We start from the raw sequence: 57,671 nt of genomic DNA on the forward strand, positions 1-57,671 counted from the left end.
AGCTGCGGACGAAGCAGTAGAAGCGGAAGCAGAAGCTGTCGAAGCCGAAGCTGAAGCGGAAGCCGTCGAAGCCGAAGCGGAGCAAGCCGAAGTAACAGCAGAAGCAGAAGCCGACGAGCCTGCTCTGGCGGAAGTTGCTGCGGACGAAGCAGAAGCTGCCAGCGAAGAATCGGTTATTGACTAATGATTTATTATTAAGACCGTTCATTAAAAAGGGGCTTTCTCTTAAGGTCGAAATCGACCGCGGAGATAGCCCCTTGCTCTATGAATTCAGCGGTTGCGAAGCAGGCTCCGGATGGCCCATTTGCGCTCGTGCCTTTTCATATAGCGCGGAAGAGAGCGATACAGTTGAACGCACTCGCGATAGGCGATCGCCGCATCTTCCGAGCGTCCAAGGCTGCTATAAATGATACCTAACCGATAATAAGCTTCGCACGAAGATGAATTCACTTCTTTGAACTGCTGCAAAAACCCGATCGCCTTCTCGGGGTTTAATTTAGCGAACGATTCCGCCAACCGTAGGTACGGTTGACCGTACTTGACTCTCGGACTAATGGCCAGCGCCCGCGTCATCGCGCGCTCCCCCTCGTCTTGTCTGCCGAGTGCCAATTCGCATATGCCTAGATCGCTCCAATACTCCGCCGAATGTTCCATTTGGCTCTCTATGCCGACCAGAATGTCGCGCGCAACCGCATAGCTCTTGCGCTCGATCAATAAGCGGGCGAGTTCGGATTTCGAAGATACGTCGTGAGGACTCATCTGAATTTGCCGTTTCCATTTTGAGATGGCGCTTCTGCGCCGCAACGGGCGTACAATGCTCGGAGTTAATCCGATATAGCGCCGCTCCAGGAAATAAATAATAACAAGCAATACCACTACCGCGATGTACGGATTGCCGAACAACCACCATAACGCCCCGAACGCCAACAGCTTGCTCATGATTGAATAGCTCCCCTCCCTCTCTCGTTCCCGCGCCGTACTCCGAGATAATCTACTTCGATTATTCGCCATCCTATCCTAGAATGCAAGAGTCATGCTTCGTTCGAACCCAACTTTTTTCCCAAATTTATCCGAACCCTTCCAACAAAAATCGCGTAATACCGTTATACACTAGGAGAGGTGGAAATAGACCGAGATGAGAGGGAAATGGTCGATCGTCATCCTGCTAACGATGGTGCTTGCGTCGGTGATACTTGCCGGATGCTCGGACCAACCGAAGACAGAGTTCGATAATGCGGAAATTACGGTACTCGTGCAGGATCAAGGCAACAGTGCGCTTGGCAAGCAAATTAATGCGTTATTGGACGACAGCAAGGCATTAGTGGAAAAGGAGAGCCCGGGAATCATAGTTCATCTCGTTCGGGTACCTCCCGAGCAATACGCGGATAAGATCAAAGAGCTTAAACCGGATATTTATTGGTTCGCTCCTTTCGAGCTGGCGTTGCCTCAGAGCGCAGGCAAGCTCTATGACCTTAACCCGCTCTTGGACAACGCCGGCTTGGACATTACGCAATATTTTCCCCGGAACGTATTGGACATGACTACGGTTGACGGCAAGCTGCTGGGCATGACGCTATCCGCCTACAATATCACCGTCGGATATAGCAAATCCTGGTTCGATAACGCAGGCATCCCTTACCCGCAAAACGATTGGACGTGGGAAGACTTCGAATCGGCCGCCGTCGCCTTGAAATCGGCTAACGGAGGAGATTCAAGCAACGTCTATGGAGCGGGCATTCCGCTCTATTCCGAGTTTGTTGAACCGATCGTCATGGGTATGGAGGGCGCTTTTCTATCCCCCGACGGCACGCAGGCTTCCGGGTATTTGGACGGTCCCGCTACGGTCAACACGGTGGAATGGTTAAAAGGCCTGCTCGAGCAAGGCGTAATCGATAAGCAATACAACGGCGATGTCGCTGAGATCGGGGTAAAACGTGGAATGGCGGTTACGTTATCTCCGTTAATCAGCAGCGCCGCCCAGACGAACCCCGACATCGGGATCGTTGCCCTTCCAAGTATGACCGGAGAAGCCCAAGTCAGCGCTCCGTATATAACGGCCTTCGGCATCAATGCGTCCAGCGTGCATCCCGATGCCGCATTGAAATACATCTATGCGTTAACGTTGGAAGACAATGAGGTGACCAGACAAGCTTTCCGGCTCGGGATCAGCGTATCCAGCGCCGTCTTCGCGGCCATCGGCGACGAGCTCGATCCTTCGTTGACGCTTAATTACAATCTGCTCCCCTTCGCGCAAAAACGGGCTTCTATGGTATCAAGAGAATATAGCTTGGCGATGGGGCAATACGAGAACACCTTCAGTTCCATGATCCAGACGGACATGGAGATCGCCCCGACGCTAACGCAAATAGCCCAAGGCATCGATTCGAAGCTTGCGGAAGCCCGTATCAAAGACGAGGAAGAAGCTCAAGAAGCGGCGGCGACTCAATCGGCCGGAGAGTAACGGCAAGCGCCCGGAGGTCAATTAACAACAGCGCCCGGACGAATTTATCGTCCGGGCGCTTCGGCGTCTTATTGTCCCGGCGGCTTGGCGCGGCGCGTTGCTTGTGCCTCCAGCGGATCGTCGGGCCAGTAGTGCTTAGGATATCGTCCCTTCAAGTCTTTGCGTACTTCGAAGTAGGCGTTGCGCCAGAAGCTCGCCAAATCCCTCGTCACTTGTACGGGACGTTGAGCCGGCGACAGCAAGTGCAGCGTAAGCGCGACGCGACCGCCGGCGATTCGCGGCGTCTCCGGCAAACCGAATAGCTCCTGCAAGCGAACGGCTAATGCCGGTGCTTCGATATCGCCGTAATCGATCGGTAGACGCGACCCGCTCGGGACCGACCAGTGCGTAGGGGCGTACGTATCGAGCAAGCGCCTCTGTTCCCAGCTGAGCATCGATTCCAATAGCTCTTTTATATTCAACCGTTGTAAATCCGATCGGCCTTTGATCCCTTCCGCATACGGAGCTAACCACGTCTCCAAATCGGCAAGCAGCGCTTCGTCCGACAGATCGGGCCATGAAGCATCGTGATAGCGTACGAAGACGACGCGCTCCTGATATTGCCGCGCCGCTCGCGACCAAGGCAAAATGTCGAGGCCTTCGGCGCGAATGCCTCCGAGCAAGCCCGCTAACACCCGGTCGGCCGGAGGCTTGTGCATCGGCACCTCTTCCAGCACGATCGCGCCTAGCCGCTTGCGCGCACGCGCGCGTACCGATTGGGATGCCGAATCCCAATAGACTTCCGTCTCCTCGCGGATCGCGTCCTTCAGGTGCTCCGTCAATTGCGCGTAGGAGAGCGGCGCGGCCATTCGGATCTTGCTGTCCGTTCCGGCATCGTCCACGTCCGCGACGACGATCCATTCCTCACGCGATAGCAATTGCCCGTTCGCGAACGCCGCGCCTCTTCCGCCGCTAAGCAAATATTTGCCGCTATCCCTCTGGCGGGCGATGCGGTCCGGATAAGCGAACGCGAGAAGCAGTCCGCAGCTGTCGCTCTCCGCGTCGCCCTTCTCCCCGCGTACGCCAAGCTCCCGCTTCAGCCTCCCCGCTTCGTCGAGGAGCCGGCGACGTACGCCTTCGTCAACGGCGGCCGTGCCTTTCCCTTGCAAAGCGTCAAGCCGCAGCCTTAAATCGGCGTCCGCGCGACCGCCGCCTCCCTTAACGATATCCCGTTCGCTCAGGAGCACCGCAAGCTCGCACGCATTCGCGCCCAAGCCCAGCTCCATCGCGCGAAGCAGCATATGCGCAATGCGTGGGTGAACGCCGTATTCCGACATGGCGCGCCCATGAGACGTAATCGTGCGTCCGTCTGCATCCAGCGCACCCAGCTGCGTCAGCAATTCCTTAGCTTGCTGCAACGCGGGCGCCGGCGGCGGGTCCAGCCAAGCCAACCCGGCCGGATCTCCTGCCCCCCAGACGGTCAGCTCCAGCAGCAGCGACGACAAATCCGCTTCCATAATTTCCGGCACGTTGCGAGGCGAAAGCCTCGCCTGCTCCTCGCTGCTCCACAGCCGATAACACGTCCCCGGCCCTAGCCTGCCCGCTCGGCCGCGCCGTTGATCCGCCGAAGCGGCCGATACCGGCAACGTCTCCAGCCTCGACATGCCCGTCCTCGGCGAGAATCGCGAGACGCGCATTAAGCCCGCGTCGACGACGACCGTGATGCCTTCTACGGTCAAGCTCGTCTCCGCGACGGACGTCGAGAGCACCACCTTGCGCCCGCCCGACCGCAGCGGCGCTATCGCCGCATCCTGCGCCTCGAACGGCAAGCTGCCGTGCAACGGACATACGCGTACGCCGCTCGTCCCCGCCAGCATGCCGCCGAGCTTCGCCTCGACCGACCGAATTTCGCCGATGCCCGGCAAAAACACGAGCACGTCTCCATCGTGCGCGCGCATCGCGTCCATGACCGCGGAAGCGACCGCATCATCCAGATACGTACTGGGAGAGCGCGGCCGATAGACGGTTTCTACGGGATACGCCCGCCCTTCGCTCACGACGACTGGAGCCTCTCCGAGCAGCTTCGCGACGGGCTCCGCCTCCAAGGTAGCGCTCATGACGAGCAGCTTCAGATCGTCCCGAAGCAAGGCTTGCGATTGCAGGCATAACGCCAATCCGAGATCCGCTTGAAGACTTCGTTCGTGGAACTCGTCGAAAATAACTAAGCCGATGCCATCGAGCGACGGATCATGCTGCAGCATGCGGGTAAGCACGCCTTCCGTGACGACTTCGACCCGGGTACGCGGTCCGACCTTCGTATCCATGCGTACCCGGTAACCGACCGTTCCGCCGACCTCCTCGCCGATCGCGGAAGCCATATATTTCGCCGCGCTACGGGCCGCTAAGCGCCTCGGCTCGAGCAGCAATATTTTACGACCGGACAACCACGGCTCGTCCAGCACGGCCAGCGGCACCCGCGTCGTCTTCCCCGCCCCCGGCGAGGCGATCAGAACAGCGTTCGCATGCTCCGACAACGCGCGCTTTAGCTCCGGCAGAACGCTATCTATGGGCAGCTTGTCTATCGTCAAGGGAAATAACGCTCCTTCGTCTACGACTCTTCTAATCAACAGCTCATTGCACCATTATAGCAAGGTTGCGCGGGCACCGCTTAGGAAAGTAAACGTAATAAGTCGATTGTTAGTTGTATGTTGTGCAACTAATCCCATAGCACTCACCCTTGGCTCACATGACCTGCCCACGCATCAAAAAAGCCCCCGCAAGTCCTCCATCACCGATGGACGACCCGCAAGGGCTTAATTCAACTAGGTAGCTTTGTTCGGAAAATCATAGCATCAGGACGCTTCCTCCGGCGTAGTCAGCACGATCTTGCCTTCTACGAGCTCCAGCTTCACCTTGTTCGAATTTTTGACGCCGATCGACTCCAAGTAGGTCGCGGGCACTTGCAAACGTCCCGCCCGGTCGAGTATCGCGTACTCGACGTGGGAGTCGCCCTCGGCCTGCTTGATCCCGCGCTCGATCTCCTCGAGCTCCTCCGCGTACGACTTGCGCCGCAGCATCTCGGAAGAGATTTTGCCGTCGCGGATGGCGACGACGCGGTCGACCTTCTTAGCGAGCAGAGGGTCATGCGTAACGATAATGATCGTAATACCGATCGTCCGATTCAACTCCCGGAATAAATCCAGAATCTGATCGGCCATCTTCGAATCTACCGAGCCCGTCGGTTCGTCGGCGAGCAGCAGCTTCGGATGATTCGCCAGCGCGATGGCGATCGCTACCCGTTGCTGTTCGCCGCCCGACAGCTCGTGCAGTTTATTGTTTTTGCGGTGCGTGAGCCCGACGGCTTCGAGCAATTCCAGCGCGCGCATCCGCTTGCGCTTGCCCTTAAGCAAGATCGGCAGCTCTACGTTCTCCATCGCCGTCAAATACGGGATAAGGTTCCGGGCGTTGTTCTGCCAGACGAACCCGACGCTCTCGCGCTTGTACTTCACGAGATCGCGCTCGTTCATCTTCAGCATGTTCTTCCCGTCGATCTCGAGCTGTCCGGCGCTTGGCTTATCAAGTCCGCCCAACATATTCAGCAACGTGGATTTACCGCTTCCGCTGTTGCCGATAATCGCCATGAGCTCACCGCTCTCCACCTTCAGATCAAGCCCCTGAAGCGCGAACACTTCGAGATCCGCCGCTTTGTAAATTTTGACCAAGCCTTCGCAATGAATCATCGATTAATCCTCCCCCAGTTTCAGCGCCTGATGGACGCGGATGCGGGAGAGCATGTAAGACAGAATGCCCAGCCCGAGCAGCAGCATGACAACGACGGTAGTATAAAGGCGGATGAAATCGATCGCCTCGAAAATCACTTTGAACGGCGGCACGAGACTGCTAGGGTTAAACGCCATTTGGAAGTTCGGCACGTACAGAATGCTGGCCACGTTGCCGACCAGTACGCCGATGCCGATCGCGACCCCGGACGTAAGCAACTGCTCCAGCGCCAGCATACCGATCAATTGGCGAAGCGAAAGCCCGATCGCGCGCATAATGCCGTTCTGAAGCGTGCGTCCCTTCAGCGACAAAATCCAATAGAGCAAGAAGCCTACGAAGCTGATGACGATCGAGATGATGAAGCCAAGCGTCAAGATGCCGTTCAAAGCGAGCAGGAACGGATCGTTCTTCGCCTTCGTCAGTTTCTCGCGCGTATTGACGACACTAACGATGTTCAGCTTGCTGTCCTCTATGCCTTGATAGAGCTCGCTCGTCGGAGCGCCCGGCTTCATCTTCAGCCACACCTGGTACGGCTCCAACGCGAGTTGGAATTGGATGCGCGACAGATGCCCGACGATGAGCATCGGGGCACTCGATTTCTCCGAGTCCGCCGTATTGATCGAGCCCGGCGGCGGATTCGGATTAAACGTAGGGAAGTAGTCGAGAATCCCGAATACGATGAACGGTTGTCCGGGGACGTCCTGCCACCCGACGTTGATCGAGTCGCCTACCTTAACGCCCTTCTGCTCGGCAAGCGTCTTCGAGATCAATACCGCTCTTGAATCCGGCGCGATCAAATTCAAATACTCGTTAAACGGATGGCTCAACAACTTATCCGGGAACCACGTCGTATTGCCGAAATCATCCGTATCGATGCCGATAAGCGTTGCGCTTCCGCCATTCGATCCTACACTGAAGTTCGCTTGTTCCTTCACGAACACTTTAGCCGCATGATCGACGCCGGGGAGCTTCGTGTACGGATCAAAAGACGGCTCAAGGTAGTGGATGACTTTAGGCGCCGCTGGCGCATCCGCTCCCGGAGGAGCGCCGAACGGCGAAGGAGGGGGCTTATCGTTCGGCCAATTCGACTCCATAACGAAGTCCGCGCCGTTCGAATAGCGGATGCGATCCTCCGTGTTCGTGTTCAGCGTTCTCGCCGCGCCGGCGCTGAATACGCCGATCGCGATCGTCATAATAAGGAAGACCATCAAAAATTGATATTGGCTGTTGGAACGCCCGACTTGAATAAGCGTCGAATACAAGGACGGCGGCCACCACTTGCGCCCGATCCAATAAATCAGCTTCAATACGTACGGATAAAGCCTCAAAATCAATAAGCCGGCACCGACGACGAACAACGCCGGCATGACGAACTGCAGCGGATCGATATTGAGGTCGTTCGCGTTAAGCCCGAGCTTCTGGATATCCTTGAGCCGATTGCGGAACGTATACAGCCCGTAAATGGATACCGCCAACGCCAAGACGTCCAGGAAAGCCTTGTGCCAGAACGGCATCTTTTGCGATCTCGCCATCTGCTGCTTACGCCCGACGATGGATACTCGTGTCGCGAGCAACGCCGGAATGAGCATCATGATGAAGGATACGACTGCCGCAATCGCTCCGTACAAGTACGCGTCGGAATTAACGCGGACAGGCATCGAAGTCCGTTGTACGAATTCGAGGAATCCGTTAGAGGAACCGAGCACTTTCGTTAATCCCAAACCGATAAAAGGACCCGCCAGTAACGCTATGCCGCACAATAAAACCCCTTCTATTGCAAACGAGGCCACGATCTGCCACCTCGCCGCGCCTCGGCTTCGCAAGACGGCGATCTCGTTCTTTTGCCGATCGATGATCAGGTTGGATACCATGAACATATAGAAGCCCAGCATAATCAATACGGGCACGTTGAGCGACCACATCAGCTTGTTCAGTTGCTTCGCGCGATCGAAGTAAGAGGTAATCGTATCGAGCGCGGGAGCTTGGAATTCCGTCTGGAATACGACGATGCGCTGCTTAACGAAAGCACGGATCTCTTTGTCCGTGTTGATGAATCCGTCGACGTTACGAATGTTCATTTTGCTGTAGTCCAGCACGAAGTACCAGCCGCTTACGGCTAACGGAATTTTGTTTCCCTTCGTGATTTCCCGGTCGAACATTCCATCGTCCATAATGAACGCGGAGTTCCAATCGGCAAGACCCGCGCTTCTGAAATACGGATCATCGTCTTGTTTCTTCGTGACGATGCCTACCGGTTTAATCTTGATCGTGCCGGCGACCTTGTCGTCTTGCACGACGAACTCGGTACCGAGCACCGTCTTGAAGTTGCTGAGCGCCTGATCGGTCACGAGCACTTCGTAGACGCCGTTCACCGGCTCTTTGGCCGGCATCCTGCCGTCATCCAGCTTAATGTGCGCGTCTAAATCCGTGAACGCGCGAAGCGTCGCGCTCGGCTTCGATTTCTTCGGATCTTCGACTCCGACGGCCGGAACGAACAAGAACGATTTCGTCCTTCGCTCCGTCACCAGTTCTTTGACCGGAATTCCGAAGTCGCTTGCTGCTTTCGTGTGCATGAAATTATCGATATCGTTTAAAATTTTCGTCCGTTTGTCCGGCGACTCGTTATAAAATCCAATACTCGAGAAGTGCGTTCCGGGATACGTGTTTTTGTCCGTCTGGAACGTCTCCAAGTCTTTGACGAGCATCCGGGACAAGATCGCCTCCGAGTAAATCGGCATCGTGCTGACGAGCGCAACCGTCATAAGAATGCCGAAGAACATGCTCGATACGAGCCATTTATTTTGAACCATTTTACGAATAATCATGACGAATAAGGCCACGGGTTAGCCTCCTAACTTTCGGAATGCGGAAATAAATGCAGGCATTACTGAAGAACGATGTTTTGGCCTTCTTCCAAACCGCTAATGATTTCCACCTCCGTCGGGGTCGTTAATCCGGGCTCCACGTCGACTTCGCGCAGCTTGTTGCCATCTTCCATGATGCGTACGAAGTTACGGCCTAAGTACGAACGAAGTCCGCTCTTCGGAATTTTTATGACGTTGTCTTTCTGTTGGGTAATGATCCTAACGTCCGCCAGCTTGCCTATTTCGACATTGGGTATCAACCTGGTCAATTCGACGTAAATGGTCTTCGCATACTTCTCGGCGAGCTGCTTATTCTCCGTAGTGGGGGCGGACGAAGGCGTCTGAACGACTTTACCGTCGTACTTCGCCTTATTAAACGTGATTTCAGCCGCGACGCCTACCTTAACCTCGGTACGGTCGGCCGCGTTATCCACGGGAAGCGACAAGCGCAACCGATTCGGGTCCGAGACGATGACAAGCGTCTGATAGGCGTCGATATAATCGCCTTCCTTAAGGTCATCCGCGTACGTAACCGTTCCGTCCATCCCCGCGATCAATTGCTTGCTGTTGAATTGCGCGGATAATCTATCGTATTTTAATTGCTCGATCTCAAGCTGTAAGCCCGCTATCTTGATGGTCTCCTCGTCGCCGCTTCTGGCCTGGCTGAAGTTGACCTTCGCGCGCTCGAGCGACAATTGCTGTTCTTTCAGTTGAATGTCCAAACCGTCCAGAATGAGCTGGACGAGCACGTCGCCCTTCTTGACTACGTCGCCCGCTCTTACGTTGATTTTCTCGATACGTCCGCCTTGTCCCGTGAATTGGGCTACTTCCGACTCATAAGATTCGAACGTCGCGCTTCCGCCTACCGTTTTAAGAATCGAGCCTTTCAATGCCATCGTCGTCGTATAATTTTCTTTCGCGGGTTTAACCAGAGGCGGTTGAAGTGCTTGTTCTTCCTGCGGAAGCAAGGAGCATCCGGCTAGCGCGGCTCCAAGCAGTACGGTAAGGCTTAGTGTGGCAACTCGTTTAATTGTGCGAGACAATTTGTCCATCCTCCAATTCGTATACTTGGTCGACGATCTCCATAATAGCCGGATCGTGCGTCGTAATAGCGATCGTGATGCCGCTCTGCTCGACTAGGTCACGAAACACTTTAATGATATGCAAGCCCGTGCGGCTATCGAGCTCGGCGGTCGGTTCGTCCGCCAAAATCAGCTTAGGCTTGTGCGCGATAGCTCTTGCGATGGCCGTGCGCTGTTGTTCGCCCCCGGACAGCTCGAACGGACGATGGTGCATCCGTGGCTTAAGCCCGACTTGCTCGAGCGCGTGAATGGCCGCGGCTTTGCGTTCGCTCGCGGGCGTACCCGCGATGCGGAGCACGAATTCGACGTTCTCGTAAGCGGACATAAGCGGGATTAACGCGAAGGATTGGAAAATAAGCCCCATCTCCGTCCGTCTTACTTCGTCCCGCTGCTTGTTCGACATTGCCGTCAGGTCGCGGCCGTTGAATACGATTTTGCCCTCCGTCGGCCGATCCAGCGCGCTAAGCAAGTTAATGAGCGTCGTCTTGCCGGAACCGGAGCGGCCCTTGAAGGCGACCAATCTGCCGGCGGGCAAATGAATGTCGACGCCTTTGAGCACGGTTACCGCGCCCGATCCCCTGCCGAATACGCGCTTGATGCCTTGGGCTTGGATGATGTCTTCGGTACCTACTGCCATCTGATTGCTTGCCTCCTTCAATCTATGTCTTGACGACTCGCTACCGACCGGCGCTCTACGAGCTGCGGCGGAGCGACCACCTTGCGTCCGGGCTGCCCCGAGAGCAGCTCCATCAACAGAGAGATGACCGATGGTTTCCCGTGGCGAATCGTCGTAAGCGGCGGAGTAATGAACGTGCCGTGCATGTCGTCGTCATAACCGATAATCGATAAGTGTTCCGGAACTCTTAATCCTTCTTCCTGCTGCAATCTCGCTATGGCGCCGGTAGCCATCAAATCGTTCGCGCAAAATACCGCGGTCATGTCCGGATGAGCTTCGCGAAGCTTCATTATCGCCTCCGCGCCGCTTTCCACGGAAAAGTTGCCCTCGGCGATCAGACTGCCGGCATGAGCGATGCCTCGTTCCGTAAGCGCTTCCTTGAATCCTTCGTAGCGCTCTTGGCTAACACGCGCTAGAGGGGGGCCGTTAATGTAGCCGATCACGCGATGTCCGGCTTCAACAAGCCTTTGACCGGCAAGCCGTCCGCCTTCCTTATCGTCGGACATCGCCGCCGAGCAATGAGGACCTACGACTCCCTCGAAGTTCACGCAAGGCACGCGAATCTTCAGCGCTTCCTGCATGATGGGATGCCGTTCCGAAAAAGCCGGGAACAGGATGCATCCTTCGAGCTTACGCGAGTGAACGCTCTCGGTCAGACGCTGCCCTGCGTAATTCGAGAAAGAGACATAGTAGAAGATCGCGTCTTTCCCTTCGCTTTGCAACGCCTTTTGGATCGAAGAGAACATGTCGTAAAACAAGGCTTTTCCGTGATCGAACTCCGGTACGAATACCCCGATCAGATTGCTTCGTTTCCCGACGAGCTGCTGCGCTCCGAGGTTAGGCACGTAGCCCATCTCTCTAGCCATTTGTTCGACTAGCCTTCTCGTGCCCGGATTGACGCCGGGTACGCCGTTAAGCGCTCTGGATACCGTGCTTGCGGATAGCTGAAGCGCTTCCGCGATCGCTTTAATGCCGACCTCGCGGGACGCGAGCTCGTCCTTTCCCCGGCTATTGCCCTCGTTGCCCAACCTGCTGATCATAGATGCCCGGCAAATTCGCTTAGGAACTTCCGCATAACATCCCTCCCTGCGTTTGCCTATCAAAAACAAGGATTGCAAACGTTTGCAAAAACACTCTTTCACTATAAATGGTAAGTAAATATCTGTCAAACCTGTTGCGCGACAACATTTCTAATCTTTTACGCCTAATCCTCAAGAGTCAGTATGTCAGTCATTAATGAAAAATCGCTGAAATTCGCTCGCTCAATCGCCGTTCGAAGGCTGAAATCGGACGTTCGAGGGGTGAAAATAGGGGATACTTTTCTATAGTCGAGGGATACAAAACGCTAATCAGGGATAAAACTACGTTATCCGGCGCGGAAAAACATCGGTTTCTTCTCGGTTTGCCCATTGTGAAAATTTATTTCATCATTTAAACTTAAATTACGAAACTAATTTACCCAACAAATACACGGGGTGACTATGAGTTTACTTAACGCGATTCATGAAAAGCTGGAAAGCTTTCATCCAATGGAACGAAGACTGGCCGATTACGTCCTAAGCGACCCGTCCGCCATCGTACAGATGACGATAACGGAGCTTGCCGGCCAATCGGGTAGCAGCACGGCGACGATTTCGCGGTTTTGCAAGCTGTTCCAGTGCTTGAACTTCCCCGAATTCAAGCGGATGCTGGCTACCGAGCTCGTCCACATCGAAGCGACGCCGAATCAATACCAGGATATCGTCGCGGGCAATCCGCTTACCGATATCGTATCCGCCATTACGACCAACCACATGCGGTCGTTGACCGATACGACGAAGCTGCTCGATTTCGGCCAATTACGTACGGCCATCGCGGCGCTGCACGAAGCCGGTCGCGTCGACTTGTACGGATCGGGCACGTCGGGCATGGTGGCGCAAGATTTCTTCCATAAGCTGATCCGCATCGGAAAAGCGGCGGCCGTTTTCTCGGATCCCCATATGCAGCTTACGTCCGCGTCATCGCTTACCGCACGCGACGTTGCGGTGGGCATCTCGTATTCCGGCGAGACGCTGGAAACGATCAACGCCTTGCGCACCGCCGCGGAACAAGGCGCGACGACGCTGTCCATCACGCGATTCGGGACGAACGCGTTAGCCGAGCAAGCTTCGATTCGATTGTTCACATCGTCCGCGGAAGCCGGCATGCGGCGAGGGGATATGGCATCGAGAATGGCGCAGCTCCATATCGTCGATATTTTGTTCACTGGACTTGTAAGCGAGCACTTCGAGGAATACGTGCCGAGACTGGAGCGATCGTTCCAGACGGTACGACATTATACGGGCAAAGAGGAGAGAACGACGCGATGAACATTCTTACGTTCGACAGCGACAGTAAATTAAACGAGGCCGCGGCAGGCATTATTATAGGCACGGTACAAACGACGCCGCGCGCGGTGCTCGGACTTGCCACCGGCGGCACGCCGGTCGGCATCTATAAGGAAGTCGTTCGCGAGTACGACAGAGGCATGATCAGCTTCCGCAACGCCATCTCGTTCAACTTGGACGAATACGTGAACATCCCGTCCGACCATCCCGAAAGCTATCATTCTTATATGAACCAGCATCTGTTCTCGCACATCGACCTTCCCGCTGCCCAATGCCACATTCCCGACGGCAACGCCGCCGATCCCGACGCGGAATGCCGCAGGTTCGACGCGCTGATCGAGCAAGCGGGACAAATCGATCTTCAATTGCTCGGCCTCGGCCATAACGGCCACATCGGCTTCAACGAGCCTGCACACGCGCTCATCCGCGGCACGCACGTCGTAGAGCTTGCGGAGGAAACGCGCGAAGCGAACGCCCGCTTCTTCGATTCGATCGACGAAGTTCCGAAGCAGGCGCTTACGATGGGCGTCGGCACGATTCTGAAAGCGAAGAAAATCATGCTCGTCGTCAAAGGCGCCGACAAAGCCGATATCGTCGCTCGCGCGCTTCAAGGACCGATTACGACGGATTGCCCGGCATCGCTGCTCCAGACGCATCCGCATCTGATCGTCCTGTTGGATGCTCCGGCCGCATCGAAGCTGAAGTTGGAGAACTTGCCATGACACTCGGCTCCGACAATAAGTTCCTTGTCGTTAACGCGCGAATCGTCACCACCGACCGCATGATCGATAACGGATGGCTGCAGGTTCGGGACGGAATCATCGAGCGCATAGGCGACAATTCCGTTGGCGATGCTCCCCATGATTCGGCGTACGCAATCGTCGATGCGGAGGGCGGCTCTCTTCTTCCGGGATTCATCGACGTACACGTGCATGGCGGCGCGGGTCACGACTTCATGGACGCCGACGCGGAAGGCCTTCGCGCCATTACGGAGTTTCATTCTCGGCACGGCACGACGGGAATGCTTGCCACCACGCTTACCGCTTCGCGGGACGAGTTGACCGCCTTATTGGAACGCGTCAGCACGTTCATGAACGATGCGATGCCTTTCGCGCAATTGCTCGGCGTACACTTCGAAGGTCCTTTCATCAGCGAAAAGTGGAAAGGCGCTCAAAACCCGGCGTACATCGTACCGCCCCAGCCGGAATGGTTGGAAGCATGGGTCGCGCGTTATCCCGGCGTCATTAAAATCCAGACGCTCGCTCCCGAAGCCGAAGGCGCGCTCGACTATATCGCGCAGCTTGCGGGGCATGGCATCGTGCCTAGCTGTGGACATACCGACGCGACGTACGACCGGATCGCTGCGGCCGCGGATCGCGGTCTCCGTCACGCGGTCCATACTTACAACGCGATGCGCGCTTACCACCACCGCGAGCCCGGCACGGTAGGCGCGGTACTTACGGACGACCGGATTATCGGAGAAGTGATCGCCGACGGCCACCATGTCCATCCCGCGGGCATCAAGCTGCTACTCGCGGCTAAGGGAGCGGACAAAGTGATTCTCGTGACCGACGCGATGGCTGCCGCAGGCATGCCGGACGGCGATTACGACCTCGGCGGCTTGCCCGTGGAGATGAAGTGCGGCGTCGCCCGGCTGAAAGACTCCGGCAATCTTGCCGGAAGCACGCTCACGATGATCGACGCCATCCGCTACATCGTTCGCGAGATCGGCGTTCCGCTCGCTAGCGCCAGCCGAATGGCGAGCTTGAACCCTGCTCGCCAGCTCGGATTGGACGGCGACCGGGGCGATCTCGCGCCGGGCAAACGAGCCGACCTGGTGTTGCTGGACGATTCGCTCGAAATCCGGCGAGTGTGGGTTAGCGGCAACGCGCTATAATGCGCATACAGGCATGCAACAAAAAAGCCTTGATCTCCCCCTTGGGAAGATCAAGGCTTTCGTATATGTTCGGGTGCTTGCAGTTACACGGCGGCTTCGTTATTAGACGTTTTGTTTTTCGCCAGCTTCAAGTAGCCGTATACGTTCTGCAGCTCGCTATCGTCCACGAAGCGCAGGCGCATATTATCCGCCGCGTCTAGGATGTACGGCTTAAGCGCGGCTGCGCCGCCTCCGAGCACGTAGAAGCATTGGATATCCGGATACTTTTTCCAACGTTTGCGAATAAGATCGACGATCTTCTGCGCGGCGCGGGAGAAGTAAGTGTCCACGATCGGACGAATGTCCGCTTGCCCTTCGCCGACGCGTTGAATAATGAAGTCGTGTCTGCGAATACGTTGGATCAGCTTAGTGCGGCTCGGGAACCGGTAGCCGTACTGGTCCTCGACGTCGCGAATGATGTAATCGAGGTAGGAGGCAAGACCAAGCTGCTCTCCCGTGCTGAACTGGTTGTCGATGCTCATGCGCTTGACGACCGGGAAGTCCGTCGTGAGCGCGCCCATCTCGCAAATACCGATTACGCCGTTGTACAGCTCTTCGTCCCGCACTTGAAGGTTCTCGTGCGTCGCCATATGGAACAGCGCGGCGGCGCCTTCGATCGATACGATCGCGCGGCGGATATTCACCCGTACCGTGCGTCCGCGCAACCTTGGCGTGGACAGGAACGTCACTTCGTGTTCGCCGACGAGACGCTCTTCGAACGTCTGGTGGTATCTCGCGTACGTGCGTACCGGCAAGCCGGTGCCGATCACGTATTCGACCTGTTCGATCGATTGACCCGGCTGCAACGTCTGAGCCACGCTAGTGACGCTAGCGTATGCGAGCGCCGTTAACGCCACGATCAGCGATTGGTCGCTGGTCGCCTTGTTATCCGTCTCTTCGAGCTCCGCGTTGTCTTGATCCTCGGAAGCGAGCAAGCCGACGAAGTAACGTTGGCTCTTCTTCCGTAGCTTGGGGCTGTAGACCATTACGTCTAGCGCCTTGAGGGGAGAATCTTCTTCTTGCAGCACGTGACGCTCGTAACCCGGCGATACGATGCTTGGAATAATAATAGGTTCGTTAGACCCGCTAACGACTAATTTAACGCTATCGTTGCCGATATCAATACCCGCTAATCTGATCATAATATCCTCCCAACGATTACACGTTGTATGTAAAACACGCTAACCGTCTTATGCTTATGTTACTGGATTCGCTTTTTTACGACAAAATCCTCCTTTTGAAGGATGGATTGTATCGTTTTTTTTCGGTAAAAAAGGATTATGCGCTTTTTTAGTCGAAGTTAATTGAGATATTAGCGAAGGTTGGAAAAACGATCAATATGCCTCTGGACGGATGAACACAATGAATATCGTTGCCCGAAGCAGGAGGAAAGTCATGAAATGGAGACGTAAAAGGTTCACCTTCATGGTAATTCCGGATGCTAACAGCTCAGTGATTCGATTCCAATTATCTGCCGTCGTACTCGTCGCAAGCTTGGCGCTAGTCGTCCTAGTCCTCGCCGGTGCGATTACGGCCTACCTTCTCTACCGCGGGAATCATAACCAAATCGGACAATTGCAAAGCCGGCTGTCTTCGGCGACCGGGCAATACGAACAAATCATTCAAGGCAAGGACGACCACATCAACGAGCTGCAGACGGAGATCGTGGGACTTTCCGAACAGGCGAAATCCATTAATAACCACATGTCCGACCTCAAGGACTTGGAGTCGCAGCTCAAAGAGATGGTAGGCATCCAAGATGGCGATGCGGCCGCCTCGAAGAACTCGACCGAAGAAGAGAACACCGAAGAAGTATCGATGGACGGCGGTACCGGCGGCGAAGAGCTGCCCGTCACCGACGAAGAGATGGACGGGCTGATCGGCGACACCCATAACGTCTTCTCCTCGCTCGAAGAACGGGCGAAACTGCTTAAGCCCGAGCTGGAGCAGACGAAGACCGCCGTGCTCAAGATGAACGCGAAACTTCGCATCACGCCTACGATCTGGCCAACGGATTCGCGCAGGCTCACCTCGTCGTTCGGCGTACGCAAAGACCCGTTCACGAACCAAGCCCGATTCCACGCCGGACTCGATATCGGCGGCGATATGGGAGATTCGATTTACGCTACCGCGGACGGGGTAGTACTCTCCGCGGAACGCACGAACTCGCATGGACTGAACATATGGATTTCCCATTCAAACGGCGTGCGCACGCACTACTCGCATCTAAGCAAGATGCTCGTCAAGCCGGGAGACAAAGTCAGCAAGGGCGACATTATCGCCAAGATGGGTTCGACCGGAAGAAGCACGGGACCTCACTTGCATTACGAGGTAGCCGTTAATGGCAGCAACGTAGATCCCAAACCTTATCTCAAAGCGACTAGAAGGGAAAATTGACCATGTTTAAAAACGGCAAAAAACAGAAAATAGATCCGAACTCGACCGACACGCTGATCGGGGAAGGAAGCTCGTTCGAAGGAAAGATCAAATCCGAGGCCGGCTTGCGCGTCGAAGGCCAAATCGTCGGAGATATCGATTGCGCGGGCGACGTGACGGTCGGCGAGAACGGTATCGCCAAATCGCACATTAAAGCTCGCAACGTCATCATCGCCGGCCAAGTAACGGGCAATGTATCCGCTGCCGGCAAGCTGACGATTAAAGCGTCCGGTCAGTTGCACGGCAATTTGTCGGCGCTCGAGCTATCGATCGAATCGGGCGGCGTATTCCACGGTCTCAGCAAAATGGACGTCAAAGATGCGGCGGCTCCCGTAGCCGAAGAAAACAGCGCTATCCGGGAACCGGAAGCGCCGAAGCTCGCGGTCGCACCCGTCGACGATACCGCAGCCGTATTAAAAACCTGGTAAAGCTTCTCTTTAACCCGCTTCTATTCGTAGAGGCGGGTATTTTTAGATTTGCGCGCCATTCCGCAATTCGTGTATGATGCTTAATGAAGGCCGTATCATCGGGAGAGCACTGGAGTGAACGAGATGGAAGAAGAGATGAAAAAAGCCTACGAGACGCTCGGATTACCGGAGGACGCAACTCGGGAGCAAGTCGAAAATCGCTATTTTATACTCATGAAGAGAGAACGCTCTCAACAGCAACGCGCCCACGACAACGATAACGCGAACGGAGAATCGGCCATAACCGATCTCGGCGAGATCAACCGGGCCTATCGTCTCATTCTCGGGCTTGAATCGGAGAAAACGAGCACGGAGCCCAAACAAGGCAAAATCGGCCATTTTTTCTATTATTATAAGATTCATATTATCGTCGCCGTCGTCATTCTGCTATTCGTCGGCTACACCATCAAAGACAGCATAGACAAGCGTAACGCGGAAGCGAAGCTCGGTCCGATCGACCTGTCCGTCAGCGTAATGGGCAACTTCTATTTCGCGGATATGGAAATCATGCAGAAAAACTTGCTCAAGCTCACGCCTGATTGGAACCGGATTAAAGCCACTTTGACTTATATCCCGGTCGAGATCAAAAGCCAGCAAGATATCGCGATGCAACAGAAAAGCGTCCTGACGCTAATATCTGAAAAAGACCAACTGTACTTCCTAGACAAGAAAAATTTCGATAGCCTCGTTCAGCAGGAAGTATTCCATAAGCTAGATGAGTTGCCTGGCTTCGCCGCCTTGCAAGTGCCCGCGGATCGCCTTCGCTTCGGCCAGACGGATAAGGATACGAAGTCTTATGCATATGGCATCGACGTAACGGACAATCCGATCTTCGAAGGCATCGAAATGAACGGGGAGCGCGTTATCGTAGCCGTTCGCGCCAAAGAAGAGGAATGGCCGAAGACGATGCAATTGCTGACGCAAATTTTGAAGACGAATCCTTAATCCGATTAGAAAAGCCCCTCGCCCAAAATCGGCGAGGGGCTTTCTTACGGTTTGCTATAGCTTTACCAGTTAGCGGTGAACTTCACTTCGTACGGATTGTTGCCTTCCATCGTTTTCAGACCGTTGAATTCCGCCGCATCCGTAATAATGTTCGGTTTAAACGAAACGATATACTGCCAATTGCGGGTCAAAGGGTCATCCAACCGGAGCACGACTTCCGTGGCTATTTTATTCGTATTGTCAAGCTCGTCGTAGGCAATGGTAACGACTTTGCCGTCCAACTGTTTGATTTGGAATGCCGGACCGTCTATGTTCGTAACCGGCTCGCTGAATACGATTTTAACCCGATTATCGGCGATCGCGATCGCTTGGGTCACGTACGGGATCGGATTGTCGACTCCGGTACCGGCGAAATCTAATTCGTCTCTGTCATCGGACGTAATTAACGACGTAACGCCGGAAACGCGGGCAAGGTAATAGTGGCCGGGAACGAATAGCTTCGGATTGTCGGACTTGGTCCGATATTGCACGGTAGCCGTCTGACTGTCCTTGCGCTGCGCGAACTGTTTCCAATCCGTCATTGATACGTCATTGCCGTTGTCCTTCAATATATCAAGCTTGAGATTCGCGATATCGGCGTCGGTAATCGGCCGGCTGAAGCCGATTTCCACCGTATTGTTGTTAAGGGCTTTGATCGATTGGAATTCCACCTGGATTTCGGGATTCGCGACGCCCCCGAACTTCCAGTTCGTAGAGGTGTCCATCACGTTCCCCGCCAAATCGTAAATTCCGCTTACCGTCAACGTATATAGCGTGGCGTCTTGTTGAGGCGTCGTCTTCAACGTTACGGTGAGACCATCGCTCTGAAGCGTAGCCTGCGTAACGCCGAGGCCCTTGTTGATCGAATAGTGATTCGTTTGAACGGCTTGCTGCGGATCGATTTTCTCGTTGAACTTGATCGTTACCGTTGACGTGGCGTTTACCTGAACCGAAGTTACCTTCGGCTTCGTATTGTCGTTAATGAACGTTTTCGTCGTCGCGTCGAGCGTGTTGCCGGACTGATCCTGTATGCCGCGAATCGTTAACTGATACGACCATCCATCGTTCTGGTCGGTCGTCGTCAACGTTACTTTCCGATCGGTCGTTAATTGCGCCTTCGTCACGCGTTCTCCGTTATTGAGCCGATAATTGTCCGTATTCGTAGCCGACTTCTGATCGACGGCTTCGCTGAAGACGACTTCGATGGAATTGCTGTTCAATCCGTCTACGGACACCACTTGCGGCTTGACTTGGTCATCGGATATGGAGGTGAACGTCCAAATATCGTTGTCGTCGACGATCAGCCTATGTTGCTCTCCGCTGCGAAGCGGATCCGAGAAGAGCACGATCGATAGTCCGTCGCTGCTGATCGAGGACACGGCCACCTTGATGTAGTTGCCTCTGCTGTCTCTCAGCGCGAAACGACTGTCGTCAACGTTTTTAACGGCTTGCTGCAGGTTGAGGAGCACTATCCGATTGGTCAACGGGGTAATTTTCGTTATGCGCAGCGGTTGCTTAACCATCTCGGAGTAGACGGCGTAGATCGCTTCTACCAGCTGACCACGGGTCGCATTGTCGGTGTAGTCGTCCACCCTCGCGATCAATCCTTTGTCCAGCGCGATCCGAACGGAGCTCCTTGCCCATGCGGACACCGTCCCAAGCACGAAACCATTGCTGGTGCTCTCGTATCCGGTCGCTCTCACGAGCACGGCGGCGAGTTGTTCGACGGTGACGTTCTCTTCGGGCGAAAACTTTTTGGCGCTAACCCCTTTCATAAGTCCGGCTTTGTTGACCGCTTCGATCGCCTGGAACGACCAACGCGTTCTTTGAACGTCGTCGAAGCTTTTCGTGAAGTTCGAATCGGAGAGCTCGAACAAGCGGTATAACACCGTTGCGAACTCCTCGCGCGACATCGAATTGTACAATCTGGACGATCCGTCCGAGTACCCGGTGAAAATGCCTTCTTTCCTGAGCGCTTCAAACTTTTGCTCCGTCGATAAATTCGCAGCCGCGGCAACGTTATAAGTGACACTCGCAAGCATCAGTAGGGATAAGAGCAACAGCAACATTTTCCTCATTTTTCACAGCCTCCTTTGTTCCGCCTGAAGTGGGCTGAAGAACGGATGCGAATGCGGCGGTTACTCTTTTGACGCAGGGCAGATACGTTTTGTTTCTCTGTTTCTCAAAAAATAGGTTAAATGAAACGAAGTGTAACAACTTGTCCATTGGTTGTAAGGTGGTAAATGTCATTCGCAAGGGAAAAAATTCAGCGGATTAACGGTCTTGGAAGCCGTTGGCGAGTATGCAAGTGGGATTTGAAGTGGTTCAGCGGTCTGGGAGGCCGTTGGCGAGTATGCAAGTGGGATTTGAGGTGGCTCAGCGGTCTGGGAGGCCGTTGGCGAGTATGCAAGTGGGATTTGAGGTGGCTCAGCGGTCTGGGAGGCCGTTGGCGAGTATGCAAGTGGGATTTAAGGTGGCTCAGCGGTCTGGGAGGCTGTTGGCGAGTATACAAGTAGGATTTGGAGCGGTTCAGCGGTCTGGGAGGCCGTTGGCGAGTATACAAGTAGGATTTGAAGTGGTTCAGCGGTCTGGGAGGCCGTTGACAAAAAATCTCCTCCTGAAGAGAAGATTCTTTATACTTTTGAATACCACATAGGCCAATGTTTGCACGCTCGCGTGACTTTGCTGCTGTTGGCGAGGCGGAGCCACGTATTGAAACGACTCGCCCTGTCGCAGCGAGGCTAGCGCAGGTAAGCGAAGTTACATCCATTCGATAAATTCAAGGCGGTTGCCGAAGGGATCGTTTAAGTAAAACCGTTTGACGCCTTCGTCCGACCTTGATTCATCATCCAGAATCCGAACATGATTACGATGCAAATAATCGCGCAGGTCGTCTAAATTGCTCACATGGAACGCAGGGTGTGCTTTCGTCGCGGGAATGAAAGCTTGCTGTATGCCGATGTGTACTTGGTGAGCGCCGCATTGAAACCACACTCCGCCTCGTTTGAGAAGATTCGCGGGTTTGGGAATTTCCGTCCAGCCCAATATGGAGCCATAAAAATTCCTTGCTTCAGTCTCGCTGTCTTCCGGTGCGGCCAATTGAACATGGTCAATGCCGAGGTAAGTATACGTCATCGTTCCCACCCCTTTTGGTTTCACTATATGAAACTAGGTTTCACAATTTATAGAACTATCTTAATCCTTTGTCTCCTGAAAATCCAGCTGTTTTACCAAATAAAAAACCTTCTCCGTGAGAGAAGGTTTTTTACGCTTTCGAATACCATGTAGGCCAATGTTTGCGCGCTTGCGTAACTTTGCTGCCGTTGGCGAGGCGGAGCCACGTATCGAACGGCTTGCCCTTGCGCAGCCGGATCACTCGCGCGCCGCGTTGAAACAACCATCGCCCGTATGTCGAATAACCGGTGGCGCGCCCATAACTTAGACGAATGCCGTAGAGCTCGCCGGTATAATCGTTAATATGATCATGACCGCAAAACACGCCTCTAATCGCGTCCGTATCCAGCATAGCCGCGAACAAACCCGAATTGACGGGCGGGCAGCCGACCTTTTCGTAGCGATGGCCATAGCAGAACCGCCCGTTCCATAAGTCCCGATACTCGGGAAACGGAATATGCAGAAACGCAAGCGAAGGCAGCGGAATTCCGCCGTTCGACAGTCGAAAAGCCTCCGCTTCCTTCCGGAACCATCCGAGTTGGCGCTCGCGAATCCACCCGTAGCCTTGCGCTTCGACATGGTCCGAGTAGCTTCCGCTATCGAAGCAATAGAGCGCTGCGGCGAGCCGACCGTCTACGTCCGACACGGGCAACACGAAGTTGCCCACGCCTTCGAGCTCCGTCGGCCCTCGCTTCGCGACCGTTCCCGCCATCGAAAGCTGCACCCGCATAAGCTGCTCCCGGGTTACGTTACTCTCGCTATCGTGATTGCCGAATATCGCCGCCCACGGAATTCCGCTGTCTTCCGCGACGGACAACGCATCCCGGAACGATCGCTCGGGATCGCGGCACCGGCTGCTGTCGATAACGTCTCCGGTGAAAACGATAAAGTCCGGTTTCTCCGCGGCGACGACCCGCTCCATGAGCGCGCGCGTCCGCAAGTCCGTCGCTTCCCCGTTATTCCAGTGCAGGTCGGTGAACTGCACGATCTTGAACGATCCGTCCGCGCGCAAAGTAAGCTGCTTCATTCTCTCAACGCGTCTCGAAGCCTACTAGACATGGACGCCGTCGCTCCGCCGCCTAACACCGCGCTCTGCAGCGCTTTGCGGGCTTTGCCGAGCTCGTCCTTCAGCCTCGCGTTATCTTCTTGCAGCGCTTGGAGCGCTCCCTGATCCGAAGAAGGTTCCTCTCCCAGTCTTTGACCGTTCGCGTAATAGGCTTCCGGCATATATACCCGAAACGCCACTTCCGCCTCCTCGATTCCGAGAGAGCGAACGTGCCGGTCGATGCAGGCGGCCGCCGAATCTCTTACCGCGAGCCCTCTATCGAACCAATTCACTTCGACAAAAGGGTACGAGGCGACACGCTTGCCCGCGAAAACAGCCGTCGTGTGCAGGCACTCCAATAGGATATGATCAGGCGGACAAACGCAAATGTCCGCGAGCTCAGCGACGAGCGCCTCGCTAACCGTCGCCAAACGGTCAGGATCGACGCCCCGAATTAGCAAATGCGGCAAAACAACCACTTCCTCTACGATTGTAAATCGATTATCGTCCGAAAACGCGACGCAAATAACCGTTCAATAAAATTCCGTCCGGGTCCATCTCGTCCCTGATCCAGCCGAACTTCTCCCACATCGGGTACGCGGTGCTCAACCGAGCCGCCTCGAGCGTGTGCAGCTTACCCCAATGCGGTCTTCCTCCGTAACGCAGGAAGATGCGCTCCATATCGGCGAAATACTGCTCATGAGGCATGCCGCGATACATATGTACGGCGATATACGCCGAATCACGTCCGTAAGCCGGGCTTAGCCAAATATCGTCCCCTTGAACGTATCGGCATTCGATCGGGAAATGCACGCGGTACTTCTCGCGGGCGATCGTCTCCCGCATCTCCCGAATAACGTCCGCCATCGCATCCGCCGGAATATTATACTCCATCTCGTTGAATCGCACGAGCCGCGTCGTCGCGTAGATCCGGTGACTCATCTCGACTTTGCGGGTAACCGTAGCGGCTGCCGCGCACATGCGGCTGACCGTTGGGCTGAGCGCCGGGAAACGCCGAGTCAATCCGGATAACGCGCCGAATAGGGCATTTTCCATTACCACGTCGTTTATATAATCGCGCAGCTTGCGGTTCGGACTGATCGGCTCGTCCGTCTCGTTCATCATTTTCAACTGGCACGGCTCCGCATAGGGAAACCAATAAAACTCGAAGTTACGATGCTGCGCCTTCAGCTCCGGCAACCGCTTCAAACAATCCGTCAGTGGCACGCGCGAGCTTTCGTAGCGGAGCTTGTATGACGGTCGAAGCCGCAGCGTAATTTGAACGATGATGCCTAGCGATCCTATCGACACTTGCAAAGCTTTGAACAGCTCCGGATGCGACGCCTCCGTGCAGCTAACGACTTCGCCGGTGCCCGCGACGACCGTCATTCCGACGACCTGGGTCGCGAGCGTCCCGAAGGCGATGCCCGTCCCGTGCGTTCCCGTGCTGATCGCGCCGGCGATCGACTGCACGTCGATATCGCCTAGATTTTCTTGCGCGAACCCTTCGGCATGGAGCAACTCGCCAAGCAACTTCAGCTTCGTGCCCGCCCACACGGTCACGGTACCCGCGTTAGCGTCAACGGAAACGATCCCCTGCAGCAAGTCTAGCGATACGAGAACATCATCCGAAGCGGCAATCGCCGTAAAAGAATGCCCCGATCCGACGACGCGAATACGTCGCCCTTCCCGTCTGCACTTCTCCACGATTTCCGCGATCCGCTCGATCGATTCCGGGTAGTAGACGTCTCGCGGCGTTGCTTGCACGATTCCCGACCAGTTGCGCCACTTGCGTCCGCTTTTCATCATAAGAAGTTTTCCCCCACGCCTCTGTACGTCGCGTATTCCCCTACGATGGAACCGTCGGATATCGCATACAAGCAATTAAACCGCTCGCACAATTCGCCCGCCTTCGCATGCCGGAAAAACACCGGATCGCCGATGTTCAGGTCGGGCATTTCCGCTTTCTTCCCGATCAACAGCGGCGTCTGCACTTCTCCCGCGCCTTCGAGCGGGAACAAAGACAAGCCTGCCGGCAAGTAAGGTCTCGGCAGCTTCGTTCCGTCCGCCGCGCCGGAAGCCGTATATCCGCCGCCCAAGCACGTGACGATATCCCGTCTCGGCTTACGTACGATCTCAACCGCGAATCCGGCCGCGGGCATATAACGGAACGAGCGATAGTTATCAAATAATAGCGGGGAGTAAAAACCCGACCCCGCCGTCATTTCCGTGACCGCCTTCTCCGTCCTGGAAGAAGCCAAGCTCCCCGTACCGCCCGCGTTAACGAACCTAAGCGGAAGACCGAGCTCCCGCAGCCTCGATACGACTTCCTCGCGCCGAGAGGCCACGTCCTTGACGGAGCGGCGCTTCAAGTAGCGGACGATCGCGTTTTTAAGCGCTTGTCCCGGCACGCGATCGCCGACACCGGCGATTTGGGCCTCGTAGCCCATTATGCCGTCCAGCCGCACCCAAGGCGAAGCTTGAATGCGCTCGGCGACGGGTCTCACCGAATCCCAGCCGTCTAACGGCGAGCGCCACACACCGAACCGGAGGCCCGGGTAATTCGCCGACATGTCGATGTCGAGACAGACCGGAACGCGTACGCCGCGCCTTTTGGCCAACCGCTCCAATTGCTCTACGTGCGCGATCGAATCGACCATGAACGTGATGACATGTCCTTCTCCGATCAAGTCTATCAACGGCAATACGCCTTGCGCGTCCCATGTCGGGTATCCGAGAAGCAAATCTTGAAAACCTTCATGCGCCAAAAACGCAGCTTCCTTCGCGGTGTAACACATAACGCCTTCATAAACGTCGTCCGAACGCATAATGCGACGCAATACGTCGACGCTGCGAATGGACTTACTGGCTATGCGAATCTTCTTGTTGCCGGCCGCCTTGGCGATATCCCTAATGTTACGATCTAGCATATCGAGATCGATGAAGGCGTAAGGCATCGGAATTCCGGCGAATATCGACTTATATGTCGCATAATCGGGCATCAGAATAGGGATCGTCCTCTCGTCTTAGCGTCTGTCGTCAGCGAAGCAGCTTGCGAATAACGGTCATGCCCCACTTGGAGCCGGGATATCGGAAAGGCGGATCGAACAAATTCGTCATATTCAAAATGCTCTTATAGTGGGAAAACGTACGGAAGCCGTACTCGCCGTGATAGCTGCCGATTCCGCTTCCCCCGACGCCGCCTATCGGCAGGTAAGGAGAGCCGAAATGCATTATCGTATCGTTAATACAACCGTCGCCGAAACGAATGCGCTCGATGATCCGTTTCGAAAAATCGGAGCTCTTCGTAAAGACGTATAAGGCGAGAGGTTTCGGGTTCGCCTCAATAACCGCCTCGATTTCCTCCTCCGTTTCGTACTCCAATAACGGCAGCAACGGCCCGAAGATCTCCTCGCGCATAATAGACGAATCCAGCGGCACTTGATCGAGCAACGTCGGCGCGATTTTCAACCCCCGCTCGTCCAACTGCCCGCCGGACACGATCTTACCGTCGCTCAAGTAACCCGTCAGCCGCTTGAAGTGGCGTTCGTTCACGATGCGGCCGTATTCTGCGCTCGCGAACGGATCATCGCCGTAGAATCTCTTGATCGCTTCGTTCATCTTGGCTATGAAGGCCGCCTTTACCTCGCGGTGAACGAGCACGTAATCCGGGGCGACGCACGTCTGACCCGCATTGGTGAATTTGCCGAAGGCGATTCGCTTGGCGGCGAGCGCTATGTCCGCATCCTTGTGAACGATGCAAGGACTTTTGCCGCCGAGTTCCAGCGTCACGGGAGCGAGATGCTTGGCCGCGGCTTCCATGACGAGCTTGCCTACCGCCGGGCTGCCGGTGAAGAAAATATGATCGAACGGCTGTCTAAGCAGCTCCGTGCTCGTCTGCGCATCGCCTTCGACTACGGTTATGTAATCGGACGGGAACGTCTCGCCGATCAATTCGGCCAGCAGGGCGGATACGGTCGGCGTTAGCTCGGACGGCTTCAACACGACCGTGTTGCCGGCGGCGATCGCCGAGACGATCGGAACGATCGACAGCTGGAACGGATAATTCCATGGCGAGATAATTAGCGTTGTGCCGTAAGGCTCGGGCACGATGCGACTGCTCGCGCCGCTGTGCGTCATCGGCGTCTTCGCGCGCTTAGGCTTGGCCCATCTCTTGACGCCGCGAAGCGCTACGCGTATTTCGGTCAACGCGATGCCGATTTCCGTAGCATAAGCTTCGCGTTCGGATTTGTTCAAGTCTTGCCGCAGGGCGGCGAGCAGGCGCGGCTCGTAGCGAATAATCGCGGCGCGCAGCTTGCGTAGTTGGTCGATTCTGAAAGCGACGGGTCTCGTCGTGCCTTCCCGGAACAACGCCTGATGATGGCTGACGATCTCCGAGGGCGACAGAACGGCTATATTCGAAACGGGCAAACTCATCGCTCCTCCCACGTGCATCGATTTATGTAATCGCTTCTTTGATAAATTATCGAGCTTTTCTCCCCTGAATGTAAAGACTTTTTCCGACGATTGACGCCTTGCGCGCGCATCCGATGCTGCTGTATGATGAGATCAAATTCGGAGGTGCATCCATAATGGGAATGTCGACAAGCAAACGAGCAAGACGCAAGGACGAAAGAGAAGGCAAGTTGAATCCGGAAATGCAGCGAGGACAATGGCAACGCAAGCCGCACACGCAAGTCGTAACGAATAAGAAAGCAGAACAGCGCCGAACGCAATGCCACCACAAGGGCAGCCGCGACGGCGCTGATTTATTGATTAAGCCCTTTGCTCGGGTGGTTTGACCGGATACCGAAGCGCCAGCGGAAGCATCCCTAGCGCGACTACCATCAACAACCCGATCGCAAGCCCTCGCTGCTCCAGCAATCCCTGTACCGCAAGCGAGAGAACGACTCCGCCCAGATTGCCGGATAACAGCAACAACCCCGTTACGGTCCCCGCCATCTCCGGCATGACCCTCGTCTCCGCCGTTACGAGTATAATCGGCAAATCCGCAAGCAATAAAAATCCGGTAAGCCCCAGCAACCCGAGGAATAAACCAATATTCACGCCAACCCACAGCGCCAGCAAAGTGACGACGCTCATCGCAAGCGACGCGCATAACATCCACCGGCTTCTCGTCCCTCTCGCCGCCCAGCTAGGCACGATCCCCGCCCCCGCGATTCCCGCCACCGTCATGAGGCCAAGCCCGATCCCGACTTGTTCTTCCGTCATCCCGAGCGCATCCGACAGCACCTCTAACCAAGTCGTGAGCGCAATGAACAGCCCGAAGCCGACGAACAGCAACAAGCTCAACTGACGTACCCAACGCTGCGACCACATTTCTTTTATCGACACCTGAACCGTAGTCTCCGCCGCGTACAATGGACGGATCTTCAGCGCGAGCAAGAAGGCGGTCGTGGTCGCAACCGCGAATATCGCTTGCGAACCGTTAACCGTAGGCATGCCTTGCCAATCCATGAAGAACGGCACGCTTACGGTCGACAATAAGATACCGATGAATAGGCTTGACGAGCCGATCGCGATAGCCGCCGGCCGGCGTGCCGGGGCGACATATAAGGAAACAATCTTATTGATACCGTTAACGACGAGCGGCTGCGCGACGCCAACGACGATCTGTCCCGCGAGCGCGTAATCGTAACCCGGCGCTAGCCTCAACAAAGCCCCCGCGGCGGTCAATAACGCACCGACGGCTAGAGAACCGCGAAACCATTTGTCCGCCCAGTAACCGAAAGGCAACGCCAATACGACATAAATGAGCGGAAACACTTGCGCGAGCCATCCGACCGCTTCCTCGGATACGCCCCAATAATCGGCGGACGCCGTCGTAACCGGCGTATAGGTAACCCATAGCACTTGCGTTGCGGCTACTAACGCCGCATAGGCGATAACCATGCTCCAGCTTGAACGCGAATTCGATCGATCCAATGCAATCGCCTCACCATGTGTAGAATGATCCGTTTACATGGTGTATTCCCCGCCTCGCCGGCAAAACCCTTTTTCATTCGACAAACTCGAATGCCGACTTTCCGCTACAGGACATAGAGCAAAATAGCGAAGAAATGCATGACCGACCCTGCCAGCACGAACAGATGCCATACGGCGTGATGGTGCGGGAAGCCACGCCAAATATAGAAGATCGAACCGAACGTGTACAATAAGCCTCCGATGACTAGCAATCGCACGCCGCCCGGTTGGAGCAACGTTTGTAGCGGGTGCCACGCGAAGACGATCATCCAACCCATGAGTACGTAGAACAGCGTCGATAGGACGAGATATTTTTTGGTGAAAAAGGCTTTGAAAATAACGCCCGATACCGCAAGCCCCCACACGATTCCGAACAAAGTCCAGCCGAGCGGGCTGCGTAACGTTACGAGCAACAGCGGCGTATACGTACCGGCAATGAATAAATAGATGCAAGAATGGTCGAACGTCTCGAACAAGTCCTTGGCTTTGCCTTCTGGAAAAGCGTGAACGAGCGTCGATGCGGTATAGAGCAGCAGCATCGTAATTCCGTACACGGTGAAGCTTACGACATGCCAGGATGTTCCCTTTAATGAAGCATATACGATCAATATCGCCAATCCCGCGATGCTAAGCAGCGTACCCAAGCCGTGCGTGATCGCGTTAACGACTTCCTCTCGCCTAGTGTATACGTGCGTATTCGCCATACTAACGCCAACCTTTCGACACGTGATATACCTACTATTGTATGCGATCGTGGGCGTTTCGTCATAATCGGAGAGGGAGGGGGCGGGTTGGGTTAAAAAAAAGCCGGCAACCGAGTGAGCTATATCGTCACATCAACCGCCGCTACCGTTTCTCCGTCATCGACTTATGCCTGTATTCCTGCGCGGTGATCCCTTCGAGCTCGCGGAAAACGCGGTTGAACTGCTTCGGATTGTCATACCCGACGCGGCGGCTGATTTCGTAGACGCGGTCGTCCGTCGTCTCGAGCAGTTCCTTGGCTTTGGCAATCCGCAGCTTCTTTAAGTAACCGATGAAGCTTTCCCCGGTAAACTCCTTGAATCGCTCGCTGAAATACGAGTAGTTTAGGGATACGTGGTTGGATACCATCGCCATGCTGATGTCTCTGTCGAAGGTCGCATGGATGTATTCGAGCGCGCGAGCCATCTCCTTGGAATCGATATGGGCGGATTTCAGGCTGCCCACAAAGTCGTTCAGATCGAACAGCAAGCCTTCGACGCAACGAATATAATCCTGGATACTGGCGAAATGATAGAGGTTGCCGGCTTTTCGGTACATCCGGATAATATCGACGGAGGCTTCTCCGTAGGCATTGAATACCCGGTCGAACACAAGCTCGTTGAGCGCCCGGCTCACCGCTTCGAAGTAGCCGATGTCCGCTTCGTCCAGCGCCTTCGCGTAGAACAGCTCCAGCAGCAGCGCCTTGATTTCCGCCTCGCGGTCGGTTCCCATCATATTGGCAAGCTTGCGCACCGTTTCCAACGGTACGTAGATGCCGCGGTTCCTGTCCTTGATTTGACCGTAGCGAATGACGCCCTTCTCGGGCCGTCCGAAGAGCAGCCGGTATTTTATCGCTTGACGGGCTTCCTCGAACCGGGTTTTCACTTCGCCGATCGACTGTCCGGGGGTGCTGATTCCGATGACCATCTCGTTACTATTGCCGGCGGCGGCTTGCATCGCCTTGGACAGCTCCAAAGCAATCTCCGTGCCCTGGGCTAGCAAAATCAGCTGATTGTCCTTATTCTCGATCAGAATCGTCTGGTCGCCCAGCTCGCGGCCGCCGACGGCTTCCCGAATCTTCATCGCGAGCCTTTGGTTGCCTGCCGTATCGACGATCGCGACGTGATACAGCGGTTCGAAGGCATGAAGCCCCGCCTCTATGCATCTGTCGCGAATCGCGGCCTCGTCGTGGCTAGGCTCCGCCCAGATCGCCTCCAGCGTCCGGACTCGCAAGCCTTCGCGGTAGCGGTCCGTGGATGCCAACTTATCGAGAAGCTCCTGCCGCGCGGCAAGATCCTGCTCGAGACGTTCCAGCGCCGCGAATAGATCCTCTCGCACGATAGGTTTAAGCAAATAATCCCGAACCTTATGCTTCATCGCTTCCTTGGCGAACTGAAAATCGTCGTAGCCGCTAAGAATGAGCAGGGCCGGAGCGGCGGGCAACCCGGATAGCTCCTTGATCAGGCCGATGCCATCGAGCTCGGGCATCCGGATGTCGGTGATGACGATTTCGGCGGGCTGACGTTCGAACTCTTCGAGCGCTTGAACCCCGTCGGCCGCCAGCATGATATGGTACTGGCCCGGGTACTGCCGCTCGATCATCGCGCGCAGGCCCAATCGAATATTCCGTTCGTCGTCCGCGATCAGTAGCGTCCGCGTCATGAGATCAACCTCCCGCTTAGGATGAGATGAGGAATCCGAATCGTCACGCAAGTATATTCACCGTGCACCGAAGTGACCTGCAGCCCGTATGGCTTGCCGTAATGCAGCCCGATTCGGCCGTGCACGTTCGCTAGGCCAATGCCGCCGCTCTGATCGGCGCCACCGTGCTCCGCCGTGGCTGTTCTCGACTCCCCGCGTTCGATGCGCGCGTTCAGCTCCCGGGTTTTCGCTTCGGTCATGCCGGAGCCATCGTCCGTAACGGAGATAAGCATCGCGTCGCCGTCCAGCTCCGCGCGAATCGCGATCCGCATCGGTTTATTGCGCAAGCCGTGCTTGATCGCGTTCTCGACGATCGGTTGGAGCGTCATTTTCAAAATTTCCTGGTGCTGCATTTCCTCCGCCACGTCGATCTCCAGCCGAATCCTATCCTCGAAGCGGATGTTCGAGATGCTGACGTAGTTGGCGATGTGAGCCAATTCATCCTTCAACCTTACGTGCTCGTTCGTCCAACGCATGTTGTAGCGCATCATGCCGCCGAGCGCGGTAAGCGCGTCCGACACCGCCATTTGCCCGTCGATTTCCGCGATCATCTTGATGTTCTCCAGCGTGTTGTACATGAAGTGGGAGTCGATCTGGCTCCGCAATGCGGCAAGCTCGGCTTCCTTGGCGGAAGCTTTCTTGTTGACCGCGTCCGCGATCAACTCGTTGATTTTGCGCAGCATTTTGCTGAAGTGATGGGCCAGCTCGCCGACTTCTCCGCCGCCGCCCCGAATGTTCAGGTTAAATCGGAAATCGCCCTGGCGTACTTTCTTCATCATGGCGGTCAGCAGGTGCAGCTTCTTCAGAATGACGGAGTTCAGGAAGTTCGTGAGCAGGGTAAGAATGACGAGCAGAATGATGTTGGCCAGTAGAATAAAGTTACGAGTGCGGTTGATGTCCTCGTATACGTGATCGAGCGATACGATTTTCAGCATCCGCGCATCCAACTCGCGGATCGGCGAATAGACGGCAAGGAAGGAGTGGCCGTTCATCCTGAAAGAGAAGCTTCCCTGCGTCGAGGGGTCGGCAACGCCGTTCTTGAAATGCCGGAGGATCGAGGCTTCGTCGAAGCCCGATTGCGTCCAGAACCGGTTCGACGGGTTCCGGTACAAGTTACCGTCCTTGTCGATGACGAGCATCTGCGATTGATCTTCCTGCAAAGCGCTGAACGTATTAGGGAAGAAGGACGTGAGCAGCATGTCGATCTTGAGGATACCGACATGCGTGCCTTTCGGATATTGAATGTCTTGAAACAAGGAAATGCGCGGATTCGTGTCTACCGACTCGGTAGTCATGCGCTGGATAACATCCTTCGTAAGCCGACTGAACGCCCAGACGTCTCGTCCGAATTCCGAATGGATGACAGACGGGTACCAGGGCTCTTCCTTGATACGGCTTTCACGCAGAAATACCGGATAAATCTCATACGTATAAGGGCTGTTCATGAATACTCGGATTGTCTCGATGGCCGGATTGTTGTATTGCAGGCGAACGATATCTTTCATCTGGACCTTGTCGATGTCCAGCAGCTCTTCGACGGTTTGCTCGTACGGCTCCGATAAATAATCATAGACTCTCCGATCGGAGAACGTTATCTGCGCCGCGCGTTTCATCGTTTCGATATTGTTTTTAATATGGATCTGCTCGATCTCCAGCGAATATTCCGTATTCTTCTTCAGCTCGTTGACCGTATTGCCCGTCAGGCCGCGAAAAATATAGGCGGAGATCAGGATGCTCGGAACAAGGAGAACGAGGATATAAGCAATGACGAGCCGCTTCTGAAGGGTAAGCCGCTCGATCCAGAAACGGGCTTTATCCAGCCGCCCGGTCCATAGTCTCCGCATGCGCCATCACGTCCGTTTAGCAGTCTAGTAGAACCTGTCCTGTCTAGCATTGTAGCACGCCTAATCCTCGATAGTCCTTGGAAACGCCGTAAAAAACCCAGGGATTCTGGGTTTTTTACAGGTCTTGCTATGCGATTATTTCAAGAATGCCGCGAGCTTCTTCACGTTTTCCTCGTACTTGCCTTGTCGGTAAGTTTGGAGCGCGGCGAAGCCGGTTTTGTCGCGTTTCGCGATGAAATCCGCGAAGATCTTATCGAAGTCGGCGTCGGATTTGGAGAGCAATAGCTTAGGCAGCACTTTGCCCCACTCGTTGCCGATCTTCGTTGCGTTGATGCCTTCCTCCGACGTCGCCGGCGGGTTAATCAGGTCGTACTGGGAATAGCTAGCCGTCTTCCCTTTCGTCCAATCCTCGAGCTGCTTGGCAGGCTCTACGGAAGGCGGTGCCCATTGCAGGTTCATGTTCGTGTCCATGAGCATCCAGAACGTATAAGAAGAGCCGTATTTCTTATCGAACGCGGAGCGGTCCGTTTGCATGAGCTTGAGGGCGTCAGGCAAGAATTGGTCTTTGCCGTCGATCGTGTCGTAGGAGACGCCTTTTTCGCCGAGGTACAGGTCTTTTTGGCCTTCTTCGGAAATCAGGTAGCTCAGGAACTTGATCGCGCGTTCTTTGTCTTTGACTTTCTTGGAAATCAGCGTTACCGTCCAACCGGAGATGGCCGGGCCAGCGAGCGTCGGAGCGTCCAAGTTGGCGTTAGCCGGTCCGTCGACCGCGATGTAGACGGAGTTCGGATCGTTAGCGAACAGAACGTTCTGCTGTGCCGCGAAGTCCGTGCGTTGGTACAGCATCGCGAAGTAGCGGCCTTGCGCGATTTTCTCTTCCATTTGGGCGCGTTTGTCGACGAATACGTCTTTGGAGATCAGGCCGTCTTGGTTCGCTTGGCGGAACACTTTGAGCCATTTCACCATCTCTGGATCCGTGAGGCGGTCGTACAGCTTGCCGTCTTTCTCGCGTGGAAGAGCAAGGAAGCTCGACAGGTAAGACGAATCTTGGCCAACGTCGAAGAACGAGTAGTTGCCGTTCTCGTTGAACTCGTGGAAGCCGATCGGGATGAGCGGCGCGCCGTTGATTTCAGGGAATTTCTCCTTCGCCAGCTTGAGCGCGTTCAGGAAGCCTTCCGGCGTTCTCATGTCCGGCTTGCCGATCGCTTCGTAAATATCTTTACGTACGACGAACGTTTGGTTGGAGATGAATTGCGTGCCGTACGTTTTGAAGTCGACAGGCGAAGCGGACGCGTTCGGGTATCCGTACGTTTTGCCGTCCGGTTGCTGATACCAGCTCAGCTTCGCGCCATCGGCGACTTTGAAGAAGTAAGGATCGTATTGGTTGGCAAGATCGTCGAGCGAATCGACGAGTCCGCCTTCGATCATCTTCTTGACGCCTTCTTCCCACCAGCCGAGCGTAATGAAATCAGGCAGCTGGTTGGATGCGATCATGGCGTTCAGCTTTTCGTTCTCGTTGCCTGCCGGAACGATGAAGTTAATGTTAACGCCGGTTTTCTTCGTGACGTATTGGGATGTCGGATCGACGCCCCATTTGTTCGGGAACCAAGCGAAGTTCAAGTACCAGTCGAACGTGATCGGCGATGTATCGGCTTTCCAGCCCGGTTCGTCGGCGTTAGCCGCAGTTTCCGTTGCTGCCGGCGTGGTGGCGGCGGGCTCGGAAGCTTTCACAGACGGTGCCGGGGAGCTTTCGCTTGCTTTTTCATTGTTGTTGTTGCCGGAGCAGGCAACGACGGTCGTCATGAGGGAAGCGACGAGAGCAAGCATTAACCATTTTTTGCGCATGTTCATACCCCTTCATCATCATTTTTATAATATTTCTCCGGTGAGGGAGAAGAAAAACCGAGGTGGGGTCATTGGGGATCAGCCTTTGATGGAACCGATCATAAGCCCTTTGACGAAGTATTTCTGCAGGAACGGATAAGCAATGACGATCGGGAACGTCGTGATGACCATTGTCGCGAGCTTGATCGACTGCGAGGTGACGGTTCGATTAATCGCTCCGCCGACCGTACCGACGATTTGGTTCGAGCTAGACTGGGCGATAACCCGGTAGAGGAACGTCTGGATCGGCTGCAAGTCGGGATCGTTAATGAACAATAGCCCCGTAAAATAGTCGTTCCACTGCCATACGCCATGGAACAGCGCGATCGTCGCGACGACCGGCATCGATATCGGCAGCACGATTTTGACGAAGGTAGCGAAGTAACCCGCGCCGTCGATCTTGGCCGCTTCCTCGAGACCGTCGGGAATTTCCCGGAAGAAGGCGAGGAAGATAATAAGATCGAAGAAACTGAACATCGCGGGATATATGTACACCGAGAACGTATCCAGCAGATGCAAATCTCGGAACCACAAGTAGGTCGGGATGAGTCCTCCGCCGAAGAACATCGTAATCGTGCCGACGATCATATAGAAGTTGCGGCCGATCAATTCCTTGCGCGAATAGGCGAATGCAACCATCGCGGTAAAGAACACGTGAATGACGGTGCCTAGAATCGTCTTCGCGACCGTGATCCACATCGCGAGCATGATGCCGTCGTTCTTGAAGACGGTCGAGTAGTTCTCGAAGCTGAATACCCGCGGAACCCAGTAAATATTGCCGCCGGACATCGCGTCCTTGCCTTCGTTGAAGGAGTTGACGAGTACGTACCAGATTGGATAAAGCGTCGCGAAGCAGACCAGCAGCATAGTCGCGATATTGAACCAATCGAAGGCCACGTCTCCACCCGTCTGGCGTTTTCTCGATAGCATAGGGCAGTCACCGCCTTGTCGTCAGAATAGGGAGGATTGGTTCATTCGTTTGGTTACGGAATTCGCGATCAGCAGCAGGAACAGCGCGATGATGGACTTGACTAGGCCTACAGCGGCCGAGTAGGAGAATCGTCCTTGCGAGATACCTATTTGATACACGTAAGTATCTATCACTTGGCTGGCGCTTTCGTTGACCTGATTTTTCAGGACGAGAATTTGATCAAAGTTGGAGTTCAGAATGCCGCTGATCGCCAGGATGAACAGAATCGAGATCGTAGCGCTAATGCCCGGCAGCGTAATGTAGCGCATCCGCTGGAACCTGCCCGCGCCGTCTATCGTGGCCGCCTCGTATAACTCCGGCGATACGCCCGCGATGGCCGCGATGTAGATGATGGCCGACCACCCGAGTTCCTTCCAGATATCCGATGTGATGACGATAGTCCAAAAATATTTCGCCTCGCCAAGGTAATAGATCGGTTCGTCGATAATATGCAAGCCCATGAGTACGTCGTTGATGATGCCCACGTCGGAGAGCCACGTCGTCAGGATGCCGCCGAGAATGACCCAAGACAGGAAGTGAGGCAGGTAAGAAACCGTCTGAACGATACGCTTGAAGCGCAGCGAACGAAGCTCGTTCAGGAAGAGCGCGAACATGATCGGGAGCGGGAAGCCGATGATCAGCTTCAGCAAGCTGATGCCCAGCGTATTCTTGATGACCGAAGGCATCTCTTCGTCCTCGAATAACGCCTTGAAGTGTTCCCACCCGACCCACGGCGCGTCCATAATGTCGCCGATGCCGATATATTGCTTGAACGCGACGATAATCCCGTACATGGGAATGTAGTTGAAGACGATCATCCAGACGAGGCCGAGAAGCGCCATTACCTGCAGGGAGGTTTGGTTAGCGAGCCGGACCAGCAATCTTCGATTTTTTTTGCGTTCGGGGATCGTCCGCGAGGACGCCTCCGCGCCGAGGTTAGCGCTCATGGTCTTCTGGTCCTCCTTGTTGTCGTAATACCGGCGCTGCCGGTTTTCACAGGCTATGAGAACAATCGAATCTATCGTAGTTGTAATTGTAAACGGTTACGATAGTCGGGATAAGGCATCAAATTTCGCATTTGGGGGTTCATTTTTCGGATTTTGGGACGAGGAGAAAGTCGAAGAGCTCGGTTATAAGAACCCGAGCTCCCTCATCCCCTTTTCAACAAGCATTACGGCGTAACGCTCCAGCATTATCGCAACCGGCCAGTATAGGTGACCGGTCCGTTCATTCTTATGCGGACTCGGCTTCGGGTTGTCTCAGCAAGACGAGACTAAGCACGAATCCGACCGCCGCGATCGCTGCCATTCCTTCGTACAGCGCGTGCCCGCCCCACGACTCGATGATCCAGCCGCCGATCGAAGACCCGACGATGCCCGATGCGCCGAAGAACAGAACAGTCAGCATCGTCTGGCCGGTCGATTTCCACTGCTCTGGCACGATCGAATACAAGTATTGCATCGCTCCGACATAGAACAATACGAACGTGACCCCTTGAAGCACTTGAACGCCAACTAGCTCGTAGGGCCGGTCCGCAAGCGCGCTTATGAGGAAACGAACGGCATACAAGCCTGCCGCCGCCGTCATGAACAGACGCTCCTTGCCCGGCTTGATCAGCTTGGCGCTAATAGCGAAAAACACCGTCTCCGTTATCGTCATGACGAACCACGAAACCCCCGTGAGCTTGACGCTTCCGCCAAGCTGTTCCATATACAGCCCGATGAAAGTATCGTTCATTTTGTGCGGAATGGCGACGACGAGTACGATCAGGAAAAACACGAGCGTATGCGATTGCATGAAAAATTGTTTCAAATGACCGAACAAAGCAGGCTTCGAGGAAGCTTGCACGTCCGAGATCGTAAACGCGATCAGCAGCGCCCCTACGCCTACCCCCGCGTAAATCCAAGACAAGCTCCCCATTCCCCAATACTGCAGTCCGAATCCGGCCAGCAGCGACGTGACCGCGTACCCCATCGCTCCGAACATCCGCACAGAACCATAGCTTACGTTTTCCTTTTGCGTCGTCTGGAAGTTCAAGCTCTCGACGAGCGGATCGGTCGGCAAATAAAACACGTTCATTAACGCGACGAACAGCGCCAAGCTCCATAGGGCGGTAGAATGATACATCAACGCTCCCGCCACGATCGAGCAGGCGAGCAGCAAGAGCAGCACTCGGCGAATGGTTCGCGTTCGATCGCTTACCATCCCCCATAGGGGCTGGAAGAAGATGCTGATTAAGCTTCCCATGCTCAAGATGATCCCGATATGCGTACCGGAGATGCCGATTCCGTCCGCGTACACCGGCAAGAACGAGATGAACAGCGCGAACATCGAGAAAAACAAGAAGTTGAACCCTCTTAATCTGGTTGTTACCGACATGTTGAATAAAGCTCCTTTAAATCGCCTTTTGAATTAACCGTTGGAGAACGCCGAACAATTGAATTCGATCGAACGGCTTTGTTATATACGCGTCCATTCCCGCTTCGATCACTTGTTCATGAACGCCTTTCATCGCATCGGCGGTCATAGCTATTATAGGCGTATGGCTCGCATGATCCATTCTCCGGATTCGTTTCGTTGCTTCGACTCCGTCCATGACGGGCATTTGCAAATCCATGAGAATAGCGTCATACCGCTTGAGGCTCGCCAGCTTGACGGCTTCTTCGCCGTTATCCGCCACTTCTACGATCATGCCGGCGTCTTTAAGAACTTCGCTGGCAACCAATTGATTAATCTCGTTATCTTCGACTAACAATACGACGGCTCTCTGCAACAGATCGAAGTTATCGGCCTGCTTGTACTCTTGCTCTCCTCCCTTTGATTCCGGAAGCAACAAAGCATTGAGTTCACGATATAAGCTCGATTGACTAAGCGGATACTGCAGCACTTTATCAAAGGCCGTCAAATATTCGGGATGCTGTAGCTGTCGATCGTAATAAGCGCTGATCAGTATAATAGGCCGCTTAGACGATAGGCTCGCCCTTCTCATTCGATCCGCGAGCTGGATGACGTTCGCCGTCTTAAGCTTCCAATCTATGATAACCAAGTCATAGCCTTCGTGATCAGCGTTTTGCGAATCGGCGATGACGACCGCGGACGCGAACTTTTCAAGCTGGTTGTTCAAAACGAGCTTCATTTCATCGTCGTCGCATAAGAGCAACACGCGAAGGTTTTGCCTAGGCGATTCTTTTTCTTTACCGGAGCTCGTCTTCCCGCTCCCGTCAAACTCCGCGGTGAACGTAAAACAGCTACCTCGACCAATTTCGCTTTCGATATGCAGCTCCCCGCCCATAAGCTCGATAAGGTTTTTACTGATGACCAACCCGAGGCCCGTCCCCCCGTACTTCCGCGTCGTAGACATATCTGCTTGCGTAAACTCTTGAAGCAAATTGCTTTGTTGCGCCTCCGTCATCCCGATGCCCGTATCGCGAACGGAAAATCGCAGTCTAACGCCATGCTCTCCGATAGACTCAAGCCCTACCGAAATCGAAACTTCCCCGTTCTCCGTGAACTTCACGGCATTATTCGTAAAGTTCAACAAGATTTGATTCAGACGGAACGGATCGCCCCGCAACCTATTCGGAACGGCGTGATGGATATGGCAGCGCAGCTTCAAATTTTTCTCAAACGCTTTTAAGCTGATAATATTCGAAATTTCGTTAATGACCTGATACAAGTCGAAATCGATTTTCTCCAATTCTACTTTCTCGGCTTCGATCTTCGAAAAGTCCAAAATATCGTTGACGATATGCAGCAGGTTTTTGGCCGACATAATGGATTTGCTTACATAATCTTGTTGGGTCTCGTGCAGCGTCGTTTGTTGCAGCAAATAATTCAATCCGATTATGGCATTGATAGGCGTGCGAATTTCGTGGCTCATTCGCGCCAGGAATCTACTTTTGGCTTTATTAGCTTCGTCCGCCTCTTCTTTTTGCTTCCGATCGGTAAGGTCCATACCCGATATTATGATTTCCCCGACTTCCCCTTTTTCATAGACAGGCTGCATCGTGATCAAGATCCCGGATTCTTTAATTCCGGGTTCATAAGTAACCATTTCCCCTTGAAACACGCGATCGAAGCACGCTCTTACGTATTCTTGTTCGGTTATCGAAAGCACGGTAATTTCGTCGAGCGTTTTCCCTTCGAAGTCTTCGGGCTTCCATCCCTTTTCACTCAACAGTTGACCTTCCGCTAGCGTGTATAGGTAAGTTCCCGGATCAGTTCTTACAACCGTTGCCGTAAATCCGGGCTGAGAGCGGAGCAACCTTTGGAGTCCCTTTTGCATGGAACGGATTTGTTGCTCCAGTTGCTCCGAGCGAATTAAGTAGGAAAGCAGGTAAGCTGCGATTAACCCGCCCAAGCAATTGAAGGCGCATATTATCCCTAAAATGTGGAGGGGCATGTTCAGAACGAAGAAGCCGACGCTCATCATGATCGCGACTAACCATACCATAAAGCCAATCCAACGATACCAATAGTACTTGATCCATCGGATAATGACCACCGAGCCGCATACGTAAAGGACCAACATAACGAGCGCGCTCCAAGAGGCTTCCGACCACGGAAGGATGCACAATCTGCATACGATCATGATCGCTCCAGCAATACCAGCTGCCCCGAACCCGCCGAACGAAGCGGCTACCGACACCGGAATATACCTTAAATCGATAATAATCGTGCTCGAATAGCGCATGCCGTAATAGATGAGCACGGTGCCGAAAACGCCTTGCACGATTCCTAAGACGATTTTTTGCTTCCAGTCCAGAACCAACCGATTTTTAATGAAAAGATGGCTGAAGAAAAACGTAAAAACCGTAATGAACGCGATGTTGACAATGAGGTCTTTAAGCATCTAGGTGCACCGCCATAGTAGTTTGTTCTACATTTTTCGACAAAAAGCGCAAAAACCCTTTTCGATAAGCCTCCGGTTCGCCGCTTGTCAGCAACCGGGTGCTTAGTCTTCCGTCTGAAACAGGTCGAGCTGTCGCGGAATTTCTCTCGTCGTCTGACCAAGCATGCGCATGAATTGCTTAGCGTTGCCCGCGGCATGCCCGCCCGAGTTGTTGTTGAACAACACGCATATTTGCTTCGTTTCCTTAAGCAGCAACGCGATCCCGTTTACCCACTCCGCCAGCTCTTCCCCGTTATATTGATACAAATAGCGGATCTCCCGCCAGTTAGGCGATCCGCTCTGATTCCAGCCTGCAACGTTACGGCCATGCATGCGGACGATCGTCACGTCCCCGGTCGTCGCCGCGAGCACCGTCGGAATCGAACCGGATCCCGCTTGCGGCTCATCGCAGACGCTATGAATCCAGCCCTGCTCCTTCATGAAGGCTAACGTTTTGTCTCGATAAGCGGGAGAGAACCAGCTCTGGTGGCGGAACTCAAGCGCGCAAGGAACGTCGCCCATTCGCCTCTTCGTCTCTCTTAGAAGACTAACGTTTTCCTTCGTACAATCGAACCACGGCGGGTACTGGAACAACGCGGCGATGAGCTTGCCGGATTCCTTAATCGGCTTGATCGACTCGTGGAAAGCCGCGTACATCGCGTCCGTGCTCTCGAACGGCATTTTACCGCGCTGATGTCCGGTCATCCCCTGATACGCCTTCACGACGAACCGGAACGAAGCCGGCGTATCCGCCACCCAGCGGGCGGAACGATCCGGAGATTGGATAGCGTAGAACGAGCTGTCCACTTCGACGACGGGAAAAAACTCGCTATATTGCGTTAACCGGTCTTTGGACGGCGTCCCCGGAGGGTACAGCTCGTTATGGTCGCCCCACCCCGCCAGTCCGACGATGACGTTGTCCGATTCGAATCGCCCGTTCATTCGCTTATGCGGTCGGCCGGGTAGACGAGCCCGATCTGCTTGCGCGATTCGTCCATGATGCGGAGAGCGTTAAGGGAATTCCGCCAGGAGTTCGTAGGTGACTCTGGTTGGCCGCTGGCGACGAGATCGATGAAATGCTCCGTCTCGTAATACATGAATTTGTTCGGCTGCGGTCTCGTCAACGTCTCGATGGTACCGTCCCTGTAGCGGATTTCCACGTGCTCCGGCGTGTTGATTTTATCGATGACCATCGTCGCGTTCTCTCCTTGAATTTCGGCGGGCGCGTAGGAGGTCGATATTTTCGAGTATAGGATCGAGGCGTTCATATCCCCGTAGTTCAGTTGCAGATTACCTTGGCCGTCCACGCCGGATTCGAGCATGTACGCATCTGCTTGAACGCGCTGCGGCTCGCCGAACAGCGTAACGAGCGCATAGATGCAGTAGATGCCGAGGTCCATGAGCGCACCGTTCGAAAGCTCCGGCTTGAACGCGTTCATGACGTTGCCTTCCTTGTAAGCATCGTAGCGCGAGGAGTATTGGCAGTAGCTCGCAAAATAACGCCGGATTTTCCCCAGCTTATGCAGGTTGTCCTCGATCGCGCGGAAGTTCGGCAGGTGCGTCGTGAGCAACGCCTCCATGAAGGTTACGCTGTTGCGCTTGGCGGCTTCGAGCATGCGCTCGAGCTCGGGAACGTTGGAAGCGACGGGCTTCTCGCACAGCACGTGCTTGCCTTCGTTCATGCAGACGATCGCATGCTCCGCGTGCAAAAAATTGGGCGTGGCGATGTAGACGGCGTCGAACTCCCGGCTCGCCGCGAAGGCATCCAAGTCGGCGTACGCGTGCGCCGCCCCGTGCTTGTCCGCGAATTCGCGCGCCTTTGCTTCCGTTCTCGAATATACCGCGGTCAGCGCGAACCGGTCGCTCTCCCGCGCCGCTTCGATGAATCGCTCCGTTATCCAGTTCGTTCCGATTATTCCGAATCTAATCATGATGGTCTTCCTTTCGGTAAGCTGTCATTGCACTATGGCTCTATTTTAACCGTAAACGGCGTCGATTGCCTACTTTTGACACGGGGCTCCGGCGTAGCTGGCAGCTCCAACGGTGTCCCGCGCCGTTGCGGCGTGACAATCGCCGGATTTGCTTCTTCAACGGTGTCTGGCACCGTTGCGGCGCGACAATCGCCGGATTTGCTTCCCCAACGGTGTCTGGCACCGTTGCGGCGCGACAATCGCCGGATTTGTTTCTCCAACGGTGTCTCACACCGTTGCGGACCTCTACGCATCCATCCTTATCCACCCAATGTTACAATCCTATTAAAATCGCAACCTTTTTTCCCCGCTGCCGTTCAATATACGTTATCCTATACAGAGTCTTTAAGGCTTTGCCCGCAAATCAACTAGAGAGGTGCGCTTTACCGCTTATGAGAACGACTGATTCACCAACGCCATCCGTCACGGAAACTTACCGTCATTCCGCTTCGAACAAACGCAGTCCCGCAGCCACCGTTATTTTCGTCCTTCTATGGTTCGTCTTGATCGGAGGCGGCGTCGCCGGCGCCAAATGGTACTCCGACCGCATCCAGAACCAAGTTTCCGCCGATCTGCAAGCGCAGACGGCTTCGCAAATCTCGCTCATGCAAATCGACTACGACGCGCGAATGACTAAGCTCGAGGGCGACTACCAAGCCCAGCTCGCCCAAATGCAAAGCAAGATCGATGCGCTCAACGAGCTGCTGACGTTCACCAAAGATAACGCCGATACGAAGACGGACAACAGCAACAAGCTGTATACGCAATTGGCCGACGTCAAAAAACAGCTCGCCGAGCTGAAAAAGAACTTGGACGTGCTCAAATGAGCGCGATAGGCGTTCGCGGTCTCAACCGCACGATGCTGCTAGCTTGCGCGCCGTTCGTCGGCCTGCTCGCGTGGCTCGCAATCGGCAACGTGGCGGTCAGCTTGACCGAGGAAGCTTTCCCGCAGCATGCGGCAACGAATATCGACCCTGCCGCCTTATCCGGCAACGCTCTGAACGGCCTAGCTGAAGCCGAGTCGTCCGCCGCGATCACCGGCAAGATGATCAAACGCCAGCTGCAGCTATATAACCAGACGAACGCCGATATGAAGAAGATCGCCAGCATGGCAACCGCGCAATCGTCCCGGCCTTATCAAATTTACGATAAGCGCATTACCGGCAAGCTCGGCAAGCCTGCCGCGACGATCAATACGGACAAGCTACGCGCTCAGCTCTTCTACCTCTCGAACGAAAACTTCAGCAGCTATGCGCTCAAAGTTCAGTTGAAGGACGAAGACGCCATGAAGCTCGTCCTCGCGGAAGACAAGCCCGGCAAAGCGGAGACGACCTTGAACGCCGTCAAGCGCAGCAACGCCTCGATCGGCGTCAACGCGGGCGGATTCGCCGACAGCCGAGCCGGCCGTTTCCCGCTCAGCACGACGATCGTGGACGGCGAATACGTCGGATCGTTCCAAGCGAGCTACAAAGATCTGTTCTTCGTCGGCATGAGCGCAAACAATAAGCTGATCGGCGGCAAATTCGGCAACCAGTCGGAGCTCGACGCCTTGAAGCCGAAGTTCGGCGCTTCCTTCGTTCCCGTGCTGCTCGAGAACGGTCGCAAGACGTCGATTCCCGCCAAGTGGCAAAGCAGCCCTAGACGGGCACCGCGAACCGTCGTCGCCAGCTATAAAGACGACCAACTGCTGTTCATCGTCGCGGACGGCTACAACGAGCACGGCAGCTCCGGCGCCACGCTCGAAGAGATGCAATCGCTGCTGAAACGTTACGGCGCGATCGACGGATACAACCTCGACGGCGGCGGCTCGTCGACGCTCGTATGGGGCGGCCGCGTCATCAACCACCCTTCGGACGGTTCGCTTCGCAAGCTGCCTACGAACTTCGTCTTTTTCAAATAAGCGCCCTACCACAAAAGGCTGTCGGCCCGTCCGGGAACCTCCCGGCCAGGCGAACAGCCTTTTTTCTCTACTCGATGAACTCTACCGTATAACCCTTGCTCTCGAGCTGCGCGACCAAGCCATGCTCCCCGACCATATGCAACGAGCCTACCGCGAACATGTAGGTACCCGCTTCGCCGCTTTGCAAATAATCGTCGATCTTCTCGACCATGCCTTCGTTACGGCTCACCAGAAGCCCGTTATCGTATTCGTCGAACAAATCGCCCATCGTTTGGCGGCCTTCTTTGACATAAGAGTCATGCATCGCTTCCAAAATTTTAAGATCGCCCAGCGTCCACATGTCGAGCAATTGCTTGTATCCGATCGAAGCCGTGGCCGCCCCGGTTACGGTCTGATGGAAGTAAAGCTGCTGAAGCTCTTCGGAAAAGCCGTCGAACAGACTGAGTTGCGATTCCGCGCTTTCCAGCTCGATCACCGTCTTGCCCGTCTCGTGCGCTTCTTTGGCGAGATGCACGTCGATGCCGTCCGTTTCCTTGTATTTCGTCGCCGGCAAACTCTCTAACGTCATTGCGGCGTACCAAGGCTCGTACTGATCGAACGCGCTCGCGCCGACGATTCCGACCGACTTCTTCATGAGCTGCTCGAATTTCGAGTAATCGTCTTCGGACACGTAGTCTTGCAGCTTCGTCCCGTCCGTCAGCAGCGCTTGCTTAGCGACGAGCGTAGCGAGCGCCAGCTGATTGACCTTCGTCAAATCGAGCTCCAGCCCGATATAATCCGAATCCGCCACCGCTTGCTCCAAGTCCGGGTCTAGCGGATACATGTCCTTCCTCGCCACGTGAATCGTCCCCGCCAAGTAACCCGGGTTCGTCCCTCCGGTCACCCGCCATAGAAAACCTTTCGACCCCGGAGCCTTCGGTTCGGTCTCGCCCGAAGCGATTGCCGAGGACGAGGCCGGTGCGGAATCGCTTGCCGACGCGGTTGGCTCCGACACTCCTGACGAAGACTTCGAATCGTCATCAACTCCGGAACGGCATGCCGCCATCGACGCGATCAATAGCGCCAATGATATTCCCATTACATAACGTCTGATCACGATCGTTCTCCCCCTGAGTCTATCAATCACTCTTTTTGTCTAATGCGCCCCTCGTCGCCGCTCGCCCCGCTTCGACATTTCCCGGGGAATAACGACTTCATGCGGTGTGCGCGCAATATTGTTATCGCGATTAGGTATATTTCGGAAGAGAGGTTCATAGCTTTCATCATCTAGCATTATTTTTTAAGAGGTGAACGCCATGCGGCCGGAACGGCTTACGCTCTATTGCCAATTGAAAGAAGAACAGAAACGAATCGAAGACGCGCTCGAGACGCTTCGCGAAGAGATCATCGCGGCTTATGCGACCGACGCCGAATTAAAACTGCCCGATTATACGCTTAAAATCATTTATCAAGAGAAAAAAGTGTACGACGACCAGCAAGTGTTCGCCGCGCTTCCGGATCCCGAGCTTTGGAAAGCGGTGTGCCGGGCTGATCCGACGAAAATCAACGCGCTCGTGAAATCGAAACTGCTGCCGGAACAGTTACTGGAAGGCACTTACCGGACGACGCGAACCGCTTACTTGTACGTGCAGCCATAACTTATGGCTTACCCGCCCGCCATCTCGTCCTCTAACCGCTTCATGAACTCCTCCGCGGCGCTGTATCCCTGCTGCTTCAAGTACCAATTGTTCGCCGCCGCTTCGATCATGCCGGCTACGTCGCGACCCGGCTGCAACTGAATTTCAATGTACGGAATCCGCACGCCCATGTATTCCGAGAACTTAGGCTCCAGTTCCAAGTCGTTGTTAAGCGTGTTATCCTGCCAATGCGTCAGCTCGATATCGAGCACGATCCGCGATTCGTCTTGGAACGCTTTGCGGCCATAGAGCCGAACGACGTTCACGAGCCCGATGCTGCGCAGCGCCAGAAATTCCCGCGTCGTCTCGTTATGCGAACCGAGCAGCGTCTGCGGGCTCAGCTTCTTCAGGACGACGATATCGTCCGCGACGAGACGGTGGCCGCGCCGGATGAGCGTGTGCGCCGTCTCGCTTTTGCCGATGCCTGACTTGCCCCGCAGCAAAATGCCGATCCCCGACACGTTGACGCATACGCCATGAACGGCGATCTCGGGCGCTAACGCCTTCATCAGGTAGGCGTCCAGCTTCGCGATGAACTCCGTCGTCTTCTCGCTTGTCCGCAGCAACGGAATGCCTTCCTGCTCGCAATAGATCGTCAAATATTTCAAGCCTTCCTGATTCGACGTCACGATGAAGCAGGGGGGATGGTATTTCACGACGTTGCCGATGTGCAAATTGCGTTCTTCTTCGGTCAGCTTATGTAAATAGTTGATTTCTTTGCGTCCGAGCACTTGAACCCGTTCCATCGGGAAGAAATCGAAATACCCGACGAACTCCAGTCCGGGCCGATGCGCCCTTGCCTTCGTAATCTCGCGACCGAGCCGATCCCCGCCAGACAGTACCTCCAGCTTGAACTTCTCCTGCAAGCTTGCAACCGTAATCGACTTCATCTTCTTCCCTCCGCGATTAACATAACTGCGATATATAGTTCACCGGAAGGCCGCCTTTTTCCTGCCGTCAATCCACGCCGATCATCTGGAGCACCGCTCTTCCGTCGCCCGACAGCATCGCTTCCCGGGTCGATAATTGGGAAGAACCGTCGCCATCGAGGAAAATCCCGTCGATTAACCGGTGCGCTTCCGCGTTCCCGTATTCGAGGATGGCTTTGCGATAGTCTTCAGCCGTGCACCGAACGTCCGTTACGAACAGGTACACTTGTCCTTTCCCGTCGTAAGCCATGGCGCTGCGAAGCCGGAACTCGTCCGGCACCGGAATCGCCTCCGTCTCCGCTTGCGCGCGCCAACGGACATCGTCGCGAAGGTTTAAGCTGATGCCGCCTTGCGCCCAGTACCGGGACCGGTCTTGGACTTTTATCTGGTCCGCGTCGCTTACGACCTGCACCGAGAATAAGCCGGTATCCCCGTCGTAGACGAGCGTTCCGCGGGCGTATTTGGCGTTGAACCACCCTGAACCGCGTTGACCCTTCGTCCCGCCTGCGGGTTGATCATTTTCCACGGCGATGCTTAACAGCTGTTTTTCCCAGAAAAATCCTCCGTTCACGCCTACAATGCCGGTTCTCGTAACGTTGTCGTCCACGATTCGCAAATGAACGGCTCCCGGCACGGTTTTAACGACATGCAAGGAGACGTTGTTCGCGGCGATGAAATGCTCATAGCTGTATTGGTCGCCGGTCGGCTCGGGCTGAACGGACTTCGGAATCGACAGATGGGTTAATACATAGATCGCTAGAGCTAGAACCGCCCCGGCGATATAAAACACTTTGAATCGGAATAGATGCCGTATGAGGGCCGAGAATGTTGTGCGCAATGCGATACCCCTTGCTTCGGATGTTGTTAGTTAGGAAATCGTGGAGAACGGCCGCTTCGTGTATCGGTTCGCATAGGAGGAAGCCGCATAAGCATAAGGCTTCACCCGCGGCGCATACTGCCCCGTCGACAGAACGCAATCCGCCATCTCTTGCACGTATTGCGCGGTTTTGTTCACGTGCATGACGGTCCCCGCGTCGATATCGATGAAAGCCAGAAGGGAGGCTCCCGACTTTGCGTTAAGGGTTTGCGGCTTCAAGCAGCTTCTCAGTTCGTCCGGATCGAAGCGGTGAGCGATTTGTTGCGAAAATATCGTCTCTAGCATCAGCTTTTCTCGAATCTTTGTCAATTCCCTCGGAACGGCAAACTGCCGATAGCACGCCCAAGCGCCTTGACCTAGCCTATGAATGACGACGCCGGTCGCGAACTTCGTATACCCGCGGTGCACTTGGCTATCCGTACCGATAATGAAATGATAGTTCGACGCGGGCGCTTCGGCCACGAACTGCAAAACCCGCTCCCGCACGTCTTCCAATCCGAGACCCCGCTCGGTTTTGTTCTGGAATACGATTCTTTCTGGCGCGCACATGCTGTGAAGCATTGTCATGAGACTCACCCCCTCAGACGGGCAAAACGACGGAACTCTACTATTGTATGACGGAGGGCGCTCGGCTCATTTTTATTAATTGCGGGCACTGCAACCATTTCGTTCCAATCTGCGTCAAAGAAGGTACCGAATGCAAAGAGTTACTACCATAGACGACTATTTTTCCTAGGGGGAAAATGAGATGGGCAAGAAAACGCTAATCGCGATGCTGTTCGCCAGCCTATTGCTGGCCGTACCTACCTTCGCGGCTCCTGCGAAGCCGTTGGCGACTTCGGCGGGTGCCGCGAAACCAGCGGCTTCGAGCAGCAAAATCGTAGTGAACGGCAAACAACTAAAGCTGAATACGGCCGCTTACGTCGTGAACAACGTCACGATGGTGCCGTTGCGTCAAATCGCCGAAGCTTTAGGCGCGAAAGTCTCGTGGGGCACCGATAGCAAAGGCCGTACGTTCGCGAAGCTGACGCGCGGCAAACGGACGGCGACGATTACGGTCGGCGTCGCTCAAATGATCTCGGACGGCAGAACGTTTAAGCTCGAAGTCGCCCCGGCGCTGCGATCGGGTTCGATTATGGTGCCGCTGCGCGCGATTTCGGAAGCACTCGGTACTATCGTCGCGTGGGACGGCATCGGCAACGTCATTCATATCGACGATCCGAAGCAGCTTCCGGTCGTCGGAACGCAGAAGAAGCTCGAAGAGCTGCTGGGGAACATCCAGCGAAACACCGGCGTTTATTATGAGAAGGGTACTTCCGGCGCCATCGCTTCCGAGTCTGCCCCGCAGGCTCCGCAAGCCGCGGCATCGCCGTCGGCGGACGCAAGCGATTCGGGCGGATCGGGTGGATCGGCTGATGATTATTCGCGTACCAACATCCAAGTCGAAGGCGTCGACGAAGCCGACTGGGCGAAAACCGACGGCAAGTTCGTCTATCAGATTAGCGGGAATCGCGTGCTGATCTCTAGCATTGCTGATCCATCCGCGCCAAAGCTCGCCTCCGTGCTGGAATATAAGGCAGAAGACAATTTTTACCCGCTTGAGATGTACGTCGACGACCATCGCCTTGTCGTCATCGGGCAGCATAACGTCGCCGTGCCGATTGCAGTCTCGGATTCGGGTTCGGGTTCGGGAGCCGGATCTAGCTCCAATTCGGGCTCGAGCGCGAGCACTCCAATGGCGCCGGTGCCGGACGGCAAGCGCGCGAGCATTATGCCGATCGTACCTACGGTCAGCACGGTGCAGACGAAGATCTACGCGCTCGGCGATGACGGCAAGCCTACTCTGAAGCGCCAGACCGAGCAGGAAGGCAACTATATCAGCTCCCGCAAAATCGATGGCGCGCTCTATGTCGTGACGAACAAGTACAACTACTACTATGGCTACTATACGATGGACAAAAGGGCGGTAACCGAAGGCGTAGCGGTTTCCCCCGCACCGGATGCGGCGAACACCTTCGAGCCGGTCTATAGCGACTCGGCTTCGGCCTCGGCGAAACAGCTGACCAAGCTGCCGCTAAGCGACATTCGCTACTTCCCGAACGCCGTCGAGAATAGCACAATGCTGATCGGCGCGCTCGATCTCGATCGGCCGGAGCAAGCTTATCAATTATCCGCCTATCTCGGTTCGGGCCAGACGATCTACGCATCGGCTAAGCATCTGTACGTTGCGATCGCCAGATCGGTTCCGGGTAAAGACAACAATTATGAGACGGTGACGCAAATCTATAAATTCCGTCTCGACCAAGGCAACGTAATTTACGTCGGCGAAGGCAGCGTCCCCGGCAACGTTTTGAACCAATATTCGATGGATGAGCATAACGGCTACTTCCGGATCGCGACTACGAGAGATTCGTGGAACTCCGGAACTTACAGATCCTCCAACAATATGTACGTGCTCGACGAACAAATGAAGACGATCGGCGCGCTCGAGGATCTCGCTCCAGGCGAACGGATTTACTCGGCTCGATTTTTGGGCGGCAGAGCTTATATGGTAACGTTCCGCAACGTCGATCCGTTGTACGTGATCGATCTGCGCAGTCCGACGAAGCCCGCCGTGCTCGGCCAGCTGAAAATTCCGGGCTACAGCGACTACTTGCAGCCTTACGACGACAACCACATCATCGGATTCGGCAAGGAGACGGTCGAATTACCATCGAAAGGAATGGGCCAAGACGCGACGGTGGCGTTCTACCAAGGCCTCAAACTCGCGATGTTCGACGTCACCGACGTTAACAATCCGAAGGAAATGTTCAAAGAAGTCATCGGCGACCGCGGAACGAATTCCGAGCTTCTATCCAACCCTAAGGCGCTGTTGTTCTCCAAAGCAAAAGGACTGCTCGCGTTTCCGGTCGAACTGATGGAGATCAAAGACAAAGATCAAATCGAGCAAGGCGGCTTCCCGGCTTACGGCCAGTTCGTCTATCAAGGCGCGTACGTGTATAACGTCGACTTGAACAAGGGCTTCACCTTGCGCGGACGGATTACCCACCTGTCGAAGGACGATCTCGCGAAGAGCGGACAATACGGCTACGATTACCTCAAGTCGGTACGCCGCATCCTTTATGCCGGGAATACGCTGTACACGTTGTCCGAAACCATGCTTAAAGCGAATGACCTCGGCAGCTTGAGCGAACGCGGATCGCTTACGTATCCAGCCTATCAGACGACATACCCGAATTATGGCGGGCCGGCAATCGACGTTGCTCCGGTAGCGCCTCCGGCCGGCATCAAGTAACTTTAGTAACGGAACAAGACCGACGGATTCCAATATCCGCCGGTCTTGTTTTGTTGTACTCTCCTAATGCAAGAGACTATAATGAAGTAAGTTCAATGAACGGCAGGTAGAAGGAGACTCAACATCGATGTACGGAAAAATATTAGTCATGACCGCCGTATCGGCTGAGCGAGATGCCGTTCTGCGTGGGCTTGGGGAGAACGATCGGTTCGACGTGAAGCTAGCGGGCGTAGGCCCCGTCGCGGCGGCAGTCAATACGACGACGGCTTTGTTCGAAGCCGGCGGGTATGATCTGGTCATCAGCGCCGGTATCGCCGGCGGTTTCGAGGGACGAGCCGATATCGGCAACGTCGTCGTCTCGACCGCTATTATCGCCGCCGACTTAGGCGTCGAGACGCCGGACGGCTTCAGCAGCGTGGACGAGCTCGGCTTCGGCACCTCGCGCATAGGCGTGGACAAGCTTTTAGCCCGCCGTGTTGTAGATGCATTAAAGAATAGCAGTATCGTCGTAAGCAGCGGCCCGATCGTCACTGTGTCAACGGCAACCGGCACTGCGGAAACAACCGCCGAGCTAACGGCTCGCGTGCCCGGCGTTGCCGCCGAAGGCATGGAAGGCTACGGCGTAGCTGCCGCAGCCCATGCTCGCGGCTTGCCCGTCTTGGAAATTCGCGCGATCTCCAATCGCGTCGGCCCGCGCGATCGGTCGGCGTGGCGGATCGGAGATGCGCTCGCTTCGCTGGAAGCGGCATTCGCACGACTAACGGAGGGACTACTATCATGAGAATCGCTTACTCGCCTTGTCCGAACGATACTTTCGTCTTCCATGCCTGGGCGCATGGCCTTATTGCCGGAGCGCCCGAGTTGGACGTAACGTATGCGGATATCGACATTACGAATTACTTGGCCCTGCAAGGAGAAGGCCCGGAAGTCATGAAGATTTCCTATGCCGCTCTGCCTTGGGTGCTAGACAAATACGAATTATTGCCATGCGGCGGCGCTCTCGGCAGAGGCTGCGGTCCGCTTGTTTTGACCGCGGGCAAAGCCGCCGATCCGAAAGACCCGGCGCAGCTATCCGGCGCGGTAGTCGCCGTCCCGAGCGAGCGCTCCACCGCTTATTTGCTTTTCCGGCTTTGGGCGGCAAAACACGTGCCCGGCGGCGTAGGACAAATCGTCGTCATGCCGTTCCATGAAATCATGCCTGCCGTTCAGAGCGGACAAGTCGACGCGGGGCTTGTCATTCATGAAGCCCGCTTCACTTACGGCTCGTATGGACTGTCGTTGCTCGAAGATATGGGCAGCTGGTGGGAGAGCGATACCGGCTTGCCGATCCCGCTCGGCGCGATCATCGCCCGCCGGGGACTGGATACGAAGGCGATCGCGGGCTGGATTCGCGCATCGGTCGACTATGCTTGGACGCATCCGGAAGCTTCCCGCGATTACGTGAGGCAGCACGCGCAGGAGATGGATCCGGAAGTGGCCAAGGCGCACATCGAGCTCTACGTCAACGCATTTACCGCAGACCTGGGCGATGACGGATACGCAGCCGTCGAGAGCTTGCTTAGCCGGGCGATGGACGAAGGAATAGTGCCTGCGTTCGATTTGGCTAAACTACGATAAGCAACAATAAGAACAAAACACCTTCCCGTGGTCGCATTTTCGCGATTGGGAAGGTGTTTTGTTATGTTCGGGAGGTCTAAGCTTTCCGGTTTAGCAGCAACCCTTTCATAGGAAGCAGTAAATACGCTTGCTTGGAAGATCGATATGCGGTGCAAGGCTGCAGTTCCGGCACTTGCATATTGAGCAGACAAATAAGCGGCGTTTCGGTTATACGCTTGAACACTCTATGGATCGTCGTCGCAAGCACCGCCATCCCGACTAACGCCTTGTTCGCGTCGTGACCGTTCATGCGGACTTGCAGCCGTTCCTCGTCTAAACGAAGCCGGCCTTCAGCCGATTGGCTAATCCCGATGAACGCGAAGGCGGAAAGCAGCTTAAGATCGCTCAATGTTTGGCGGATACTCGGCCGCATATAGTCGTTCGCATCGCTAAGCCGAGCATGAATATCGTTATAACTTTGAACGAGTCGCTTTGCTTGTTCGATCACGACGGCTGCCGTCTCGGAGATCGCGCCCGGTGTCGAAGCCGCATCGCGCGGCACGTAGCTTATGCTCCGGAGCAATTCTCTCGTAACCGTCAACACGGACTGCGCGGTGCCAAGCAAGCTCACGAACCCGTCCATTGCCGTTCCGACGAGCTTGTCCTGCTTAACCGTCGGCAGGTTTCGTCGCGGCATAACATACGGCCGCCTTCTTGCCCGCTCGTCGTAGGTATGGCGCGTTATCGTCCACGGTACCGGCAATACGTTATTGGCATACATGGTGGAAGGAATCATCGTTCAGCACCTCAATGAACTCATGATTAGTGATACACTAACCATATCATTGTGATACATATTGTAACAATAATGCCTATGGATTACACCGTTGCCGAATTTTCGGCTATTTAGCGGTGCGTGGCACCGTTACACCTTCAACTCCCACACTTTTGCCGCTCTAAGCTCGCGAGGCACCGTTGCAACTCCAACTTCCACACCTTCGCCGCTCTAAGCTCGCGTGGCGCCGTTGCAACTCCAACTTCCACGCTTTCGGCGTTTTAATGGTGTGTGACACCGCTGTAGCGGACTTTTGCGGAGTTTCGGCGATTTAACGGTGTGTGACACCGCTGTAGCGGACTTTTGCGGAGTTTCGGTAATTTAACGGTATGTGGCACCGTTGCAGCGGACTTTTGCGGAGTTTCGGTAATTTAACGGTGTGTGGCACCGTTGCAGCGGACTTTTGCGGAGTTTCGGTAATTTAACGGTGTGTGGCACCGTTGCGACAGGAGATCGCAACTAAATGGGCATAGGCGATTTTCAAAAAGTTAAATATTCGACCCGTGCCCAAAATTTGAGCGAATGGGAGATAGAGAATCGGCATTTGAAGCATAATGTAGAAAGTTGCTTTTATCTGCGCGACCAACGTCTTGATTGATCTATTTTTTAGATCGTTATCATGTTTAATCATCATTTTTATATCTGACTCGAAAGCGTTAGAATAAAGCAGAAGCTACGCATCAAATGAGATGCGACACTAGGCAATCCAACATGAACATAGAGGGATGAGCAATGTCTGAATCGAAAGCAAGCTCACAAGGACAATGGCAGCAATTTTATGGCCCCAATCTGGGGTACATTCAGGAGCAGTACGAGCTATACGTTCAAGATCCTGAAGCGGTAAGCAAAGCTTATCGCGACTTGTTCGCGACTTGGGGAGCTCCTCCGCGTTCGGAAGCGCTCGCCGAGGCTGCCGAAACTCGCCTGGCTGCCGGCGGCAACGCCGCGACGCCGGATACGGGTTCGTTGAAGAAAGCAATCGCTGCCGGACAATTGGCATGGAATATTCGCGCGTTCGGCCACTTGGCCGCCGACATCGATCCGCTCGAGCTGAACCCTAAAGTCAGCTCGCGGATGATCGAACCCGCGACGTACGGCTTGACGGAAGCCGATCTTCGTAATCTGCCTCCGGAGTGCATCTGGGAAGATGCTCCTTATGCCCTAAGCAATAGCTGGGACGCTTATAAAAAGCTGCTCGAGGTGTACACCGGCCCGATCGCGTTCGAATTCGGTCACGTGCATAACGAAGATGAAATCAAATGGCTTACCAAGCAAGCGGAGACGGTCATTCCTTCCGGCAAACTTATCGCTTCCGAGCGCGAAGCGCTGCTTAGAAAACTGCTTGAAGCCGAGCAATTCGAAGACTTCCTGCAACGTACGTTCGTCGGACAGAAACGCTTCTCTGTCGAAGGCGTCGAAGCGCTCATTCCGATGCTGGACGAGATCGTGCACGAGCTTATTAACGACGGCGCCCGCAACATCGCGATGGGCATGGCGCACCGCGGCCGGTTGAACGTGCTCGCGCACGTGCTGGGCAAGCCTTACGGCAATATTTTCTCCGAGTTCCATCACTCGCCGAACAAGAACCTCATTCCGTCCGAAGGCTCGATCGGCATTAACTACGGCTGGACCGGCGACGTGAAGTACCACTTGGGCGCGAACCGTTCCATTCAGACCGGCGAGACCGCCGAAACGCGCCTTACGATGGCGAACAACCCGAGCCACTTGGAGTACGTCAACCCCGTCGTTGCCGGCTTCGCGCGCGCGGCGCAAGACAACCGTACCCAACCGGGATATCCGCAGCAAAACTTCGATTCCGCAGCGTCCATTATTATGCACGGCGATGCGGCGTTCTCTGGGGAAGGCATCGTAGCCGAGACTTTGAACTTTAACAACCTGCGCGGTTATTCGAACGGCGGCACGGTGCACATTATCGTGAACAACCGGATCGGCTTCACGACGGAAAGCTTCGACTCCCGCTCGACGCATTACTCGAGCGACGTGGCCAAAGGCTATGAAATTCCGATCGTGCACGTTAACGCCGACGAGCCGGAAGCGGTCATTGCGGTCGCCCGCATGGCGAGCGAATACCGGACGCTATTCAAGAAAGACTTCGTAATAGACTTGATCGGCTATCGCCGCTACGGCCACAACGAGACGGACGATCCGGAAACGACGCAGCCGCTCATCTACAAAAAAGTGAAGGCTCACTCCCCGGTCGCGCGTCTGTACGCAGATAAACTCGTGAGCGAAGGCACGCTGAGCGCGGATGCCGCCGAAACGATCAAGCAAGACGTGCTTCGCAAGCTGAAAGCCGCTTACGACCAAGTGAAGGGGCAAGAGCACAAAGATCCCGTTCACCAGTCGCATCCGCAAGGTAATGAGCTTGCTAGCAAACCAGTTACCGCCGTTAACGTCGATAAGCTTCGCGACATTAACAAAGGGTTGCTTAACTTCCCTAAAAGCTTCACTGTCTATCCGAAGCTGCAGCGCATTCTCGAGCGCCGCGCCGACGCGTTGAACGACGGCGAGAAAGTCGACTGGGGCCATGCGGAGACGCTTGCGTTCGCTTCGATTCTCGCGGACGGCACGCCGATTCGCTTGAGCGGTCAAGACGTAGAACGCGCGACGTTCGCGCACCGGAACCTCGTCTTGCACGATCCGACTTCGGGAGAGACGTTCTGCCCGCTGCACGAGCTTCCAGAGTCGAAAGCATCGTTCGCCGTTCATAACAGCCCGCTTTCCGAAGCAGGCGTACTCGGCTTCGAATATGGCTACAACGTATACTCGCCTGAGACGCTGACGATCTGGGAAGCGCAATACGGTGACTTCGTGAACGTCGCGCAAGTGCTGATCGACCAGTTCATCTCCGCCGGTCGTTCGAAATGGACGCAACGCTCCGGCTTGATCATGCTCCTCCCGCACGGCTACGAAGGCCAAGGACCCGAGCATTCGAGCGCGCGCATGGAACGTTTCTTGCAACTGTCTGGCGAAGAGAACTGGACGGTCGCGTACTTGTCCAGCGCGGCGCAATATTTCCACTTGCTTCGCCATCAAGCGGCGATCACGAACACCGATGCGGCCCGTCCGCTCGTCGTAATGGCGCCGAAGAGCTTGATTCGCAACCCGCACGTCGCTTCGCCGGCTTCCGCGCTGAGCGAAGGCTCCTTCCAGCCGGTGCTCGAACAACCGGGTCTCGGACAGCAACCGAAGCGCGTGGAACGCCTTGTCCTCTGTACCGGCAAAGTCGCGATCGACTTAGCCGACGAGATCGCCAAGACGCCGGACGCGGATCGCGACTGGTTGCATATCGCTCGCGTGGAACAG

The 57,671-nt window shown here is 55.1% G+C and carries 47 protein-coding genes (2 of these 47 running past the window's edge); 16 read left to right on the forward strand and 31 right to left on the reverse strand.

What is annotated here, in order from left to right:
• Window positions 1-184 carry the 3' portion of a hypothetical protein gene (locus ACFPQ4_RS15785; RefSeq protein WP_378112832.1) on the forward strand. It extends 179 nt beyond the left edge of the window, so the window shows 184 of its 363 coding nt (coding positions 180-363); its start codon lies off the left edge, out of view; its stop codon occupies window positions 182-184.
• Window positions 185-270: 86 nt separating this feature from the next.
• On the opposite strand, the gene ACFPQ4_RS15790 is transcribed toward ACFPQ4_RS15785, so the two are convergent.
• Complete coding sequence (locus tag ACFPQ4_RS15790; protein ID WP_378112833.1) at window positions 271-939, reverse strand: tetratricopeptide repeat protein; 669 nt, start codon at window positions 937-939, stop codon at window positions 271-273.
• A 196-nt stretch (window positions 940-1,135) separates the two neighbouring features.
• On the opposite strand from ACFPQ4_RS15790, the gene ACFPQ4_RS15795 reads away from it, so the two are divergent.
• A complete protein-coding gene (locus ACFPQ4_RS15795) occupies window positions 1,136-2,461 on the forward strand; it encodes an ABC transporter substrate-binding protein (protein WP_378112835.1) in 1,326 nt (441 codons plus the stop codon).
• Between the two features lie 68 nt (window positions 2,462-2,529).
• Here ACFPQ4_RS15795 and hrpB read toward each other — a convergent pair whose 3' ends face one another.
• The 6 genes from hrpB to ACFPQ4_RS15825 form a co-directional block, all read right to left on the reverse strand.
• Window positions 2,530-5,022 (reverse strand): ATP-dependent helicase HrpB, encoded by a 2,493-nt coding sequence (gene hrpB, locus ACFPQ4_RS15800; protein ID WP_378112910.1) that lies wholly within the window; start codon window positions 5,020-5,022, stop codon window positions 2,530-2,532.
• A 270-nt stretch (window positions 5,023-5,292) separates the two neighbouring features.
• On the reverse strand, window positions 5,293-6,180 hold the full coding sequence (locus tag ACFPQ4_RS15805) for an ABC transporter ATP-binding protein (protein ID WP_378112836.1): 888 nt from the start codon (window positions 6,178-6,180) through the stop codon (window positions 5,293-5,295).
• A 3-nt stretch (window positions 6,181-6,183) separates the two neighbouring features.
• Complete coding sequence (locus tag ACFPQ4_RS15810) at window positions 6,184-9,060, reverse strand: ABC transporter permease (RefSeq protein WP_378112837.1); 2,877 nt, start codon at window positions 9,058-9,060, stop codon at window positions 6,184-6,186.
• A gap of 44 nt (window positions 9,061-9,104) precedes the next feature.
• Window positions 9,105-10,127, reverse strand: coding sequence for an efflux RND transporter periplasmic adaptor subunit (locus tag ACFPQ4_RS15815; RefSeq protein ID WP_378112838.1), 1,023 nt, complete (start codon window positions 10,125-10,127; stop codon window positions 9,105-9,107).
• Window positions 10,111-10,803 carry an ABC transporter ATP-binding protein gene (locus ACFPQ4_RS15820; RefSeq protein ID WP_378112839.1) on the reverse strand — a complete coding sequence of 231 codons (693 nt, stop codon included), beginning with the start codon at window positions 10,801-10,803 and terminating at the stop codon, window positions 10,111-10,113. The genes ACFPQ4_RS15815 and ACFPQ4_RS15820 overlap by 17 nt, the downstream gene beginning before the upstream one ends.
• Before the next feature lie 17 nt (window positions 10,804-10,820).
• Window positions 10,821-11,882, reverse strand: coding sequence for a LacI family DNA-binding transcriptional regulator (locus tag ACFPQ4_RS15825; RefSeq protein WP_378112840.1), 1,062 nt, complete (start codon window positions 11,880-11,882; stop codon window positions 10,821-10,823).
• Window positions 11,883-12,323: 441 nt separating this feature from the next.
• Here ACFPQ4_RS15825 and ACFPQ4_RS15830 point away from each other — a divergent pair, with 441 nt between their 5' ends.
• From ACFPQ4_RS15830 to nagA, 3 genes are read left to right on the forward strand one after another with little or no spacing between them, the layout of a single operon-like run.
• Window positions 12,324-13,190 (forward strand): MurR/RpiR family transcriptional regulator, encoded by an 867-nt coding sequence (locus tag ACFPQ4_RS15830; RefSeq protein ID WP_378112841.1) that lies wholly within the window; start codon window positions 12,324-12,326, stop codon window positions 13,188-13,190.
• Window positions 13,187-13,930, forward strand: coding sequence for a glucosamine-6-phosphate deaminase (gene nagB, locus ACFPQ4_RS15835; RefSeq protein WP_378112842.1), 744 nt, complete (start codon window positions 13,187-13,189; stop codon window positions 13,928-13,930). Before ACFPQ4_RS15830 ends, nagB begins: the two co-directional genes overlap by 4 nt.
• Complete coding sequence (gene nagA / locus ACFPQ4_RS15840; protein WP_378112843.1) at window positions 13,927-15,105, forward strand: N-acetylglucosamine-6-phosphate deacetylase; 1,179 nt, start codon at window positions 13,927-13,929, stop codon at window positions 15,103-15,105. Before nagB ends, nagA begins: the two co-directional genes overlap by 4 nt.
• An 83-nt stretch (window positions 15,106-15,188) precedes the next feature.
• Here the strand turns inward: nagA and ACFPQ4_RS15845 are convergent, their stop codons facing one another.
• A complete protein-coding gene (locus tag ACFPQ4_RS15845) occupies window positions 15,189-16,286 on the reverse strand; it encodes a ParM/StbA family protein (RefSeq protein ID WP_378112844.1) in 1,098 nt (365 codons plus the stop codon).
• 253 nt (window positions 16,287-16,539) lie between these two features.
• Here ACFPQ4_RS15845 and ACFPQ4_RS15850 point away from each other — a divergent pair, with 253 nt between their 5' ends.
• The 3 genes from ACFPQ4_RS15850 (at window position 16,540) to ACFPQ4_RS15860 (ending at window position 18,992) form a co-directional block, all read left to right on the forward strand.
• Window positions 16,540-17,541, forward strand: a complete 1,002-nt coding sequence (locus tag ACFPQ4_RS15850) for a M23 family metallopeptidase (protein ID WP_378112845.1) — start codon at window positions 16,540-16,542, stop codon at window positions 17,539-17,541.
• A gap of 2 nt (window positions 17,542-17,543) precedes the next feature.
• Window positions 17,544-18,008 carry a bactofilin family protein gene (locus ACFPQ4_RS15855; RefSeq protein WP_378112846.1) on the forward strand — a complete coding sequence of 155 codons (465 nt, stop codon included), beginning with the start codon at window positions 17,544-17,546 and terminating at the stop codon, window positions 18,006-18,008.
• 114 nt (window positions 18,009-18,122) lie between these two features.
• Window positions 18,123-18,992: a hypothetical protein gene (locus ACFPQ4_RS15860; RefSeq protein ID WP_378112847.1), complete on the forward strand. Its 870-nt coding sequence runs from the start codon at window positions 18,123-18,125 to the stop codon at window positions 18,990-18,992.
• Window positions 18,993-19,054: 62 nt separating this feature from the next.
• Here the strand turns inward: ACFPQ4_RS15860 and ACFPQ4_RS15865 are convergent, their stop codons facing one another.
• From ACFPQ4_RS15865 to ACFPQ4_RS15895, 7 genes are all read right to left on the reverse strand, one after another.
• Window positions 19,055-21,109 (reverse strand): Ig-like domain-containing protein, encoded by a 2,055-nt coding sequence (locus tag ACFPQ4_RS15865; protein WP_378112848.1) that lies wholly within the window; start codon window positions 21,107-21,109, stop codon window positions 19,055-19,057.
• 682 nt (window positions 21,110-21,791) lie between these two features.
• Complete coding sequence (locus ACFPQ4_RS15870; RefSeq protein WP_378112849.1) at window positions 21,792-22,166, reverse strand: VOC family protein; 375 nt, start codon at window positions 22,164-22,166, stop codon at window positions 21,792-21,794.
• Window positions 22,167-22,296: 130 nt separating this feature from the next.
• Window positions 22,297-23,232 carry a metallophosphoesterase family protein gene (locus ACFPQ4_RS15875; RefSeq protein ID WP_378112850.1) on the reverse strand — a complete coding sequence of 312 codons (936 nt, stop codon included), beginning with the start codon at window positions 23,230-23,232 and terminating at the stop codon, window positions 22,297-22,299.
• On the reverse strand, window positions 23,229-23,720 hold the full coding sequence (locus ACFPQ4_RS15880) for a DUF1904 family protein (protein ID WP_378112851.1): 492 nt from the start codon (window positions 23,718-23,720) through the stop codon (window positions 23,229-23,231). Before ACFPQ4_RS15880 ends, ACFPQ4_RS15875 begins: the two co-directional genes overlap by 4 nt.
• A 31-nt stretch (window positions 23,721-23,751) precedes the next feature.
• Window positions 23,752-25,059: a D-arabinono-1,4-lactone oxidase gene (locus ACFPQ4_RS15885; RefSeq protein ID WP_378112852.1), complete on the reverse strand. Its 1,308-nt coding sequence runs from the start codon at window positions 25,057-25,059 to the stop codon at window positions 23,752-23,754.
• On the reverse strand, window positions 25,056-26,252 hold the full coding sequence (locus ACFPQ4_RS15890) for an amino acid deaminase/aldolase (RefSeq protein WP_378112854.1): 1,197 nt from the start codon (window positions 26,250-26,252) through the stop codon (window positions 25,056-25,058). Before ACFPQ4_RS15890 ends, ACFPQ4_RS15885 begins: the two co-directional genes overlap by 4 nt.
• Before the next feature lie 37 nt (window positions 26,253-26,289).
• The gene (locus ACFPQ4_RS15895; protein WP_378112855.1) at window positions 26,290-27,687 is read right to left on the reverse strand and encodes an aldehyde dehydrogenase; all 1,398 of its coding nucleotides are present in this window, start codon (window positions 27,685-27,687) and stop codon (window positions 26,290-26,292) included.
• Window positions 27,688-27,842: 155 nt separating this feature from the next.
• Between ACFPQ4_RS15895 and ACFPQ4_RS15900 the strand changes: the two genes are divergently transcribed.
• A complete protein-coding gene (locus tag ACFPQ4_RS15900; RefSeq protein ID WP_378112856.1) occupies window positions 27,843-28,052 on the forward strand; it encodes a hypothetical protein in 210 nt (69 codons plus the stop codon).
• On the opposite strand, the gene ACFPQ4_RS15905 is transcribed toward ACFPQ4_RS15900, so the two are convergent.
• The 11 genes from ACFPQ4_RS15905 to ACFPQ4_RS15955 all read right to left on the reverse strand — a co-directional run bounded on the left by ACFPQ4_RS15905 (window position 28,027) and on the right by ACFPQ4_RS15955 (window position 43,197).
• Entirely contained in the window at window positions 28,027-29,196 is a 1,170-nt protein-coding gene (locus ACFPQ4_RS15905) for an MFS transporter (protein ID WP_378112857.1), read from the reverse strand. The two genes, ACFPQ4_RS15900 and ACFPQ4_RS15905, sit on opposite strands and share 26 nt — an antisense overlap.
• Before the next feature lie 104 nt (window positions 29,197-29,300).
• Complete coding sequence (gene trhA / locus ACFPQ4_RS15910; RefSeq protein WP_378112858.1) at window positions 29,301-29,939, reverse strand: PAQR family membrane homeostasis protein TrhA; 639 nt, start codon at window positions 29,937-29,939, stop codon at window positions 29,301-29,303.
• Window positions 29,940-30,081: 142 nt separating this feature from the next.
• Window positions 30,082-31,638 carry a response regulator gene (locus ACFPQ4_RS15915; RefSeq protein WP_378112859.1) on the reverse strand — a complete coding sequence of 519 codons (1,557 nt, stop codon included), beginning with the start codon at window positions 31,636-31,638 and terminating at the stop codon, window positions 30,082-30,084.
• A complete protein-coding gene (locus tag ACFPQ4_RS15920) occupies window positions 31,635-33,521 on the reverse strand; it encodes a sensor histidine kinase (RefSeq protein WP_378112860.1) in 1,887 nt (628 codons plus the stop codon). Before ACFPQ4_RS15920 ends, ACFPQ4_RS15915 begins: the two co-directional genes overlap by 4 nt.
• Window positions 33,522-33,656: 135 nt before the next feature.
• Window positions 33,657-35,372 carry a type 2 periplasmic-binding domain-containing protein gene (locus tag ACFPQ4_RS15925; protein WP_378112861.1) on the reverse strand — a complete coding sequence of 572 codons (1,716 nt, stop codon included), beginning with the start codon at window positions 35,370-35,372 and terminating at the stop codon, window positions 33,657-33,659.
• Window positions 35,373-35,444: 72 nt separating this feature from the next.
• On the reverse strand, window positions 35,445-36,335 hold the full coding sequence (locus ACFPQ4_RS15930) for a carbohydrate ABC transporter permease (protein ID WP_378112862.1): 891 nt from the start codon (window positions 36,333-36,335) through the stop codon (window positions 35,445-35,447).
• 21 nt (window positions 36,336-36,356) lie between these two features.
• Window positions 36,357-37,322 (reverse strand): ABC transporter permease, encoded by a 966-nt coding sequence (locus ACFPQ4_RS15935; RefSeq protein WP_378112863.1) that lies wholly within the window; start codon window positions 37,320-37,322, stop codon window positions 36,357-36,359.
• A gap of 286 nt (window positions 37,323-37,608) precedes the next feature.
• Window positions 37,609-38,754 carry an MFS transporter gene (locus ACFPQ4_RS15940; protein ID WP_378112864.1) on the reverse strand — a complete coding sequence of 382 codons (1,146 nt, stop codon included), beginning with the start codon at window positions 38,752-38,754 and terminating at the stop codon, window positions 37,609-37,611.
• A gap of 16 nt (window positions 38,755-38,770) precedes the next feature.
• Window positions 38,771-41,227 carry a response regulator gene (locus ACFPQ4_RS15945; protein WP_378112865.1) on the reverse strand — a complete coding sequence of 819 codons (2,457 nt, stop codon included), beginning with the start codon at window positions 41,225-41,227 and terminating at the stop codon, window positions 38,771-38,773.
• Between the two features lie 102 nt (window positions 41,228-41,329).
• Window positions 41,330-42,208 carry a DUF72 domain-containing protein gene (locus ACFPQ4_RS15950; RefSeq protein WP_378112866.1) on the reverse strand — a complete coding sequence of 293 codons (879 nt, stop codon included), beginning with the start codon at window positions 42,206-42,208 and terminating at the stop codon, window positions 41,330-41,332.
• Window positions 42,205-43,197 carry a Gfo/Idh/MocA family protein gene (locus ACFPQ4_RS15955; protein ID WP_378112867.1) on the reverse strand — a complete coding sequence of 331 codons (993 nt, stop codon included), beginning with the start codon at window positions 43,195-43,197 and terminating at the stop codon, window positions 42,205-42,207. Before ACFPQ4_RS15955 ends, ACFPQ4_RS15950 begins: the two co-directional genes overlap by 4 nt.
• Before the next feature lie 431 nt (window positions 43,198-43,628).
• Here ACFPQ4_RS15955 and ACFPQ4_RS15960 point away from each other — a divergent pair, with 431 nt between their 5' ends.
• Together ACFPQ4_RS15960 and ACFPQ4_RS15965 are read left to right on the forward strand one after the other, a co-directional pair.
• On the forward strand, window positions 43,629-44,063 hold the full coding sequence (locus ACFPQ4_RS15960) for a hypothetical protein (RefSeq protein ID WP_378112868.1): 435 nt from the start codon (window positions 43,629-43,631) through the stop codon (window positions 44,061-44,063).
• Window positions 44,060-45,136, forward strand: coding sequence for a phosphodiester glycosidase family protein (locus ACFPQ4_RS15965; RefSeq protein WP_378112869.1), 1,077 nt, complete (start codon window positions 44,060-44,062; stop codon window positions 45,134-45,136). Before ACFPQ4_RS15960 ends, ACFPQ4_RS15965 begins: the two co-directional genes overlap by 4 nt.
• A 67-nt stretch (window positions 45,137-45,203) precedes the next feature.
• Here the strand turns inward: ACFPQ4_RS15965 and ACFPQ4_RS15970 are convergent, their stop codons facing one another.
• On the reverse strand, window positions 45,204-46,232 hold the full coding sequence (locus ACFPQ4_RS15970) for a TraB/GumN family protein (RefSeq protein WP_378112870.1): 1,029 nt from the start codon (window positions 46,230-46,232) through the stop codon (window positions 45,204-45,206).
• 199 nt (window positions 46,233-46,431) lie between these two features.
• Between ACFPQ4_RS15970 and ACFPQ4_RS15975 the strand changes: the two genes are divergently transcribed.
• Complete coding sequence (locus ACFPQ4_RS15975; RefSeq protein ID WP_378112871.1) at window positions 46,432-46,773, forward strand: hypothetical protein; 342 nt, start codon at window positions 46,432-46,434, stop codon at window positions 46,771-46,773.
• Between the two features lie 8 nt (window positions 46,774-46,781).
• On the opposite strand, the gene hprK is transcribed toward ACFPQ4_RS15975, so the two are convergent.
• The 3 genes from hprK to ACFPQ4_RS15990 all read right to left on the reverse strand — a co-directional run bounded on the left by hprK (window position 46,782) and on the right by ACFPQ4_RS15990 (window position 49,185).
• Complete coding sequence (gene hprK / locus ACFPQ4_RS15980) at window positions 46,782-47,702, reverse strand: HPr(Ser) kinase/phosphatase (protein WP_378112872.1); 921 nt, start codon at window positions 47,700-47,702, stop codon at window positions 46,782-46,784.
• Window positions 47,703-47,769: 67 nt separating this feature from the next.
• The gene (locus tag ACFPQ4_RS15985) at window positions 47,770-48,579 is read right to left on the reverse strand and encodes a hypothetical protein (protein WP_378112873.1); all 810 of its coding nucleotides are present in this window, start codon (window positions 48,577-48,579) and stop codon (window positions 47,770-47,772) included.
• Window positions 48,580-48,609: 30 nt separating this feature from the next.
• Window positions 48,610-49,185, reverse strand: coding sequence for a ribonuclease H-like YkuK family protein (locus tag ACFPQ4_RS15990; protein WP_378112874.1), 576 nt, complete (start codon window positions 49,183-49,185; stop codon window positions 48,610-48,612).
• A gap of 181 nt (window positions 49,186-49,366) precedes the next feature.
• Here ACFPQ4_RS15990 and ACFPQ4_RS15995 point away from each other — a divergent pair, with 181 nt between their 5' ends.
• From ACFPQ4_RS15995 to ACFPQ4_RS16005, 3 genes are all read left to right on the forward strand, one after another.
• Window positions 49,367-51,913 (forward strand): beta-propeller domain-containing protein, encoded by a 2,547-nt coding sequence (locus ACFPQ4_RS15995; RefSeq protein ID WP_378112875.1) that lies wholly within the window; start codon window positions 49,367-49,369, stop codon window positions 51,911-51,913.
• Between the two features lie 127 nt (window positions 51,914-52,040).
• A complete protein-coding gene (locus ACFPQ4_RS16000; RefSeq protein ID WP_378112876.1) occupies window positions 52,041-52,694 on the forward strand; it encodes a futalosine hydrolase in 654 nt (217 codons plus the stop codon).
• On the forward strand, window positions 52,691-53,530 hold the full coding sequence (locus ACFPQ4_RS16005; RefSeq protein WP_378112877.1) for a 1,4-dihydroxy-6-naphthoate synthase: 840 nt from the start codon (window positions 52,691-52,693) through the stop codon (window positions 53,528-53,530). Before ACFPQ4_RS16000 ends, ACFPQ4_RS16005 begins: the two co-directional genes overlap by 4 nt.
• Window positions 53,531-53,606: 76 nt before the next feature.
• On the opposite strand, the gene ACFPQ4_RS16010 is transcribed toward ACFPQ4_RS16005, so the two are convergent.
• The gene (locus ACFPQ4_RS16010) at window positions 53,607-54,305 is read right to left on the reverse strand and encodes a hypothetical protein (RefSeq protein WP_378112878.1); all 699 of its coding nucleotides are present in this window, start codon (window positions 54,303-54,305) and stop codon (window positions 53,607-53,609) included.
• Window positions 54,306-55,076: 771 nt separating this feature from the next.
• On the opposite strand from ACFPQ4_RS16010, the gene ACFPQ4_RS16015 reads away from it, so the two are divergent.
• On the forward strand, window positions 55,077-57,671 hold the 5' portion of the coding sequence (locus ACFPQ4_RS16015) for a 2-oxoglutarate dehydrogenase E1 component (protein WP_378112879.1). 288 nt of this gene lie beyond the right edge of the window; 2,595 of the gene's 2,883 nt are visible here — the first part of the coding sequence; its start codon is at window positions 55,077-55,079; the stop codon falls past the right edge of the window.

This window comes from Cohnella yongneupensis, from assembly GCF_042655785.1.
In the GTDB taxonomy this organism is placed as follows: Bacteria; Bacillota; Bacilli; order Paenibacillales; family Paenibacillaceae; genus Cohnella; species Cohnella yongneupensis.

What these genes read in the sequence shown, in the direction of transcription:
- ACFPQ4_RS15790 (WP_378112833.1), bottom strand. Translation starts at nt 939, where the DNA reads ATGAGCAAGCTGTTGGCGTTCGGGGCGTTATGGTGGTTGTTCGGCAAT.
- ACFPQ4_RS15795 (WP_378112835.1), top strand. Translation starts at nt 1,136, where the DNA reads ATGAGAGGGAAATGGTCGATCGTCATCCTGCTAACGATGGTGCTTGCG.
- ACFPQ4_RS15805 (WP_378112836.1), bottom strand. Translation starts at nt 6,180, where the DNA reads ATGATTCATTGCGAAGGCTTGGTCAAAATTTACAAAGCGGCGGATCTC.
- ACFPQ4_RS15820 (WP_378112839.1), bottom strand. Translation starts at nt 10,803, where the DNA reads ATGGCAGTAGGTACCGAAGACATCATCCAAGCCCAAGGCATCAAGCGC.
- ACFPQ4_RS15825 (WP_378112840.1), bottom strand. Translation starts at nt 11,882, where the DNA reads ATGATCAGCAGGTTGGGCAACGAGGGCAATAGCCGGGGAAAGGACGAG.
- ACFPQ4_RS15830 (WP_378112841.1), top strand. Translation starts at nt 12,324, where the DNA reads ATGAGTTTACTTAACGCGATTCATGAAAAGCTGGAAAGCTTTCATCCA.
- nagB (WP_378112842.1), top strand. Translation starts at nt 13,187, where the DNA reads ATGAACATTCTTACGTTCGACAGCGACAGTAAATTAAACGAGGCCGCG.
- nagA (WP_378112843.1), top strand. Translation starts at nt 13,927, where the DNA reads ATGACACTCGGCTCCGACAATAAGTTCCTTGTCGTTAACGCGCGAATC.
- ACFPQ4_RS15845 (WP_378112844.1), bottom strand. Translation starts at nt 16,286, where the DNA reads ATGATCAGATTAGCGGGTATTGATATCGGCAACGATAGCGTTAAATTA.
- ACFPQ4_RS15850 (WP_378112845.1), top strand. Translation starts at nt 16,540, where the DNA reads ATGAAATGGAGACGTAAAAGGTTCACCTTCATGGTAATTCCGGATGCT.
- ACFPQ4_RS15855 (WP_378112846.1), top strand. Translation starts at nt 17,544, where the DNA reads ATGTTTAAAAACGGCAAAAAACAGAAAATAGATCCGAACTCGACCGAC.
- ACFPQ4_RS15865 (WP_378112848.1), bottom strand. Translation starts at nt 21,109, where the DNA reads ATGAGGAAAATGTTGCTGTTGCTCTTATCCCTACTGATGCTTGCGAGT.
- ACFPQ4_RS15870 (WP_378112849.1), bottom strand. Translation starts at nt 22,166, where the DNA reads ATGACGTATACTTACCTCGGCATTGACCATGTTCAATTGGCCGCACCG.
- ACFPQ4_RS15875 (WP_378112850.1), bottom strand. Translation starts at nt 23,232, where the DNA reads ATGAAGCAGCTTACTTTGCGCGCGGACGGATCGTTCAAGATCGTGCAG.
- ACFPQ4_RS15885 (WP_378112852.1), bottom strand. Translation starts at nt 25,059, where the DNA reads ATGATGAAAAGCGGACGCAAGTGGCGCAACTGGTCGGGAATCGTGCAA.
- ACFPQ4_RS15890 (WP_378112854.1), bottom strand. Translation starts at nt 26,252, where the DNA reads ATGCCCGATTATGCGACATATAAGTCGATATTCGCCGGAATTCCGATG.
- ACFPQ4_RS15895 (WP_378112855.1), bottom strand. Translation starts at nt 27,687, where the DNA reads ATGAGTTTGCCCGTTTCGAATATAGCCGTTCTGTCGCCCTCGGAGATC.
- ACFPQ4_RS15900 (WP_378112856.1), top strand. Translation starts at nt 27,843, where the DNA reads ATGGGAATGTCGACAAGCAAACGAGCAAGACGCAAGGACGAAAGAGAA.
- trhA (WP_378112858.1), bottom strand. Translation starts at nt 29,939, where the DNA reads ATGGCGAATACGCACGTATACACTAGGCGAGAGGAAGTCGTTAACGCG.
- ACFPQ4_RS15915 (WP_378112859.1), bottom strand. Translation starts at nt 31,638, where the DNA reads ATGACGCGGACGCTACTGATCGCGGACGACGAACGGAATATTCGATTG.
- ACFPQ4_RS15920 (WP_378112860.1), bottom strand. Translation starts at nt 33,521, where the DNA reads ATGCGGAGACTATGGACCGGGCGGCTGGATAAAGCCCGTTTCTGGATC.
- ACFPQ4_RS15925 (WP_378112861.1), bottom strand. Translation starts at nt 35,372, where the DNA reads ATGAACATGCGCAAAAAATGGTTAATGCTTGCTCTCGTCGCTTCCCTC.
- ACFPQ4_RS15930 (WP_378112862.1), bottom strand. Translation starts at nt 36,335, where the DNA reads ATGCTATCGAGAAAACGCCAGACGGGTGGAGACGTGGCCTTCGATTGG.
- ACFPQ4_RS15935 (WP_378112863.1), bottom strand. Translation starts at nt 37,322, where the DNA reads ATGAGCGCTAACCTCGGCGCGGAGGCGTCCTCGCGGACGATCCCCGAA.
- ACFPQ4_RS15940 (WP_378112864.1), bottom strand. Translation starts at nt 38,754, where the DNA reads ATGTCGGTAACAACCAGATTAAGAGGGTTCAACTTCTTGTTTTTCTCG.
- ACFPQ4_RS15945 (WP_378112865.1), bottom strand. Translation starts at nt 41,227, where the DNA reads ATGCTTAAAGACCTCATTGTCAACATCGCGTTCATTACGGTTTTTACG.
- ACFPQ4_RS15950 (WP_378112866.1), bottom strand. Translation starts at nt 42,208, where the DNA reads ATGAACGGGCGATTCGAATCGGACAACGTCATCGTCGGACTGGCGGGG.
- ACFPQ4_RS15955 (WP_378112867.1), bottom strand. Translation starts at nt 43,197, where the DNA reads ATGATTAGATTCGGAATAATCGGAACGAACTGGATAACGGAGCGATTC.
- ACFPQ4_RS15960 (WP_378112868.1), top strand. Translation starts at nt 43,629, where the DNA reads ATGAGAACGACTGATTCACCAACGCCATCCGTCACGGAAACTTACCGT.
- ACFPQ4_RS15965 (WP_378112869.1), top strand. Translation starts at nt 44,060, where the DNA reads ATGAGCGCGATAGGCGTTCGCGGTCTCAACCGCACGATGCTGCTAGCT.
- ACFPQ4_RS15975 (WP_378112871.1), top strand. Translation starts at nt 46,432, where the DNA reads ATGCGGCCGGAACGGCTTACGCTCTATTGCCAATTGAAAGAAGAACAG.
- hprK (WP_378112872.1), bottom strand. Translation starts at nt 47,702, where the DNA reads ATGAAGTCGATTACGGTTGCAAGCTTGCAGGAGAAGTTCAAGCTGGAG.
- ACFPQ4_RS15990 (WP_378112874.1), bottom strand. Translation starts at nt 49,185, where the DNA reads ATGACAATGCTTCACAGCATGTGCGCGCCAGAAAGAATCGTATTCCAG.
- ACFPQ4_RS15995 (WP_378112875.1), top strand. Translation starts at nt 49,367, where the DNA reads ATGGGCAAGAAAACGCTAATCGCGATGCTGTTCGCCAGCCTATTGCTG.
- ACFPQ4_RS16000 (WP_378112876.1), top strand. Translation starts at nt 52,041, where the DNA reads ATGTACGGAAAAATATTAGTCATGACCGCCGTATCGGCTGAGCGAGAT.
- ACFPQ4_RS16005 (WP_378112877.1), top strand. Translation starts at nt 52,691, where the DNA reads ATGAGAATCGCTTACTCGCCTTGTCCGAACGATACTTTCGTCTTCCAT.
- ACFPQ4_RS16010 (WP_378112878.1), bottom strand. Translation starts at nt 54,305, where the DNA reads ATGATTCCTTCCACCATGTATGCCAATAACGTATTGCCGGTACCGTGG.